This is a genomic window from Shewanella surugensis (genome assembly GCF_023284005.1).
GTDB lineage: Bacteria > Pseudomonadota > Gammaproteobacteria > Enterobacterales > Shewanellaceae > Shewanella > Shewanella surugensis.
Window position 1 is genome coordinate 1 of sequence record NZ_JAKIKS010000034.1, and the last position, 45,212, is coordinate 45,212.

33 protein-coding genes and 3 pseudogenes are annotated in these 45,212 nt (G+C 39.1%); 15 read left to right on the top strand and 21 right to left on the bottom strand.

What is annotated here, in order from left to right; genetic code table 11:
* Both L2764_RS10485 and L2764_RS10490 read right to left on the bottom strand, forming a co-directional pair.
* A partial coding sequence (locus tag L2764_RS10485) for a transposase (RefSeq protein WP_248940168.1) occupies window positions 1-185 on the bottom strand: 185 nt, incomplete at its 3' end.
* Window positions 186-214: 29 nt separating this feature from the next.
* Window positions 215-400, bottom strand: coding sequence for a hypothetical protein (locus L2764_RS10490; RefSeq protein WP_248940200.1), 186 nt, complete (start codon window positions 398-400; stop codon window positions 215-217).
* A gap of 404 nt (window positions 401-804) precedes the next feature.
* On the opposite strand from L2764_RS10490, the gene L2764_RS10495 reads away from it, so the two are divergent.
* The 3 genes and pseudogenes from L2764_RS10495 to L2764_RS10505 all read left to right on the top strand — a co-directional run.
* The gene (locus L2764_RS10495; RefSeq protein ID WP_248940169.1) at window positions 805-1,281 is read left to right on the top strand and encodes an IolE/MocC family protein; all 477 of its coding nucleotides are present in this window, start codon (window positions 805-807) and stop codon (window positions 1,279-1,281) included.
* Window positions 1,282-1,534: 253 nt separating this feature from the next.
* Entirely contained in the window at window positions 1,535-7,699 is a 6,165-nt protein-coding gene (locus L2764_RS10500; RefSeq protein ID WP_248940170.1) for a non-ribosomal peptide synthetase, read from the top strand.
* A 210-nt stretch (window positions 7,700-7,909) separates the two neighbouring features.
* Window positions 7,910-8,140: pseudogene (locus L2764_RS10505) on the top strand (IS4-like element ISAs18 family transposase); the annotation flags it as partial.
* A gap of 47 nt (window positions 8,141-8,187) precedes the next feature.
* Here L2764_RS10505 and L2764_RS10510 read toward each other — a convergent pair.
* Window positions 8,188-9,209, bottom strand: a pseudogene (locus L2764_RS10510) (IS701 family transposase).
* Window positions 9,210-9,272: 63 nt separating this feature from the next.
* Between L2764_RS10510 and L2764_RS10515 the strand changes: the two are divergent.
* A pseudogene (locus tag L2764_RS10515) lies at window positions 9,273-9,506 on the top strand (transposase); the annotation flags it as partial.
* Between the two features lie 206 nt (window positions 9,507-9,712).
* On the top strand, window positions 9,713-10,330 hold the full coding sequence (locus L2764_RS10520; RefSeq protein ID WP_248940171.1) for a hypothetical protein: 618 nt from the start codon (window positions 9,713-9,715) through the stop codon (window positions 10,328-10,330).
* Window positions 10,331-10,492: 162 nt separating this feature from the next.
* Here L2764_RS10520 and L2764_RS10525 read toward each other — a convergent pair whose 3' ends face one another.
* On the bottom strand, window positions 10,493-11,416 hold the full coding sequence (locus tag L2764_RS10525) for an alpha/beta hydrolase family protein (protein ID WP_248940172.1): 924 nt from the start codon (window positions 11,414-11,416) through the stop codon (window positions 10,493-10,495).
* Between the two features lie 364 nt (window positions 11,417-11,780).
* Here L2764_RS10525 and cysD point away from each other — a divergent pair, with 364 nt between their 5' ends.
* From cysD to L2764_RS10550, 5 genes are all read left to right on the top strand, one after another.
* Window positions 11,781-12,689, top strand: coding sequence for a sulfate adenylyltransferase subunit CysD (gene cysD, locus L2764_RS10530; protein ID WP_248940173.1), 909 nt, complete (start codon window positions 11,781-11,783; stop codon window positions 12,687-12,689).
* Between the two features lie 140 nt (window positions 12,690-12,829).
* Window positions 12,830-14,266, top strand: coding sequence for a sulfate adenylyltransferase subunit CysN (gene cysN, locus L2764_RS10535; RefSeq protein WP_248940174.1), 1,437 nt, complete (start codon window positions 12,830-12,832; stop codon window positions 14,264-14,266).
* A gap of 333 nt (window positions 14,267-14,599) precedes the next feature.
* Window positions 14,600-16,327: an SLC13 family permease gene (locus tag L2764_RS10540; protein WP_248940175.1), complete on the top strand. Its 1,728-nt coding sequence runs from the start codon at window positions 14,600-14,602 to the stop codon at window positions 16,325-16,327.
* Between the two features lie 48 nt (window positions 16,328-16,375).
* Window positions 16,376-17,023 carry an adenylyl-sulfate kinase gene (cysC, locus tag L2764_RS10545; protein WP_248940176.1) on the top strand — a complete coding sequence of 216 codons (648 nt, stop codon included), beginning with the start codon at window positions 16,376-16,378 and terminating at the stop codon, window positions 17,021-17,023.
* Between the two features lie 63 nt (window positions 17,024-17,086).
* Window positions 17,087-18,052, top strand: coding sequence for a DHH family phosphoesterase (locus tag L2764_RS10550; protein WP_248940177.1), 966 nt, complete (start codon window positions 17,087-17,089; stop codon window positions 18,050-18,052).
* A 295-nt stretch (window positions 18,053-18,347) separates the two neighbouring features.
* On the opposite strand, the gene L2764_RS10555 is transcribed toward L2764_RS10550, so the two are convergent.
* The 11 genes from L2764_RS10555 to L2764_RS10605 form a co-directional block, all read right to left on the bottom strand.
* Complete coding sequence (locus L2764_RS10555) at window positions 18,348-19,604, bottom strand: CDP-glycerol glycerophosphotransferase family protein (RefSeq protein ID WP_248940178.1); 1,257 nt, start codon at window positions 19,602-19,604, stop codon at window positions 18,348-18,350.
* 60 nt (window positions 19,605-19,664) lie between these two features.
* Complete coding sequence (locus L2764_RS10560; RefSeq protein WP_248940179.1) at window positions 19,665-21,101, bottom strand: sugar phosphate nucleotidyltransferase; 1,437 nt, start codon at window positions 21,099-21,101, stop codon at window positions 19,665-19,667.
* Between the two features lie 19 nt (window positions 21,102-21,120).
* Window positions 21,121-23,091 (bottom strand): WecB/TagA/CpsF family glycosyltransferase, encoded by a 1,971-nt coding sequence (locus L2764_RS10565; RefSeq protein WP_248940180.1) that lies wholly within the window; start codon window positions 23,089-23,091, stop codon window positions 21,121-21,123.
* Window positions 23,092-23,342: 251 nt separating this feature from the next.
* Complete coding sequence (locus tag L2764_RS10570) at window positions 23,343-24,368, bottom strand: glycosyltransferase family 2 protein (protein ID WP_248940181.1); 1,026 nt, start codon at window positions 24,366-24,368, stop codon at window positions 23,343-23,345.
* Complete coding sequence (locus tag L2764_RS10575) at window positions 24,358-25,707, bottom strand: oligosaccharide flippase family protein (RefSeq protein ID WP_248940182.1); 1,350 nt, start codon at window positions 25,705-25,707, stop codon at window positions 24,358-24,360. Before L2764_RS10575 ends, L2764_RS10570 begins: the two co-directional genes overlap by 11 nt.
* 72 nt (window positions 25,708-25,779) lie before the next feature.
* Window positions 25,780-27,057: an O-antigen ligase domain-containing protein gene (locus L2764_RS10580; protein WP_248940183.1), complete on the bottom strand. Its 1,278-nt coding sequence runs from the start codon at window positions 27,055-27,057 to the stop codon at window positions 25,780-25,782.
* Entirely contained in the window at window positions 27,012-28,445 is a 1,434-nt protein-coding gene (locus L2764_RS10585) for a GumC domain-containing protein (RefSeq protein WP_248940184.1), read from the bottom strand. Before L2764_RS10585 ends, L2764_RS10580 begins: the two co-directional genes overlap by 46 nt.
* Complete coding sequence (locus L2764_RS10590; protein ID WP_248940185.1) at window positions 28,442-29,722, bottom strand: polysaccharide biosynthesis/export family protein; 1,281 nt, start codon at window positions 29,720-29,722, stop codon at window positions 28,442-28,444. Before L2764_RS10590 ends, L2764_RS10585 begins: the two co-directional genes overlap by 4 nt.
* Window positions 29,723-29,732: 10 nt before the next feature.
* The gene (locus tag L2764_RS10595; RefSeq protein WP_248940186.1) at window positions 29,733-30,095 is read right to left on the bottom strand and encodes an STAS domain-containing protein; all 363 of its coding nucleotides are present in this window, start codon (window positions 30,093-30,095) and stop codon (window positions 29,733-29,735) included.
* A 217-nt stretch (window positions 30,096-30,312) separates the two neighbouring features.
* Entirely contained in the window at window positions 30,313-30,699 is a 387-nt protein-coding gene (locus tag L2764_RS10600; RefSeq protein ID WP_248940187.1) for an ATP-binding protein, read from the bottom strand.
* Window positions 30,692-31,918 (bottom strand): SpoIIE family protein phosphatase, encoded by a 1,227-nt coding sequence (locus L2764_RS10605; protein WP_248940188.1) that lies wholly within the window; start codon window positions 31,916-31,918, stop codon window positions 30,692-30,694. The genes L2764_RS10600 and L2764_RS10605 overlap by 8 nt, the downstream gene beginning before the upstream one ends.
* A 235-nt stretch (window positions 31,919-32,153) precedes the next feature.
* On the opposite strand from L2764_RS10605, the gene L2764_RS10610 reads away from it, so the two are divergent.
* Complete coding sequence (locus tag L2764_RS10610; RefSeq protein WP_248940189.1) at window positions 32,154-34,082, top strand: acyltransferase family protein; 1,929 nt, start codon at window positions 32,154-32,156, stop codon at window positions 34,080-34,082.
* Between the two features lie 13 nt (window positions 34,083-34,095).
* Here L2764_RS10610 and L2764_RS10615 read toward each other — a convergent pair whose 3' ends face one another.
* Both L2764_RS10615 and L2764_RS10620 read right to left on the bottom strand, forming a co-directional pair.
* A complete protein-coding gene (locus L2764_RS10615; protein WP_248940190.1) occupies window positions 34,096-34,515 on the bottom strand; it encodes an FAD synthase family protein in 420 nt (139 codons plus the stop codon).
* Window positions 34,512-36,029, bottom strand: coding sequence for an asparagine synthetase B family protein (locus L2764_RS10620; protein ID WP_248940191.1), 1,518 nt, complete (start codon window positions 36,027-36,029; stop codon window positions 34,512-34,514). The genes L2764_RS10615 and L2764_RS10620 overlap by 4 nt, the downstream gene beginning before the upstream one ends.
* 292 nt (window positions 36,030-36,321) lie before the next feature.
* Here L2764_RS10620 and L2764_RS10625 point away from each other — a divergent pair, with 292 nt between their 5' ends.
* Together L2764_RS10625 and L2764_RS10630 are read left to right on the top strand one after the other, a co-directional pair.
* Entirely contained in the window at window positions 36,322-36,768 is a 447-nt protein-coding gene (locus tag L2764_RS10625; RefSeq protein WP_248940192.1) for an Hpt domain-containing protein, read from the top strand.
* Window positions 36,769-36,795: 27 nt separating this feature from the next.
* Window positions 36,796-38,274: a sigma-54-dependent transcriptional regulator gene (locus L2764_RS10630; protein ID WP_248940193.1), complete on the top strand. Its 1,479-nt coding sequence runs from the start codon at window positions 36,796-36,798 to the stop codon at window positions 38,272-38,274.
* A gap of 118 nt (window positions 38,275-38,392) precedes the next feature.
* Here L2764_RS10630 and L2764_RS10635 read toward each other — a convergent pair whose 3' ends face one another.
* A complete protein-coding gene (locus tag L2764_RS10635) occupies window positions 38,393-39,859 on the bottom strand; it encodes a capsule assembly Wzi family protein (protein ID WP_248940194.1) in 1,467 nt (488 codons plus the stop codon).
* Between the two features lie 456 nt (window positions 39,860-40,315).
* Between L2764_RS10635 and L2764_RS10640 the strand changes: the two genes are divergently transcribed.
* Complete coding sequence (locus L2764_RS10640) at window positions 40,316-40,987, top strand: DUF2982 domain-containing protein (RefSeq protein ID WP_248940198.1); 672 nt, start codon at window positions 40,316-40,318, stop codon at window positions 40,985-40,987.
* An 84-nt stretch (window positions 40,988-41,071) separates the two neighbouring features.
* Here L2764_RS10640 and L2764_RS10645 read toward each other — a convergent pair whose 3' ends face one another.
* The 3 genes from L2764_RS10645 to galU all read right to left on the bottom strand — a co-directional run bounded on the left by L2764_RS10645 (window position 41,072) and on the right by galU (window position 43,864).
* Window positions 41,072-41,476, bottom strand: a complete 405-nt coding sequence (locus L2764_RS10645; protein WP_248940195.1) for a bactofilin family protein — start codon at window positions 41,474-41,476, stop codon at window positions 41,072-41,074.
* 466 nt (window positions 41,477-41,942) lie between these two features.
* Window positions 41,943-42,956: a UDP-glucose 4-epimerase GalE gene (gene galE / locus L2764_RS10650; RefSeq protein ID WP_248940196.1), complete on the bottom strand. Its 1,014-nt coding sequence runs from the start codon at window positions 42,954-42,956 to the stop codon at window positions 41,943-41,945.
* Window positions 42,953-43,864, bottom strand: coding sequence for a UTP--glucose-1-phosphate uridylyltransferase GalU (gene galU / locus L2764_RS10655; RefSeq protein WP_248940197.1), 912 nt, complete (start codon window positions 43,862-43,864; stop codon window positions 42,953-42,955). Before galU ends, galE begins: the two co-directional genes overlap by 4 nt.
* A gap of 440 nt (window positions 43,865-44,304) precedes the next feature.
* Here galU and phhA point away from each other — a divergent pair, with 440 nt between their 5' ends.
* Window positions 44,305-45,105, top strand: a complete 801-nt coding sequence (gene phhA, locus L2764_RS10660; protein ID WP_248940199.1) for a phenylalanine 4-monooxygenase — start codon at window positions 44,305-44,307, stop codon at window positions 45,103-45,105.
* Window positions 45,106-45,212 lie beyond the last annotated feature (107 nt).

Below are 45,212 nucleotides of genomic sequence, written 5' to 3' on the forward strand. Positions count from 1 at the left end.
ACTTCGGCGGCAAGCTCAGCTTCCCTCTGGCTAGTGCTTGCTTTCTTGGTTGTTTTTGCACGCCAGCTATAGATTTGTGATTCATGAATACCCAGCTCTTTTGCGGCTTTGTAAACCCCATTTCTTTCAGCTAAAGCAAGTGCTTCTTTCTTGAACTCATCTGTGCGTATTTTCTTTGTCATCATATTATACCTCGGTTAGTGATTTTACTCACTTAGCCGAGAGTCCGAAAGTACTGCCAAGGATCAAACCGCTCTTTATAAGTTCTAGGCTCTGTCATTCTTTGCCGCTCAGCTCCTGCACCCGTTTTCCATGCTTTATGAAAATCTTCTATTCGCCACCTTGCAGTGTAAATATCAATAATATTACTATTTAACTTTTGGGATACATTTACAGCCACGCTTCACACCGCAACAATAAGCACAACGGTAATTACCTAGTTAACCATTATGCGCAGCAAGTTGTTAACGTTAATAGTGCATTTAAGGTGAAAAATCTAACCTAGATCTCAGCTTGCGTACTTACATCTCTATTTGTATCAAACTCTTTTTGACTTAAAAAATTGTTTCATTAATATGTAATTACAAATTGATACGAAAAAACTAAAAGCAATCATATTTATTTTATGGAATATATATTGTTTATATAAGAAGGTAAATATTTATATTACTAATATTAGGATTGTATCAATTATAATAATAAATCGGTTGTTGACAGGTTGTTTTATTACAGTCGTTTTAATAATGACTATAATAAATTTCATTCATAAATCCATAATCCTTACCCAAGGAAACTAGATAATATATGAAACTAAGTTATAGTGTTAATAGTATAAAAACAGGAAGTTTACTAGAGTCTTCACTTGAAGTTATGAAATCAGGTTATTCTGGTGTAGAGCTATGTTTTAGTAAAGATCAATGTAATCCATTCTACCTTACTGATGACGAAGTATTAGAATTAAGAAAACAATTTGCAGAGAAAAAAATTAACCCTGTTGCTATATCAACAGCTACTACCTTTTTCCTATCTGATATTCCCCATGAACCCTCTGTTGTATCTGTTGATGTCGATTCGCGCCAGAGTCGAATTAATAATTCACGATTTAAATTACATTTTGATTTATCTCATACATATTGTACAGAAAAAAAATATTTGCAGACCATAAAGGAAGCATCTAAAGATACTGCTTATATACACCTATCTGATATAAAAATTGATTACAATTTAACGTTCCTAGATATTAAAGATGAACAGTCAATTCCATCCAGCATAAGTACCTGAGTTGAAGTTATCTAGTACTTTTTTGATTTTTAATCATTCCCTATATGTAGATTACCTAGACGGTGTATGGGCTAGCGCTGTTTAAAGGGCTAAACCCAACCTTGGTAAATTTTTAGCTAAGCACTTAGCAGCAAATCTTAGCTCTGATATTCATGAAACTCGCAATGAGTTGTAACTACTGCTAATACCATCACGTCAGATGGTTGGCTATGTACAGACTATCTAATTTAACATCAATAAATCGAGGCTATTTGTGTCTAACTTTTCTCAGTTAACTCCTAACCTGATGAAACATTTGGTTGAGTTCAACAAAACAAAACGTTCATTTGAAAACATCAGTTTAATCGAACATTTTAAACGACAAGTAAATAAAAACCCTCATTCTATCTCAGTGCAATATAAAGAAACCGCACTTACATATAAGCAGCTAGATAAGATGTCAGATAAGATCGCATTTCACCTGATGGTTCAATTCAATGGAGTTGACCTAAATGGAAAAAACATTGCGTTTTGTCTCGAACGTAACGAGAAAGTGATCGCTCTGATTATCGCGATTCTAAAGGTTGGAGCTACGTATGTTCCATTTGATCCAACACACCCGGATGAACGTCTTCATTATGTATTAGAAGACTGCTCAGCATGTTTTCTAGTCACCGATTTCATCTCTTTGGGCCGTCAGTCTTATTGTCGAGAGTTTACGCTTGATAGTGCCATTGATATTGAAAGGGGAAAGACCTCCTTTCCTATTGTCAAAACATCCCCAAGCTCCACTGCTTATATTATGTACACTTCAGGTTCGACAGGGCAACCAAAAGGCGTAAAAATATCCCAACAGGGCATAACGCGTTTGGTTATCAACAGTGAAACTCTCAAAGTATGCCCTAATGCTGTATTTGCTCAAACGGGCAATATTGCTTTCGATGCGTCAACTTTAGAAATATGGGCTCCTTTGTTAAATGGCGCAAGCATTGTTGTTATTTCATACGAAACAGTTATCGATAGCGCTGCCCTTCAAAATGAACTGAGTTGTAAACAAGTAACAGATGCTTGGTTCACGGTTGCTCTTTTCAATCAATTGGCTGCAGACAACAAAAATGCATTTGGTAGTATCAATAACTTGATGATTGGGGGAGATGCACTTAACCCAAAAAGTGTTGAGTCTGTATTGACCTCTGACAATCCTCCTAAACAGATTTGGAATGGTTACGGTCCGACCGAAAATACGACTTTTACAACCATGCATCCAATCGAATTGTCAGATTGTCGTTCAAACTCAATCCCTATTGGAAAACCTATTTCAAACACAACTTGCTATGTGCTCGATGAAAACTTACAGCCAGTTACTGACGGGCAACCTGGTGAGTTATATACCAGTGGGTTAGGAGTGGCCAACGGTTACTTAAATAAAGCAGACGAAACAGCAGAAGCTTTTGTTAATAATCGATTTTATGCACACGCAGTCGTGCGAGATGAAACTCCAGCAACCGAAATCATGTATAAAACAGGCGATAGAGTTCGCAGGTTAGACAGCGGATGTATCGAATTTATTGGTAGAGTCGATAACCAATTGAAAATCAGAGGATTTCGTTTAGAGTTAGGAGAGGTTGAGACTGAGCTAACGAAACTTGAAAACGTTGAGCGAGCAGTCGTTATTTCACAAGAGCACCAAGGTCATAAGTATTTGGTGGCATATTGCGTCAGTAACTCCTCTTCTTCTGAGATAATAGCGCAATTTAGAACTGAAGTACCCGCTTATATGGTTCCCACTAACCTGATCATTATGGATACTTTCCCATTGACGGCCAATGGTAAGGTTGATAAAAAAGCGCTCCATAAGCCTTCGTTTTCTTTTTCATCAACTTCTGTGGAATATTCGGCAGCACAAACGGCCATGGAAGAAACTCTCACATCGATTTGGGGAGCGATATTAATGATTAATCAGCCAATCAGTCGCGATGCAAACTTCTTTGAAATAGGTGGTCATTCATTGCAAGTTGTAAAAGTCAGGCAACAACTTATTACGCAAAGAAACGTTGAAATTAAGATCGCTGATTTCTTTAAATTTCCAATTTTGATGGATCTTGCACATTATATTGAGACTTTGAGCTCTGATTCAACACTTATAAAAGATAGGAAGATAAAGAGGAGAGCTCCCTCTCACGAATTGATCCCACTATCTTTTGAACAGCAGCGCTTATGGATGATCGAAAAAACTCAAGGTTCTTCCGCTCTGTACAATATCCCTGCCGTATTTCAGATTAGTGGCGACTTCTCTCCATCAGCTCTAGAATCCGCTTTTAGGATACTAATCTCTCGTCACGAAAGCTTAAACGTTCGGATTATTGAGAAAAATGCTCAAGGGTACCAACAAGTTTATAAGAATAAATTCTCTTTACCCATCAATACATTAGAAAGTGAGGGACAGTTAAATCAAGCGCTTGAAGAAGGCGCTGAACGCCCATTTGACTTCGAAAATGAAGCTCTGTTACATGTCAACCTTTATCATTTTTCAGACTCATATTACCTATTAGTGAACATTCACCACATTATTACTGACGGTTGGTCAATGGGGAACTTTTATGCGGAGTTGAAATCTCTATATTCATTAGAGATTGGTGAGCCATCAGAAGGTTTAGAAGAACTTGAGGTCCAATACACTGATTATTGTCTGTGGCAGAAAGAGCGAGACTTAAGTGATGATCTTAATTTCTGGGTAAACCGACTAACTGATGCTAAGCCATTAGAGCTCCCTACTATAAAAAGTTCAGCAACACATAACGAAAGCGAACAATGCTCTCTGATACTTGATGCAGAACTAAAGAAAAATCTTGAAGTTCTCGCAATAGATAACCAAACGGGTTTGTTTAACATTCTTTATTCTGGTCTATCGATACTATTATCTCGATACTGTTCCCAAGATGATGTCTCAATCGCAAGTATTTGGGCTAACCGTCCAGTTCAGGAATTGGCGAAACAAATAGGTTTCTTTGCCAACACAATAATTCTACGTACTCAGGTTAACGAAGATCAGTTAGTTTTAGAGTTTATTGAACATAATCATCAAATTCTACTCGAGTCTTTTGAACACGGCTCAGCACCTCTTGATCAAGTATTGTCCCGACTAAACATACCACGCAACGGTGATCATCACCCACTATGCTCTGTTGCCTTTGTTTTACAGAATACAGATGGTGGAAACGGGAAGTCGTTAGATTTACCGCACGCAAAGTTACGAAACATTGAATTAAAGCCTGAACAAGCTAAATTTGATTTACTGCTTAATGTCACTCTACCAGGGAATGAAGGACTAAAGGTTGAAGCGTTATTCAGAAAAGGAATCTGGCCTGAAGCATTGATACCTCAGCTTTTGAAAAATTATGAAAATATACTCACTGCGATAGTTTCTGGTTCAAATAAAATAAATGATATAGATCTTCTTACTGATGGAGCCTATCGCCATCACATAATTGAGTTGAACAGAACGAGTATGCCAGTAGAACAATTAGACTTAATAACACGCTTCCAAGAGCAAGTTAAACACTCACCTGATTCTCCAGCAGTGCTATTTAAAGACCGAATATTGAGTTACCAGAAACTCGATCAGCTATCTGATAACATTGCTTATAGCCTACAGAAAAATTCTGACCACAACTCTTTGGAAGATAAGTATATTGCGTTTGCTCTAGAGCGTGACGACTTGATGATTGCTGTTATCCTAGGCATTCTCAAAGTAGGTGCTATTTATGTTCCATTTGATCCAAGCCACCCTGACGAGCGTTTACACTACATTCTCGAAGATAGTGATGCATGTATACTGATCACTGAATCTGCACATCAAGGACGACAAGCCCTCTGTGCTGAAATCACTTTAGCCAACCTAGATCTTGATCAAAAACTTCCAGCATTTCCGGTCGTTCAGAAATCACCGGATAGTATTGCATATATTATGTACACATCAGGATCAACAGGGCAGCCAAAAGGAGTGAAGGTTCCCACTCGTGGCATAACACGTTTGGTTGTTAATAACGCTACCATTCCAGTTTCTTCCGAATCAGTGTTTTCGCAGGCTGGTAACATTGCGTTTGATGCATCAACGTTGGAAATTTGGGCCCCACTACTCAATGGAGCAAGCCTCGTCGTTATCCCTTACGAAACGGTCATTGATAGTACTGCATTGCAAGACGAACTTAAAACGAAAAAAATCACCGATGCTTGGTTTACTGTCGCTCTGTTCAACCAGATAGCTTCTGAAAATGTGAACGCATTTAGTGGCATGAACAACCTCATGGTTGGTGGGGATGCACTCAACGCCAAAAGTATTGCTTCAGTCCTAACTTCTGACACACCTCCAAAAAAAATCTGGAATGGATATGGTCCAACAGAAAACACCACTTTTACAACAATGCACCCAATAGCGTTGGAAGATTGTTATAAGGGTTCGATTCCAATTGGTCGACCTATCTCGAGCACCACGTGCTATGTACTAAACAGTCACTTGCAACCACTACCTGTAGGCGTTTCAGGAGAACTTTACACTAGTGGTGAAGGCCTAGCTGATGGTTACCTGAACAACCCTGATAAAACTGAAGATTCCTTTATTTCCAATCCATTTTATCAAAATGAAATGGTTCGGAATGCAACTCCAGCCACCGCAATTATGTACAGAACAGGCGATAGAGTTCGTTGGCTAAATGATGGAACACTTGAGTTTATTGGGCGAGTCGATAACCAAGTTAAAATTCGTGGCTTTCGTTTAGAGCTAGGGGAAGTTGAAAGGATTCTCACTCAACTTCCTGAAGTTGAGCAAGCAGTTGTTACTGCTAAAGAACATCATGGTCAGAAACAACTATTTGCCTATTGTGTAAGTCATTCTACTCAAGCAGACATATTAAAGTCATTGCGATCACAAGCTCCAGCTTACATGATTCCATCCGGTATGAATGTCATGGAAAGCTTCCCACTCACCTCTAACGGTAAAGTAGATAAACGCAAACTTCCTGAGCCCGATTTCACTGTATCGGTGCAGCAGACAATTATTGCACCAAGAACCGAAACCGAAACAATATTAGTCGATATATGGAAAGGGTTACTTACAGATATCAATGAGGTGAGTGTGGAAGACCACTTCTTTGAAATTGGGGGGCATTCACTACTAGTCATTCGCATGATCGATCAGATTAACAAAAAACTGGATATTCAGCTTGAAGTAAAAACAGTATTTACCACTCCGATTCTGCTTGAACTGGCAAGTATCATTGATGGGAATGAAATTCAGGATGAAGATGACAGGATATACTATGAAGATCAGTGGCTCAAGCTATACAAATCATTTATATCAGCGGAAGATGTTAACGTAAGAAATGTGCTACTGACCGGTGCTACTGGATTCTTAGGGGCTCATTTATTGCATGAATTACAAAAACAATTACCCACCGCAAATATTTATTGCTTAGTTCGTGGGTGTGATATCGCATCAGGTATGCAGAAACTCCTATCCTCCTGTGAGAAATACCGAATATCAGTCAATTCTAAACAGATTAAAATACTGTGCGGTGATCTTAATAAAAGTAAATTAGGGTTAAATGATGAGACATGGAATTGTTTAGGACAAAACATTGATGCCATATACCATTGCGGAGCATGGGTAAACCATCTACATAGCTACGTTATGTTACGTAATGCTAATGTTATCAGCACACTATATTTATTAGAGCTGTGTCAACAGGGCTCTCCGAAACAGATGTTCTACGTGTCAACTATGTCTTCTGCGCCGATGGATGAAACGGGTATTCAAGAAAAGCTTGTCGCTAACTCACCAAATGCTAAAAACGGCTATATTCAATCTAAATGGGTTTCAGAGCGCCTTATGGAACAGGCGTTTAAACAAGGTTTATATGGCACGATTTATCGTATGGGAAATATTACAGGTTGTACCCGTTATGGTGCATCCAACGCGGACATCAATCATACCTTAAATTTAATTAAGGGGTGTTTACAGATGGGTGCAGCGCCTAATTGGGAGTCTTACAACCTCGATATTAGCCCCGTGGATATGCTTGCGGCCTTACTTGTATCAAGCAGTTTTCAAAAGAAACACTTACAAGACATTGTTAACCTCGGATACCTTGCATTTGTAAATTGGCGAAAAAAGCTAGAACATCTTGTAAATAAAGGTCACAAATTGAAGTTTGTGTGTCCTAGCGAATGGGCAGAGAAATGGGTCCCTCATATCAATACCGATAATGCCCTTTACCCATTTAAATCATTCTATTTAGAATCGAAGCAACATCAGGAGATCAACGTCGAACGTGAGTATATTAAGCAATCAAACCTAGACTTCGATATGGACTCTCTGCTAGACATTTATTATCAACATTGGAGTGAGAGCGGCTTTATCGTAGCCGCCGATTCCGCTTAATCTAGACGACTAACCTTATCAAGCAGCCCCCACTAAATCATTAGTGGAGGCAGTCACTTCGATAGACTTTATGACAAAACCCTAACTTAAATGCAATGTAAGCTATTAATATAGGGGTGTCTGCCTTATCAATCCCCTCATAAAAACTAGGCCTGACAAGGGTTGTAGGTTGTGGCAGTCTCTTTTTACCCATTTTCATTTAATGATCTGATGCTTACCCACGATAAAATTAATCAACATATAGACAATATTTTTGGCCATGATATGCACGCAAAGCGTGTTCATTCTTTAGCAAATGCCACCCTCGGCGTTATTCAAAAAGGCTCATTGGCTATTCATACCATTGGTAAAGGCTTAGCAACAGCCAAAAAACTCAAACCCAAATCATCTATAAAACAAGTTGACCGCTTACTCAGCAAATACAGAAAAGCTGTTTTTACTGAGGAGGTAGATACAGAGTTGAAGAATATTTGTATTGATATCTGATGTTACGCAGCCATCCGATATCGCTGAAGTTCGGCATAAACGGATCGTGATGCATTGATGAGTAACTTTCGACAAATAGCAAAGGGATTGAGATTGTTTTTGATACTTAAACTTTCTAGCTTAAAGGCTGCACAAATTGACATGAATATGTGGTTACTTTGAGTTCTCACTGTTCTGGTTGGCGACTTTGCCATATTAGCGTTTGACTTCAATGATTTGTGAAACACCTCCACTTTCCACCGTCTTTTGTAGGTCGTGGTGATGGCGTCATAGTCGCAAGTTAAGTCACTGCAAACCAGATGCAATATTCCAGTGCTGCCGTCTTTGTTTGTAAAAACTTGGCGAACTAAAAGGACTGCTTTCTCATATCCTTTTAGCCAGCCTTGCACTGCGGTTTGTTCTGGGAAATTCAGCTCATCTACTCGTACAAAACGCTTATTTTTTCTGTCTTCCTCGGACAACGCTATTAGTCAGTTACTCTTGAGTGCTGCGATAAAGTGCTTGTCCTTACTGGTGATGAAATCAAAATTATCTTTTGATGAAAACCAGCTATCCATAAGAATAAAAAGAAATTTCAAGTCATTACTAATACAGGTTTCGATCATTTGACGCATCATTTCATTTTTGGTTATCTCGCTTTTACGTTTGACCTTCCTAGTCTTCAGATCACTATATTGGAAGGGCTTTTTTACCAACTCAAATGCCACTGGAATAGACATTTCGCCTGAGTGGTACAGTGGATTCAACAGGTTGACGCCCTTGACGTTGCGGCCACTGCAGTGATCGTAATGCCAGCACATTAACTCACTTTCATCCGTCCAAGCTTTTTCTTGAATCGTGTCGTCAAAAATCAACACGCCATCATTACGCTCAACGTTTCTCACTGTCGATTTAACCTGCTGCCATAAATCTTTGGAAGTGTATCTTGCCCTGATAAAAGCCGAGTGATCTTGTCATGACTGACCTCACCTTCGACCATGTCTGACAGACCTGTCGCCGTCGCAGCACCAAAGGTGCTTAGCAAATAGTCGGTGTATCAATCAAGGTTAGCTTTTTTCATCAGGCAAGAATACCAGATATGGTTTGCGTAACATCAGTAATTAAAAGTATTTCAGCTCGTGAAATATTCAAGAGATGTCCTGAAGTGAAAAAGCAATTATGGGGAGGGCCGTTTTGGTCAGATGGTTATTTTGTTAGCACAGTAGGAAAGCACGGTGATGAAGAAACGATCAAAAAATATGTAAAGAATCAAGGTAATGATGACTATAAACAGTTTCATAAACAATTGGTAGAGAAGAGTGAACAGTTGATGGTGGGGTGATCAATTAATACCCCGCAGCTTGCTGCGGGGATTTTTATTGGAATGACTTTTCTAGGTTGTATTTTTAACGGTATGATTATAAATGCTTTTAATCCAGTATGATTCATAGCCAAAAAAGGGGGTTGTATCATTGCTTTATTAATGGGGTTAATTGATATAGATTGTCCATTGTTTTTATAGGGAATATAAGTTTATAAGGATATAAAATGAATACTGTAGTAAAAACCCATGAGTTTAATAAAGAGCAATGTGACAAGTTAATCGATGCGTTTAATGGTATTGGATTAGATTTGACTTATGTATTTTTCAAATCAGGACAAAAGGACACTCAATGGTTCGATGGGTGTACTGGATTAGACGTTAAACTCAATAATAGGATGGTCTTCATTATTAGGAAGTCTAATGCCATTATTAAACTTAATAAAATTCCTGAAGATAAACGTAATGAGTTTGTGGAGGCTATTCATTCAGTTGATATTTTTGATGCTGAAGATTCAGCGTTTGTTATTCCATTAGGGTCGCTATTTTTATTGATATTGGGTTTTGGTTTACTGCCCTTTTATTTCGAAAAATCAATTATCTTAGGTTATGTTGCTTGCGGATCGGTATCTTGCTTAATTATTGGTACGTTAATGCTTATGTTTTCTAATTTTACCCTAGGAAAAAATCCGCTGTATACATCGGGGTTAGTCATATTTGCTTTAGGTATGCTGGTGTTTTCGCCCGTATCGCTGTTATTAAAGCCTTTTCTAATGTCTATCGTTGAAGAAAAATTACCTAAATATTTAGGTGATCCAGAACAGATCTTAGATGCCCAAAATTAATGGTTAAGATAGCAATACCAGCCATAGATTTTTTCTGTTTGCCACCAAAGATCACCGAGTGATCTTTGGTGGTTGACCTATTGCACCATTATAATGGCATGAGATGATTTTCAACTTATATCGACTTAACTCTTTTCTGCGAAAAATACTGTTTCACAAGCCTTAGGCACTATTGAACTGAGCGCTTTTGATACCAGCTGGAGGGGTTATGGGTTGCTCTAGCATGGTTGTTATTTGATCGCTGGTGGTTTGCCATAAGGCTCGAGGCATTGTTTTTTTGAAAAAACCAAAATGACCGATGAAGGGAATAGCATGATCTTCAGGATGGAGTCGCTCGAGTGTGACAGATGCATTGCGATAAAATTGGGCGAGGGCTTTAACGGATTTGAGTGGGGCAAAATCATCATCATCGCTAATGGCATAAAAATGCATGGGAGAATGCACTTGAGAGAAATAAGGGCGCCATTTTATGCCGTTTTCGTCACAGATATAGTCTGGGTTTCTTGCCCATTTAGCCCATTGCTGAGCGATGCCTTTTGGCAGAGGTTCGCTGCCGAGGATCGTGCGGGGTAAGTAACCGAATACTTGTGACATGATGGGGATGATACCATACCAAGCGAGCCAGAGTTTTGGCCACTTTTTTTTATCCCAATGACGCCAATAGCCAGATTGACCCGAGAGACTAAGGCATGCGCTCAATGCGTTATTATTGTTTGCTAGGCCAATAATTTGCGCGCCTACCGAATGGCCAAGGCAGACGATGGGAAGCTGAGCGTGGTGTTCTTGGCACCATGTAATGCAGGCGGAAAAATCCAGCTCGCCCCAGTCTTGCATTCTCATTTGTTTACGTTGCTCAGTCTTTTTAGGTTGACTGCCACCAATACCACGATAGTCATAACACAGTACTATAATGCCTTCTTGGGATAAAAATTGAGCATAATCGGTGTAATATTGTTTTTTTACCCCCGTGGCTGAATTGATGATAACGATGCATTTGGCGGGTGTTAGGGAGGCATATAAAGTGGCAGCTAAATTAAAGCCATCTTTGGTTCTTATTGTGGTGTGGGTAACTTCCTTGGCTTCCATTGAGACGATTCCTTATCTTTTAGCTTATTATTGAGTGAGTCTGTCGATCATGACGTTTATTTCTAACCATGTTAGATTATTGTAATTTTATTTTTTAGTCCAATACTTAGCCTGTCTAAGCGTGATTTATGACTGTTAATATCGTTGCTTATTGTTTTATTATTTATATAACTTTTATCTCCTTTACACTGTTTATATATAACCTAAGGTTATTAGTTGATAGATTTCAATCTAGGTTTTAGGGAGATAAGGTTGGCAGTCACTAAGGTTTGTCACTTAAAATGAATCTCATGCTAATACACTCTTCTGTGTGACGCCTTGTTTTAACGCGAGCACTTGGGCTTATTTTTATTGTAGGAATAGTATGGATCCCATTAGATTGACACATTTGAAGGCACTTGAAGCCGAATCAATACAAATTATGCGTGAAGTGGCCGCTGAATTTGAGAATCCTGTCATGCTGTATTCCGTGGGGAAGGATTCATCGGTCCTGCTTCACTTGGCGAGAAAAGCCTTTTATCCCGCTAAAATCCCCTTTCCTTTGATGCATGTTGACACCAACTGGAAATTTAAGGAAATGATCACTTTTCGTGATCAAATGGCGGAAAAACACGGGTTTAATTTAATCGTGCATAAGAACCCGCGCGGGATAGAAATGAACATTAGCCCTTTCACCCATGGTAGTGCTAAGCATACTGACATCATGAAAACGGAAGGCTTGAAGCAAGCGCTCGACATGCATGGTTTCGATGCCGCTTTTGGTGGTGCACGCCGTGATGAAGAAAAATCGCGTGCTAAAGAGCGGGTGTATTCTTTCCGCGACAGCAAGCATCGTTGGGATCCTAAGAATCAGCGTCCTGAGTTATGGAATATCTATAACGGTAAAGTGGATAAAGGTGAGAGCATTCGTGTGTTTCCTTTATCGAATTGGACTGAGCTGGATATTTGGCAGTATATCTATTTAGAGCAAATTGAAATTCCTTCGCTTTACTTGGCGGCGCCGCGTCCTGTGGTTGAGCGTGATGGCACGCTGATCATGGTTGATGATGAGCGTATGGAGTTTGAAGAAGGCGAAGTGGTTGAAAATAAAATGGTGCGTTTTAGAACCTTAGGGTGTTATCCGCTGACGGGCGCGGTTGAATCGACGGCCACAACCTTACCTGAAATTATTCAAGAGATGTTGCTTTGTACCACTTCTGAGCGCCAGGGCCGAGTGATTGATAATGACTCTTCGGGGTCGATGGAAAAAAAGAAAATGGAAGGCTATTTCTAAGCTTACTTCCTTTTTAGGCTTACGCCCTTTTTTAAGTCCCTCTTTTTATCGAGCTTTATGTGAGGGAAAAGAAAGATTTGCATTTTTACCGTTTTGAGCACAAATGCGTGACTCGAGATTGAAGCACGAAGGATTAACAGATGTCTGATAATAGTACCTCACTGATCGCTTCCGATATTGAAGCGTATTTGAAAGTCCATGAAAATAAAGACATGCTGCGCATTTTAACCTGTGGCAGTGTCGATGATGGGAAATCTACATTAATTGGCCGTTTACTTTTTGATAGTAAAATGATTTTTGAAGATCAAATGGCCGCTATCGTGAAAGATTCCAAACGGTTTAATACCACGGATGAGTCATTTGATTTGGCTCTACTGGTGGATGGTTTGCAATCTGAGCGAGAGCAAGGGATCACCATTGATGTTGCATATCGCTATTTTGCTACTGAGCAACGTAAATTTATTATTGCCGATACGCCGGGTCATGAGCAATACACTCGTAATATGGCGACTGGAGCATCCACTTGTGATTTAGCCATTATTTTGATCGATGCGCGTCATGGCATCCAAGTACAGACCCGTCGTCACAGTTTTATTTGCTCTTTATTAGGCATTAAACATGTCGTTGTTGCGGTCAATAAGATGGACGCGGTGGACTATGACCAAAGTGTCTATCAGCAAATTAAAAAAGAATACCGAGAATTTGCGGACGATTTGGATTTTTGTGATGTGCGCTTTGTGCCGATGTCAGCATTAAAAGGCGACAATGTGGTCAATGAAAGTGCCAACATGCCTTGGTACCCAGGCTCTTCATTGCTGAAACTCCTCAATACTGTGTCGGTTAATCATGATGCGAATCAATCGTTTCGTTTTCAAGTGCAATATGTGAATCGGCCTAATCTTGATTTTCGTGGTTTTTGCGGCACGCTAGCCTCGGGTGATATCCGTGTCGGCGACACGATTGTCGCTTTACCGTCAGGAAAAAGCAGTAAGGTCAAATCGATCGTCACCTTTGATGGCGATTTAGAAAAAGCCCAAGCTGGTGAGGCCGTCACGCTGACTTTGGAAGATGAGATTGATATTAGCCGCGGCGATATGCTGGTGCGGCCTCATGACTTACCGCATTCGAGTGCGCATTTTGATGCCGATGTGGTGTGGATGACCGAGGAGCCGCTACACTTTGATAGAGAATATTTGATTAAGGCGGGCAGTCATTCTGTTTATGGATTTGCTGAGACGATTCAATATAAAGTGGACGTTAATACTCTCGATAAATTGGATGCGCAGCAATTAGGCTTAAATGAAATAGGTCGTTGCCGTTTTGAAACCACCGCACCACTGCAATTTGATGCTTATGGTGATAACCGCTCAACGGGCGCGTTTATCATTATTGATCGCTTAACAAATGTGACGGTGGGCGCGGGTATGATCCGTGATGCGGTTTCAGCCAATGTGCAAGCTAATACACCAAACAGTGCTAAAGCGCCGCATGCTTATTCAGAGTTTGAATTAGAAATGAATGCGTTAGTGCGCAAACACTTCCCTCATTGGGATGCTAAAGATATCACTCGCTCTTAATATGATGTCAGTGTGATAGATAAAGTGGATCGCGGCCGAGTCTGCTCAGCGATCCATGCTTATCTTAATTTGAGCGTTCATCTTAATTAGGTTATCTATTTTGATGGCGGGATTTTTTATTGGTCGCCTGTTTGTTTATGGGGCGTTTAGGCGTTATGACGATTGTTTATTGTATGTTTTATCTGAGCGTTTTTAAGTGTGTTTATCTGCGCTTTCAAGTGTCCTTATCAGCGAGTCTTTCACTATCGAAACGGCTTTAGATAAACAGACTTTCAATAAAGCCGCACCGATAAAATAGTCGCAATCCATTCAGTTTTATTCATCTGGGGTCTTATGTCTATTGATGCTTATTTAACCTTAGGTATTTTCGTTGGCACCATTGTTGGACTGGTCACTTTCCAGCAACGTCCAGCGGCGGTGTTTGGTGTGACGTTAATGTCGCTAGTTGCATTAGGCTTGGTATCACGAGCACAATTATTATCGAGTATGGTCAATCCTGGGCTGGTGACCTTAGTGCTGTTGGTGTTGTGTTCATTTGCATTGGAAAAAACGCGTTTACTCAGAGTGATCGCCTCAAAAATGATCGTCAGTAGCTATCAATCGACTTGGTTCAGGCTATTTGGGATCACGGCCGCTTGCTCGGCGCTGCTTAATAATACGGCGGTGGTGGCCACCTTGTTATCGCCTATTCGTAATAATCCACATCATTTTGCCAGTAAACTGTTATTACCTTTATCTTATGCGGCCATTTTAGGCGGAACCTTGACCTTGATTGGCACCTCAACCAATTTAATCGTTAATAGCCTTTTTATTGAAGCCGAAGGCCATGGGCTGAGCTTCTTTTCTTTTACTGCAGTGGGCGCGTTACTCGTGGTGGGCTGCGGCATTGTATTGCGTTTGGCGAGTCGCTGGTTGCCTGAAATCAGCGTTGAAGACAGTGGTTCTAAAGGCTATTTTATTGATGCTAAAGTCAAATTAGGTTCAGAACTGATTGGTCGCAGCGTCGAAGCAAACGGCTTACGTCATCTTGAATCGTTATTCTTGGTGGAAGTGGTGCGTGAAGGTCGATTGATTAGCCCTGTGGCGCCAACAGAAGTCATTGAGATTAATGATAAACTGATTTTCTCTGGTGATGTGGCTAAGGTCAGACAGTTAGATCAATTTACCGGACTTGAATCTTTTGCTCACGAGAATGGTTTACTGGATCGAAATTTAACCGAAGTGGTCGTGAGACCTGAAAGTGTATTGGTGGGTAATAGCCTCAAATCGGCAGGCTTTCGCGCCTTATTTGATGCGGCTGTGGTCGCCATTCGCCGTGATGGAGAGCAAATATCCGGTAAACTTGGAGAGGTGCTTATTCGCAGCGGCGATTTTTTAGTGTTAGCGGTGGGGGAAGATTACCCGAGTCGGCGTAACATCAGTAAGAACTTTATTGTCCTCAGCGGTGTTGAGCCAGAAATGAGACTGAATGGTTGGAAAGCGTGGTTAGCGATAGGAGGCTTCTTACTCGGTGTGGGGCTCGCGGCCACAGGTTTGCTCGACATGATGCAGTCAATGTTATTGTTACTCGGTATACTGATTTTTACTGGGTGTATCACGGTGAATGAAATCATGCGCCGCTTTCCGATTGATATTTGGCTGGTGGTCTCGACGGCGATTTTATTGTCTCATGCCTTAGTTAATTCAGATGTGGTCTCGGTATTGAGTCATTGGATTAATGCTAGCTCGGATAAGAATGATGTGTATCTGGCCTTGATAGCCGTTTATGTCGCGACGTGGTTGATGACAGAGCTGGTGACCAACAATGCGGCCGCCGCGTTGATGTTTCCCATTGCTTATAGTATTGCGTTGGGATTGGGGGTGGATGTGATGCCCTTTGTGATGACAGTGGCCTTTGCAGCCAGTGGCAGTTTTATGAGCCCTTATGGTTACCAAACGAATTTGATGGTGTTTAATGCGGGTCAATACAAACTGACCGATTTCTTTAAAGTGGGCGCCGCGGTGAGTGTGACCTATGGTGTTATTGTACTGAGTGCGGTGCCAGTATTTTTCCCGTTTTAATGGCCGAGAACGTAAGTCAATAAGTAAGATAAATGGATAGGAAGTGAAATGTCTAAGTCACCTTATATCAACAGAGATGTTGATAACGAAAAATCAGCCAATGTGGTTTGGCATCAAGCCAGCGTGAGTCATGAAGAGCGAATGGGTTTAAATGGTCACAAACCTGCGGTGTTATGGTTTACCGGCTTAAGCGGCTCGGGTAAATCGACAATGGCCAATGCGGTCGATAGATTGTTACATCAGTTAGCATGTCATACCTATGTGCTTGATGGTGATAATGTACGTCATGGACTCAATGGTGATTTGAGCTTTTCTGATCGTGATCGGGTGGAAAATATTCGCCGAATTGGTGAAGTGTCAAAACTGTTTGTTGATGCGGGCATGCTGGTGCTCACAGCCTTTATTTCACCTTTTAGGGCGGATAGAGAACTGGTGCGTAGTTTAAATCAAGCAACGCAATTTATTGAGGTCTTCATTGATACCCCGCTTGATGTGTGTGAGCAGCGCGACCCAAAAGGACTGTATAAAAAAGCTCGCAATGGGGAAATTAAGCAGTTTACGGGGATAGACTCGGCTTATGAGGTGCCAGTATCGCCTGAGCTCCGAGTCGAAACGGCAGGTAAGAGCATTGAATCTTGCGCTCAGCTAGTGGTGGACTATTTATTGGAACAAGGGATTATCAGTCGCCAAAATTAAGGTGAGACTCAGCGATGGAGAATGATAAGGCTAATAGAAAATAATTAAAGTAATGAGTGTATTATGAACTACGATATTTTTAATGGCGATGCTGATGGGATTATTTCATTACTGCAATTAAGGTTGGCTTATCCTCAACAAAGTGAGTTGATCACGGGGGTGAAGCGGAATATTGATCTGCTTAATCAAATGTGTGATGTGATTAATGCCCATGATGAAGTCACTGTGCTGGATATTTCGATGCAAAAAAACCAGCAGGGTTTACACACAGTGCTTAATAAAGGGGCGAAGGTTTTTTATGCGGATCATCATCAAAGTGGGCATATTCCCCGCCATACTCATTTAGCGGCCCATATTGATCTCGATGCGAATATTTGCACTGGGCTGATCATCGATAAACTATTGGCTGGACGTTATCATACTTGGGCGATTGCGGCTGCGTACGGTGATAACTTGATAACCGTCGCCGATGGACTAGCAAGTGTGGCTGGATTAAGTCATGAGCAAACACAGCAGTTAAAAGATCTGGGGACGTTGATTAATTATAATGGTTATGGCGCGTGTGTTGAGGATTTACATTTTCACCCAAAAGCGTTATTTGAGCAGTTGTTACACTTTCCTGATCCGTTTTTATTATTCGATGATAAAGCGTCTTTGTACTACCAATTAAAGGTGGCGTTCGATGCTGATTTTGATAAGGCATTAGCGCTTAAGCCTGAGTATGTCAGTGAGTCTGTAGCCTTATATCGATTGCCAGCACAGGCGTGGGCGAGTCGGATCAGTGGGGTGTTTGGTAATCATTTAGCCAACAGTGCCCCCGATAAGGCACATCTTGTCCTCACAGAGCAATCTGTCGATGATGTGATGGTGTCTTTGCGGGCTCCGCTCAATAATAAACAAGGCGCAGTGGCAGTATGCAGTCAGTTTGCTACAGGTGGGGGCCGTGAGGCCGCAGCGGGGATTAATGTCCTCCCTGTGGATGCTATTGAGGCATTAATCAATGTAACGGAAAAGTATTACTTCAGTTAGGTGCGTGTCCTTAAGTTGTCCATTTATCCGCTTTAACTATTTATTTATTAAGGTTATTTTTTCTGTCTTTAATTTAAAATGCACGCTTATTTTTTTAATCAGGCAAGTTAAGATTTTATCAATTAAAATTGGATAAGCGATGTGATTTTTAGCTGAATTATTGATTAATGAAATAATGCAGCTGAATTTTTGATTAATATGAGGCCTCGAAAGGCGTGAAACTTCACGAGTCCATATGAATTTTTAACAGGTAAACGTGTGTCGCTTATTGCTGAGATCTAGCGTTTGAGTCTTTTTAAGGCGTTTTGATTAAAGAGGGTTGGGAGCGGATGATAAATTCTTCTATGTGGGTAAAGGCATCTTTATTATTGGGTTCCCAAAAATGCAAATAGGCTTCTTGATAAGCTTCTTTATAGGGCTCACAACAGATAAATGCGTTTTGTTCTGTATGGCTGACTTCTTCCCCTCCTTGTTCTATGGCGCTGAGTAGCTCATCAAAAGTGTGGTACTCAGGACCCACTTCAGATAATGCTTCAACATAATCATAATTATTTCGACATTGCTCTTGATACTCTTCTTTATCGAATCGATAAAAAATAATAGGAGTTTGGTATTGGAGTGCATCAATGAATAATGATGAATAATCAGTAATTAATAAATCCACGCTATGCAAAATAGGGTAGACATCTTCCCACTGTGAAATATCGATTACATTCGAATGATTTTCAAATTTTTGAGCTAAATGTGCTTCATTAGGGTGTAGCCTAAGGAGGAAGATTGATTGGGTTTTAAGCAAATGTTTTGACAATGTTCGCCAATGAAATGCTTGTTGGTAAGGATTTATATTTGTGTGATTATCTCGCCATGAAGGTGTGTAAAGGATGATCTGACTTTTGGATGTAAAGGCGATATCTATCATATTGAAAATGGCTTGCTTTGATTTTTTTTGTTCTGGGTATCGAGCGTGAAAATCGGTTCTCGGGTTACCGCTACGTAACAGTGCTTGATGTGATAGTCGAAAAGCACTACTGAAAATATTGTCTGTTAATGGGCTGGGACTGAGCATTAAGTCCGGTCTAATGTATTGCTGGTGGTGCAATACAGAATGAAATCGTGGTGATTGATTATCCTGCGGAAGGAAGACTTTTGATAATGGACCATTAATAATATCAAATTCAATTTTTTTCATGGGTGAGCCATGCCAAAGGTTTATTTTAATTGCACCGTTGGCGAAGTATTGATTGATATCACCTATATAGCTATTATAGAAAAAAAATTTTGCAGTAAGAGCGTGATAGATCCCTAATAATGACCAGCGATAATAAGCTTCCATGCCTTGCTTATTGAGTGTGTTAATTAACTCTCTATTGCCACTGATCCAGATGCTCCTAATAAATTGTGTTTGTTGCCAATGGAGGTATAAATATTTTGTATTATCACATAATCGGTTTTTATAACTGCCTAATATTGCTTTTTGATGATCCCTTGGTGATAGGTTTGCCAACCCATAGATGATTTTTGTACCAACTCCTTTTAATACTCTGTAAATCATATCGTTTTTAAATTCCCTGTTTTTAACGTTAGTATCTTATTATCTTTGAATATAGTCGGTTTAATAAATTTGTGGGGAGTTAATCATAGAACGCCAAATTAATGATAAGTATTTCTTTCTTCCTTGTGTTTGTTTAAACGTATTTTCAATTAAGTCTTTTTCCTCTTCAGGTGCATCAGGAGAAACAAATAATTGTACCGGGCCAAATAAGCCATATTTTAAATTATGTTGGTGATTTACTTTAAATTCTTCAATTGTGGACTTTGGATCATGACCAAAGAGATCTAGCTTTCCACTGATAACATGCATGAGTTGGGGGAGCCTCGAAAGTAAGGGCGAATCAAGCGACCATTTCCAGCTGTGAAGTTTATGACCCTCATTATCGATGATTGATTGGCGAATAAAGGTTTTTTTCTGAGCTGTAAATAGCGATAAACAGAATAATAAAGGAGATACTGATCCTGTTATCAATAAAAGCAATAAGGCGATTAATCGAGTCTTGTAGGGGATTTTGTTATTTTGTTGTTGAGTTGTATTGAGGGTAATTAAAACGGGATCGTCAATACGGATATAAGTATTATTCTTTGGTGAAATAAGCAGATCTTGGCATATGATAGTGTCTTTTATTTTTAAACCTTTACCTACATATGTATTTGGGAAAATAAGACTGTTTTCTATTTGACATTGAGGCTCTATAAGACAGTTAGTGCCGATCACAATACTGTCTTTGAGTTTGGTCGTGTTATCAATTAATGTTGATGAGCCTATGATACCATTGGAATTTTGAGTGTGTATCAAGCTTATATCTGTTTTAGCACCGACATAAAATTCTTTTTTAGATGGACTACTCGTGGCGTGTTTTCTTCCTGTTGGTATTATATTGGCTACCCGTAAATTAGCGATATCCAAATTGGCTTGCATAATAGAGTGAAAGCTATCTAGCATATAACATTGACCATGTAATATTTGAGTGACTGTTGTTTGCGCTGTTTGATAGATATTATCTTCGATTTGTTCATTATTATTTGAAAAAGGCCAGTTAATATGGCCGATAAAATGCTTGGCGGGAGGAAGCAATAATAGTCCCGCTTTTTTATTATTCATTTTAGCTTGCACGAAGGCTTCAGGGACGTTTTGACTAAAATGAATAAATTTTTTAATACATGGGCTTCTTAATATATCTCCGCGTATTAACAATAAGGGCTCATTCATATTGATAGAGAGTTTTTGAAGTACAGTTTGTGTTGATTCTTGAGAGTGACTGAGAAAGTAGTCGATGTTGAGGCCCCATTTGGCCCCATTTTTGACGTGGGACTCAATTTGGCTGGCATGATCTGAAATGACAAGTTTGATATCAGTGATATCACTATCGAATAAATCTTCTAATGTATAGTCAATAACCGCTTTATTACCGATAGGCAATAGTGCTGGACAATAGTATTCATTAAGAGGAGCAATTTCGTTACCATGACGGTTTGCAAAAATAATGGCTTTCATAATGTAATCTCCGTATTGACTAGTAAGCTCCACGTGAAAATATAACGGCTGGTATGGTTTTTATCATCAACCATAAATCAGCGAGTAAAGATTGTTTATAGATATAATCGGTATCGAGATCGACTTGTCGTTCAAAGGGAATATGGGAGCGGCCAGAGACTTGCCAAATACAGGTGATCCCTGGTTTGATACTGAGCCTAGTTCTATGTCTAAGGTTATATCGTTCAACTTCTGAAGGTAATGCTGGTCTTGGACCAACAATGGACATTTCTCCTTTGAGGACATTCCACAGTTGAGGAAGTTCATCAATAGATGTTTTTCGAATAATTTTACCAATGAAGGTGATGCGAGGATCTTGTTTCATTTTAAAGATCACTCCGCCTTGTATTTCATTGTTTAAGGTTTTTAATCGTTCATCAGCGTCTTGATACATAGAACGGAACTTCCATAAAATAAAAGGTTGGTTGTCTTTACCCGCCCTTTGCTGTGAGAAAAGTACTTTTCCGGGAGATTCGAGGCGAATAAGCAAAGCAATAATGACGAATACAGGGCTGAATAATATTAATGCTGTAGAGGAAACGATAATATCTAATGTACGCTTGTTTAGTCTATTTAACTGTTGGACGGTTTGGTGACGCAATCGACGTGCTTGAGCTTTTTTAGGGTTAAAATCAAAGTCAATGATGGATTGTTCTTGTTTTAGTAAGGTTCTTTGGGCTTTGTTATTTATAAACTGTTGACCATGACGGATGAGAGATAGTTCTTTCCAAGCTCTGACTAAAAAGAGGGGATTACCGATAATATAGCGTTTCCACATGCGTTTAGGTTCTTGTATTAATCGATAAACCCACTCCATTCCTAGTTGTCTAACCCATAAAGGTGCACGTTTGATGCTTTCCGAATAAAAGTCAAAGAGTCCCCCCACACCAATAGCGACACCCACATTAAGCTGTGACTGAAATTTTTGGATCCATAATTCTTGTGTCGGTACTCCCATCGCGACTAATAATACTGCAGCACCAGATTGATTGATTTTATTTATTATTTCATCATGTGTTGCGCTGTTCTCTTGGTGGTAAAAACCATCTTGGGTACCTGCAATGATTAAATTAGGATATTGTTTTTGCATATTTATTGCGGCATCGTTGGCGACACCCGATGTCCCTCCCAGTAAGAAAAGGGGTAATTTTTGTGCCGCTAACTGTTCACATAAATGAGGGAACATGTCGGTGCCGTTTAAATTATCTTGTAACGCAACGCCTTTCCACATAGTGGTAATGCGCACACCGATACCGTCAGCATACACCTGTTGGCATTCTTGTAGACATTGTCTGTAATGAGGGTTATGGATGCTGATGTTAAAACAATCTGCGTTAACGAAAGCGAGTTGGTGTACTGTTTTTGTTGGTTCTTTAGCGAATGTAATAATTCTGTTTATTAACTCTTGCATTTTGATATTAATTAAATCGATGCCAAACAGTGATATTTTTGGGACTGCTTGTTTTGGATTATTAGTCATGAACATTAATAATAGGTAAATAGAGCATGATCTCATCAGGGCGCAACAATAAGCCGTCACACTTTTACAAGCTTGCTCCATGGTTTTATTTTTGGCTTCGAAATTTATTCCCATGATTTCATTTATACTGTAAAACGACATCAGACCCGATTTTATGATGAGATTTGGCGCGGGTTCGAAATTAAAATAGATTCTATCACCCAGAACACTAATGTCGCCGATTAACAGGTTAAGTAATTGGGGTATTTGCTTGAATCGACTATTTCCAGTAAATTGATACAGTGAAATAATTTTGTTATTGATTCCATAAATATGTACGTGCTCAATACATTTACCGTATTGCCATGTTATTTTTATCCATAGAGCAATAAAAAGTGGCATGGTGAATGCGATTAAGACTATCGCCATGATGATATCAATCATACGACTGACATAAATGACTCGTTTGGGGATCGTATTTGTTATTACCATATTAACTCCTGCATAGGATCTCATCCAATGGTTTAACAGATGATATGCATAGGGTGTGCCAATATTTAACTTTTTGTTTATCTGTTGTTTTCTGTTTTTATCGTTATTTAAGTTACTTACTTTTGCGTTTTGCACTGCACTTTGCAATTTTACTTTTCACGGAAGAAAAGAGAAAGTGGGACGATATGAGGAGGATTATATGACTTTGAAAATATATAATCTGTTTACTATAAATAAAAATTTTGTGAATTTTATGCTTCATCACGTTTTATTTTGAGCTTTTGAAGGTTTCCAATCACATAGTGGCCTAATTTTTCACAGTATTTGTAAACCGAAAGTGGAAGGCAGTAAAGCATGTAGGCCGCCATTAGAGTTGCAAGTGTTCTGCCTGTTTCGTTTTTTAAAATTGAAGGGGCAAGATATAAGGCCTGATTGACAAGACGGACAGCGGTTTTACCATCGTCGTTGCGTATTGCTTGACGGGCTAAGTATCGGAGTTGATAAGCTCTGGCTTTATGTTCAACATCTTTGAGTAATTCAGGTGCAAATAGCCTTGCTTTATCGATCATTTTTTCCCATGAAGCGAGTTGTTTCTTAAAATTGGATGATAACCCCTGATGATTTAAACGATAATAAGTGAGAGGGGCTGAAAGGCCTTCTATTTGCCACTGAGTCGTTGCAACGATCCTGAGCCAACATTCAATATCTTCTGATTGTCTGAAGCTTTCATCAAAATAACACCATTGATCAGGGCTTTCAGTGGCTGATATGAAGGCAATATCATCAAACGTGATTTTTCTGACGACGGGCGCGGAGCCGTTACCGACGGGATTACGGCATAATAAATGTGCAGCATCGATATCGATTAATTGTGGCATTTGATAAATATTGAGGATATGCCCCTCATAATCCATAAAAGCGGATCGAGAAAAACTAATACCAATATCATCATTATTGTCAAGGTGTGTCACATGGGACTGTAGTTTGTCTTGGTGCCAGGCATCATCAGAGTCAAGAAAAGCGAGGTATTTCCCTTTAGCATGACGAATCCCCGTATTTCTTGCGGCGGCAAGGCCTTTGTTGCATTCATGATTGACAATAACAATGCGTTTATCGGTAAATTTTTGACATAATTGGAGACTATTATCGGTTGAACAATCATTGATGATGATGAGTTCAAAGTCTGTAAAACTTTGGGTTAGCACAGCATTTATGGCCTGAGTGACAAATTTTTCAACGTTATAAACAGGCATAATGACTGATATTTTAGGCATCATTTGGGAGCTCCTTTCCCATTTTGCTTATTTTTTTATCTTGTTGTCTAATAAGAAAATAAGTGAAAGAGGGTAATGTAATGAAATAGCATATCAGACTGGCTAGGGCTATGGCTTGTAATCCCCATAAGCTGGCAACGCTGATGCATACCACCAGTAATAAGGTTAATACAATATTGGCTTTTAGGTTTAAGGGTGCTTGATTGTTACTAAGTAAAAATTGACTGACCGCTTCCCCAAGTGGTCTGACAAGCCCGCTTAAACACAGCATGATAAAGATAGGCAATGCGCCAGCCGTTAGCCATTTTTCGCCGTATACGAGGGGAAGATACCAAGGTGCGAGTGATGTTTGTAGGACAATGATGGGTACTGTTAGCATCATGATAAATTTTAGTGAGAGGCGAAATTTTTGTTGTAGTGTTTCTTGACTTGGCTGACAGAGGTGAGAATAGAGGGCGGTACCATAACTTTGAATAATCCCTAGGCTGATCCCTAAACTGGCATTGAATGCGAAAAAATAAATGCCTAAGGCTTCGACCCCTAAGAAGTAGCCTACTAATAAGTAATCAACATTTTGTCTAAAAGCGAGAGTGATATCGCTGAGTCCTACGGGGATCCCAAATTTAAGAATGGCTTTGGTAGAATAAGCTGTTTTTTGTTCGGTTTTGTGTGTTACAGGTAAAGCAGGAGATAAATTTGGGGTGTGTATTGGTGTCTGAGAAGGAAGAGGGTTTTGATATCGATGGATCCATAACCACACAAAGGTGACGATGACCTTGGGGATGATAATGGCCCAAATTCCGAGTCCGATTAACGCTAATATTGTTGTCAATAACCCATCAATGACGGTTTGCCATAACACGGCTCTACCGACGATACGCATGCGGTTTTGACGTAAATTCAACGCAACATGTAGCATGCCGAAGGGAAGAATTAAGTAACTTATTGCCATTAACAGCATGGGTAAAATGAAGTGATTACTCTGATAATAATAAGCGAGTAGGAAGCTCAATAAGCTCATGACTAAAAAAGCGGTAATGCTTGATGCCCAGTTAATTTTATTTGCGTTTGGTAAAGCCTTAATAAAGTCAGTTTCACTTAGTTTGATTAAAGCTGCTGTTGTGAGACGCCGAAGAGGGGTACAAATTAATTCAAAACTGGTTAAAATGATGGCGATTTGACCAAAATTTTCAGGTGTTAATAATCGAGCGATGATGATGCTCGACATCAGCCTAACAACGCGTCCCATTATCTGCGCAGAACCTAGCCAAAATAAGCTTTTTCCAAGTATGTTATGACTACGTGATTGGAAAGATATAGGCCATTTAAAAAATTTAGGCATTCCTTTACCTCAAATTGACTAGCTTATTAAGCTGAATGTGAAGACGTTTATAATGGATAAGCATTCTATGTGTTACTTCCTCGATTTTGATTTATCATCTTGGTTTTTTTCTGCAATTTCTTTATGGGCAATACCCAAAATAATCAGGCCGGGCCAATAAAGGTAGGCTAAAGTTTCTAAATTTTCGCCGAATGTATATAAGAATAGTTGAATAAGAAAGGCAAAGGCGACTTGGATGGTAGTTGAATAGGCAATGGCGCATATTAATGTAATAAAGCTGACAATAAAGGGAGTCGTCAGGGAAATGGCACCGATGATGCCTTTAACAAAGAGTAGTCCATACCAAGTATGATGCGTACCAATGGGCATGAATTCCACTAAGTGGGGGCCTTTTTCTACGATACCATGGCCCCAGGTTATCGCTTCATTGTACCAACGCTGCATTGCGATATCGCCTAAGTGTTTTCTGACTCGGGTGGATCCTGCTCTGGCTGCTTTGAATGCCCCTAATGTTTGCTCAATCTTCTCGATGAATTGCACACCGAATATGCCTATAATGAGTACAAAAGGACTGGCGATAAAGTAAAGGTAAGGCGATTTATACCAACGAATTAAACCAAAATAGGCCATCAAAATAAGGTAGCAGGCTAAGGCTAGTCGGGATTGCGATATTAAGATCATCAGCAGACTGCCTACATAGCCACACCAACGATAAGCTTTACTTTTTTCTTGGGTGGCAAAAATATAAAATAAATTAGCTACCATGCCTAGGGCGGGGGCCCAAGGAGTAAATAATCGCCATCTAGGTATCCCGCTACTAGGATCAATTTCATAGAGTGTGACCGTGAAGTATTCGGGTCCCGAACCGCCTAAAATACGCAGTGGAGAGGTGTATAGCGTGGCGGGTAATTTTAAAATCCATGCCATAAAGAAAAATGGCATGAGAATAATGGTGTGTTTGCAGACAATACAGGTGGCGCGGTATATTATGTGGGGCCTGATATTAAGCGAACCTATTAAGGGAAATAATGCAATGAGTGCCCAACCTTTGGCCCACCCTATGCTGGATTTTATCAGTTTAGGGATGCCTAACTGGTAATCTAAATGTCCGATCACGAGTGCGAGTAACATGACTAACATGCCTAAACACCAACATTGATTCGCGAAACTGAAAGTAAAGCTCTGCTTATCAACCATTATTCGTTTTAACATTCTCAAAAAAAGGACCCAGCCAATGATGGGGGCAACAAAATACATGGCGCCGATCACCCAAAAAGCATAGGTCCAGATAATACTATGCCAGACTAATCGTTCGTCAGAATTTTCCGGAGTATAGGTTTGCGGATCCATAGTAGGCTGAGTCCAATAAAGATAAGTAGCGTTGCTGCTATTCCCCCGACGATGGCAAGTAAGGTGTAGAGCTTGTCTGGTTGGTAAGGTAGGGTCGGAGGTTCAAGTAGTTGTACTAAAGGGTAGGCTGAATATATATCGGCTTTACCGACATCCATTTTAGCCAGTGCTGAAGTGAAAACCGCAGTGGCGACTTGGTATTCTCTATTTAAATCGTTGAGCTTAGCGATTTCATCGTTATTGTCGATTAACTTTTGATCCCAGTCTTTAATTTGTTGTGTTAGTGAGCTTAGCTCACTACGTAGCCCCTCAGCCTCTGTAGTGAGCGTTAATAGTTCTTGTATGAGAATCGCTCTACCGTCAGAGTTATCGGCTGATAGCATGAGCATGAAGTGCTCGTCTTGATAGCCGACTAATGTTTGGCTGCGCTTTTTCATGGCTCCTAATAATGCGGCTTGTTTATTGCGTTGATTAATCAATTTAGGATGTTGATACCCATGATGGCCATTTAGTTCTGCTAATATGGCGGTAGATTGGGCATAGTTAATAAGCAGCTGACGATAGAGTTGATCGTTTTTAAGTTTTAATAAATCAGAAGCTTGTAGGGTAGTTAACGATAAGTGCTGTTCTAGTGTTTTGATACTGGCATCTAGGCCATAGAGTTTTGCTTCCATATTCGCTCGGGCATGACGTAATTTTTCTACTGTTAATGCTAATTCTGTAAATTGTTCGGCGGACACCATGCCTGTTTCTGTTTGAAAATTTAAAATTCTGTCATGACTCTCACCGACTTTATTGACAAAGCCTTCCATACCGATTCTAATACTATTTTCTCGTTGTTTGATTTCATCTTCTCTGAGTAAATTGAGCAATTTTTGTAAGCTATTATAGTGTGCCCAAGCTTTGTCTTGTGCTGCTTTGGCTATTTTGGCCTTGATGCTAAATTCGATTATGCCTGTTTGGCTGGGAAGCTTTAATTTGGGTTTTCCTACCTCTGCTGGTGGCACATTCAATAATTTGGCTGCTGCGATGAGGAGGGTATTACTGGAGGCGATGGCCTTATAATTTTCTCTTGGATCAATTGCTGAGCTTGCATAAGGAGAATTTGAGGAACTGTTAGCTTGACCAATACTTTCAATACTGACGATAGCGCCAGCACCGGCGCCGGGTAAAATGAGCGTCCATTTACTGACATAAGCTGTGGGAGTGAATGCGATGACAGTAATCACGATTATCCAGACAAAAAATAAAGCAGCACTTGCCGTTTGAATATAAACCCGTCGTCGCTGCTTTCTCGACATGTTACTGCCGTTAACAATTGCATTTTTTAGCCAAAGAAAAGTGCGAGATTTATGTTGCATTTTTTTATGCATTTTTTTATGCATCATTTGGCTTCTGTTCCTATCCATTCCACTAATGTGGCAGGGATAATGATTTCGGTGAGGGTGCGTACAATCTCTCTAAAGTTGGTTACTCGAGAGTCATAACAAGCAATCCCATCACTGGGTAATAATACGGGATTCATGCCAGGTACCCAAGCATGAGTAATGAGGGTATCAACGGCTCGCTCTATCACATCTATTTCTTGGGTTAATGGATTTCTAGTGGTTAATATAACGTGTCTTGAGGCGTTAGTTGATTGTGCTCCCCCGACGCAGTTACCTGCAATGGCGGCAGCTAATAAACGTACTCCGTAGGGAAAGCGAGTTGCTTGGGTGTCTAATGCTGATTGAGAGTTACTTGTGGCGGGAACCGTAAGGTTAGAGATAAAGACTCTTATGCCGGGGACGGTGATTTGAGAAGGCCTGACAAGATCTTCATCGAAATAATAACGTTCTGGTACATGCACATGATCATGTTTTATTAAGGGGAAATAAGGCACCGGGGCACCGGTTATCACACCTGATAGATCAAAGTAGTAAGTATGGAGGCCACGGGTGACGGTAACAGTACTTATATCGGCATGGGGGCTGATCCCTCCTGATGATTTTAATGCTTGAGCGATACTGCGTCTGGAGGCATGATCGCCAGTATGGACACTGGCATCATCAATCACATCTAACTCCGAACGATTGTTTATTTGATGTTGGCCAGGTTCAAATACAGCCCCTGAAACAGTAACTTCTATGGGGGCCCAAAGAAGGGGGTTAATACTGATCCTGATATTATTAGCATGAATTAGTTGTTCATCAATTAAAATATTTTTTATGTCTTTTTTTAACTGTTTTATGCTTTTACCATAAGCATAGATAGGCTCTAAATAAGGTAAAAAAATATAACCACTGGTATCGACTTCGACTTTACTGGCAAACTCTTCACCATTAAGAATTCTGATATTGAGTCGATCGCCAGTCGATAAAATATGCTGTTGCGGGAGAGGTGGCTGGTGACTGGTGGCTAAGTTACGTTGCTGATCATGCCGATAAGTTAATTGGTTCGGTGTTGATTGCAAATGCGCATTTCTTAAATAGAGCATATCATCAGCGTAGTAATGACATTGAAACATATTAATGTCTTCATTTTGCAAGTTAGGATCACAGATCTCACTCATTTCAGGCGTTAATGGGGTGACGCATGACGTAAGCATGAATAGCAAGATAACGATAAAGCGAATGCGAGTTATCTTATTTGTTTTAGTCTTTCGATTAACAGCAATTACACTCATTTTCTATTTTTCATTGATCTTTAATGGCTGATAGTGGACCACAAATATAATCAATGGCAGCCGACTGGCTCTCATAAATGTGAAAAATTTGGTGTAATCGTGTGAGCTCTATCAATGCTCTAACACCATCAGAAGGGGAGAGCAAAACCACTTCGCCGCCTTCTTGATGGGCTTTTTTCATTGCTGAAATGAGTACCGATAGTCCACTTGAATCAATAAATTCAACTTGATGTAAATCCATTATTAACCTTGTTATTCCAGAGTTTATTTGTTTGAGAATAGCCGCTCTTAATGTGGGGGTTTCGGTCATCAGCATTTCTTTTGGTAGGGTGATAATGCAAGCATTAGCTTGTTTTAATGGGGTGAATTTCATGAGCCTTCCTTACGCTAGAGTCATACCTGCTTAACTATCTTAGGATTAAAATGGTTATTAATAATAAAGATAGTGACTTTTATTATTTATTTTTGATGAGTGCCAATAAGCTGATGACATTCAAGGTGTTTCTAATACTTAAATATAGTTAGTATTTATCATAATGAGGTATTTATTTTTAAGAGAGTCATTTGCATTTAATTTATTAGCCAGTTTATTATCTTTTTAGTGACAATCTTAGGTGTGTGCCCGATATTGTCGGTTGAAAATTGACTTCATCCATCCATTGCTCTAGGATCCACAACCCTCTGCCCGATAGTTCATCTGCTTCAGGGCATTCTTCGGGCGCTTTGAGCAAAGTAAAGTTGGCATCATCCAGTATATCAATGACGATTTCATGACTGTCACAATGCACAATGATAATGACTTTATTAAGGCTTTCATCAGTATGTTCAATCAGATTAGCTAACACTTCCATAATGCAGGTGACTGTTCTAAATTTTTGTTTTTCGGTGACGTGTAATGTTAAAAAGTCATCGACATCTTTACAGACTTGAATTTGATCGATGTTGGATTTATTTAAATTAATTTGAAGGTTAAACATAATCTTTCCTATTGCGGTTGTGATTCTTTGGGGAAAGTATCATCATTGAAATGTCATCTTGTAAAGAATTCCCTTGCCAGAGAGTGACAGCATGATTGATATGGTTAAGCAGGAGGTTGGCAGATAAAGCATTTGCTGAGCGGCAGAGTTGACATAAACGTTCTTGTCCAAACATGCCGAAAGTCGGATGAACACATTCATAGAGGCCATCTGAGTAGACCAATAATTTTTGTTTTTGATCTAAAATAAAATCTTGGGATTGATATTTATTCTCTTTACTTATTCCAATAGGAAGTTGGCTTTTTGCCCCCATAAACTGTGTGTTTTGATCATCAATTATGATGGCATCGGGATGGCCTGCATTGGTTATTTTGACTTGGCTGGTTTTAGTATTTAATATTCCTAAAATTAAGGTTGCAAATCTTCCCATAGATTCGGGATCTTCGAATTCCTGATTGAGCTCATTGACTATCAGAGAAGGATCAAGTTTTCCCCAAGGACATCGGTCACTGGCTAACCTCTGGGCCAAAGTGAAACTTTGCATTGAGGCCGCAACACCATGGCCTGTTACATCAAGAAGATAAAAGCCGATATGAGTATCATCAATATTCATACATTGAAAAATATCACCTGCTAGATCGCTTGCTGGCTGGAATTTAGTGGCTATTTCCCAGTCATCATTGAGGTGAGGAGAGTGTGGCAATAGAGCTTGCTGGAGGCGTGCTGCACTGTCTAAGTCTTGTTGGATTTGTTTAAGGTAGGCGTGCTCTTTTTCTAGCATTTGTTGTAGCTGTTCATTTTTTTGTCTTAACTGCCGTTGCATTTTAATGAGTCTAACCGCAGCCAGTATTCTAACCTTTAAGATGTTCGCTCGGTAAGGTTTGACAATATAATCATCAGCGCCAGATTCTATTCCCGTTACTTTATGCTCATCTTCAATATTACTAGTTAGCATTATAATATAAGGAGTATCAGTATGTTGTTTCAATTTCTTACATAAATCTGGTCCACACATACCCGGCATATTCCAATCGGTAATGACAATATCGGTAGGTGATGAGTTGAATTTTGAGAAGGCCTCGTTACCATTAGTACTACTGGTAATATTCAGCCCCATTGATGTCAGTAACTCATTGAGAATGTAGCGCTGACTCATAGAATCTTCGGCGATTAGAATAGAAATATGCTTAAAGGCCGGAACAACCTCGAGTAAACTCATTTTATTACCGTTAACTATTTGACCTTATTTAACAATAGCAATTATTTTTATTGTTTGTCTTTTAAGTCCTATTTTTAACCATTTTCAGTGTTATTTAATGCATTCGCGAAGCGATAAAATGTTTCATATACTGATAACAAGCTATACATAAGTGAGTTGAAGAATCGAGTGATGTGGATATATCTAGAAAAGCGATTGGTAAATCAAACATTCATATAGTTAGAGTAGGTGTATATTGCATTATCGTCCTGAAATAGATGGGTTACGGGCAGTTGCTGTTATTCCAGTGATACTTTTTCACGCTGGATTTCACATATTCAGTGGCGGCTTTGTTGGCGTTGATGTTTTCTTTGTGATCAGTGGTTATTTAATTACCAGCATTATTATTGCTGAGCTTGATGAAGATCGCTTCAGTCTGATTACTTTTTATGAGCGTAGGGCAAGACGTATTTTACCGGCTTTATTTTTCGTCATATTGATTTGTATTCCTTTTGCATGGATGTGGTTTATGCCATTGGATTTACAAGATTTTGCACAGAGTATCGTCGCTGTATCGACTTTTTCATCTAATATTCTATTTTGGCTCGAAAGTGATTATTTCGACACAGCAGCAGAGCTTAAACCTTTACTACATACTTGGAGTTTAGCTGTTGAGGAGCAATATTATATTCTTTTTCCTTTGTTTTTGATGTGGACTTGGCATTTAGGTATTCGTTGGATTTTAGGTTTATTAGCTATTGTTTTTATTGCAAGTTTGGCTGCAGCGCAGTGGGGTGCATATAATGCACCTAATGCGGCATTTTATTTACTGCCCACTCGAGGTTGGGAGTTATTAATGGGAGTATTTGCAACCTTCTTTTTTCATCGATATAAAACGATAAATTTTAATAACAAGATAAAGAATACATTCAGCTTGATAGGTGTGTTTTTAATCATATATGCTATTTTTGCTTTTGATGAAACGGTCCCTTTTCCCAGTTTGTACACTTTATTTCCAACCATCGGTACCTTATTAATTATCGTATTTGGACAAAAAGGGACCGTTGTTCATTCTTTTTTGAGTCAAAAAGTATTGGTTGGTATTGGGCTCATAAGTTATAGCGCTTATTTGTGGCATCAACCTTTGTTTGCATTTGCAAAATATAGAAGCTTTACAGAGCCTTCAGTTAGTTTAATGATGGGATTGTGTGTGATTTCTCTTATGCTGGCTTATTTAAGTTGGCGCTTTGTCGAAATGCCATTTAGAAACAAACAGGTTTTTAATCAGAAAGTCATATTTACCTCCGCTATTGTCATGAGCTGTTCTTTTATCACTGCAGGTGTTGTCTTTAGTGTCGATGGCCGTTTTTCGTCCGAGGACAATTTAATGGTTAAAGGATATAAAGCGGAAAATAGGGCATCGCAACTGCAATCTTGGGATTGGTTAAAAGCACGGACTAATGATCAAGGATACGATGTGACAAATAATCAATTTGATCATACACCGTGGTTTGATCTAGATGATCCTAGGCGGCGTTTATTATTGGTGGGTAACTCTCATTCAAAAGATATTTTTAATGTACTGATGAGTAGTACTACTGCAATAAGTCGTTTTCAAATTGCTCGTTTTGGGACCGAGCTTGCTGATATTCGTCAGGCCTTCTACCTTTCGCCTAATTACCAATCATCCGATATGCTAATGTATGTTTCTCAATATAAACCAGCAGATCTTAAAGTATTTAATGCATTAATCGATAGAGCCATTTTAGATGGAAAAAAAATCATTTTTGTGAAAAATATTTATGAGTTTGAGGAGTTTGGAAGACGTACTTATGCTGATTTTTTGTTTAATTTATTATTAGATCATATTGGAGAAGACAACATTACGGCTAAAGATATCATGAAGATCAATGAAAAGCACTTTGAACAATTTACTCATAGAGATAGAAAGCAATTACATAAGAAATCTGATGCTTTACTCGCTCAATTACAGCTTCAACATCCTCAATTAGTCGTTTTGGATCGAATGGATTATGTTTGTGATAAAGGTCGTTCTCTTTGCTATGCTATGAATGGTAATTATCAAAAGTTTTTTTATGATTATGGGCATCACACTTTAGAAGGAGCCGAGTTTTTCGGTACGCGAGTGGATACTATCAACTGGCTTGCTTCTATTCTAGAATGAAATTTTATTATCTTTACTTATCTGTTCTTAAGTCTGCTAATGTCTTATTGATTAATGTACTTGAGGTGCCTTGAGTATAAGGGAAATAAATGACGATACAGTCGACAGAGGATAATTGCGTTTCATACTCTTTCCATTTAGGGGTGTCATACCAGTCATCGCCAACAAATAAATAGCGTGCATGATTTTTCTTTGCTGCTGCGACTTTATCCATATTTTTTTGAGGGATAGCAACATCGACATACTTACAAGAACGTACCACCTCAATACGTTCATGGTAAGGAATAACCGACGTTTTTCCTTTGTACATGACCAATTCATCAATCGTTACCCCGACGATTAATTTATCGCATATTGCTTTGGCATTTCTTAATAAATTAACATGACCCACATGAAATAAATCATATACCCCACTAGTATATCCAATGATCATTTTAATACCTTTAGGTTTTCTTCAAACCAAATCTGATAAGAATGTTTATGGTGTGTTTGTTTAAAAATAGCGGTTAAATCGACAGGAAAACCAATTTTATTTTCGAAGGCAAATTCATTACCTTTCATGGGCGCGATAAGATTACGTAAAGGCATTTTTCCTAAGTGTTTTCCCATTAATACAGTTGGTGATATTTTTGTGGCTAAGTGGAAAGTGTGAATGTTTGCTAGAGGCTCTCGACCTTCAATACCCGCTGCCATTAGTGAGAAGTCTAATCGACGGAATAGTATAGGCAGGTGATAACGTATAAAGAACCATCTAACGGCTTCAAAGGTATTTGGAAAATGACGATGTTCAAATAGCTCGACTAAATTATGGTACAATAAACTGTTTTTATTTGGTTTAGTGTAGCAGTATAACTCAATAAATTGGTCGATATCGAATGATGGGGAATGATGTGCCCATTGATAAATCCTATCATAACCGCCAAAAAATTCATCGGCTCCTTCTCCTGAAAGTAACACTTTCATACCATCTTGTTTCGCGCGGCGGGCTATTTTTGACAGTAAAACTTCATTGGGAACCGACATGGGCTCACCACGTAAGGTTAATAAGCGATGAAACTCATCTCTATATTCATGATTTTCACACTCATTAATGGTCAAGTTTTGAATATGTTCGGATTTAAGGTATTCGATATCCTCATCGCCAGTAAAACCAATGCTATAGTATTGATTAAAATTGCCTAATTCTTTTAATAAGTGGCTATCTACCCCACGACTGAGTAATAAGCCTATTTTTGCGTCAGAGACCATTCTTGACTCAATGCCCGCTAAAATAGCGGTTTTAAGCTCATACTCAGTCACTTCTCTATATTCGCCATTGAGGTAATCGATGGGATCAAAATATTGGCCATTGATAAAGCAAGCGCCAGGAGCAAGAGTCGAAACACCTTTGAAGTAGGAACCACAAAATAGAGGTGCTCTCACCGCTTTATATTCTTCAATTGCAGCGGTGTTGATTTCGAGTTTAAATAATTGTTTGAGTGTATTAGGTTCTGAAGAGATGGTGATGTAGTCACTATTTTTGTAGATAAATAAGGGTTTTACACCAAATTTATCTCTAGCACAGTGAGTCATTATTCCTTGAGGATCAATATAAACGAAAGCAAAAAAACCATCTAATTCATTAATATTAAATTTATAATTGGCAATTAAATCGCTTAATAAGAGTGTGTCACTGACGTATTTAGCATTGAAATGTTTTTTACCTAGCTCTCGATAATTTAATATCTCGCCGTTAAAGATGAGCATGCCGCCATGATTATCCAATACGGGCTGATTAATACCACTATTGATATCAATAATTGATAACCTTGAATGGTAAGCGTGCCATTGATGAAATTGAATGAGACCTGAGGAGCAGTCTGGTCCTCGAAAACGTAGTGTTTTTTCAATAATATCTAATTGATTATTGGTAATGTTAGGATCATTGCTAACAAATATTCCACACATAAAGAGATGCCTATACTCATATTGTTGCCACGGATGACGACTAATTACTGACTATTTGATAAATAGCTTAGTTGTTGCTAATGAATGTGATGTTACTTTTATTATACTCACTTTACTTTAAAGTGTAGGGAAATAATGATTTTTTAGCCATGGTGATGGTTAGTCTAATGATGGAACAAGTACTGATATGATGGATTTACTTAGATTGAGTGAACTGTTTTATTCAGTATCGCATTGGAATAATCAAAAACAGCTAGACTTAATAGTATCGATTGACAAAAGTATATGAAAAATGATCTCTTCAAAACGCATGACGGCACAAATATTAGCCAATGAAGATTCTCTTTTAGATGAAAAAATTCTATCTGAATTGGTTGATCTGGTGGGCGAGGAATCGATGGCTAGGATGTTACAGGTTTTTTTAACCGAGCTTAAAGAACGACTAGCTATTTTAAATGAAATATATTTATGGATTAACAAAGAAAGTGAAGGTTATGACAAGAGTGATGGTTCAAAACATCGAAATATAGATTTTAAGGAAATAGAAATTCAGGCTCATACATTAAAAAGTTGTGCAGGGAGCTTTGGGGCTTCTGCTTTATTTGAAGCGGTTAAACAGCTAGAAAATGCTGCAAAAAGTGAAGATTTAGCATTTGTTATTGAAAATATACTTAAAGTTGAAAAGTTTGGGCAACTCTCTAAGGAGAGCTTAAAACAACGTTTCATGATGTCAAAGTGATGATTATTTAATTGGTTAGGTATGCATATGAATGCTAAAGGCGTTTTTAGTGCGCTCATTATTGAAGACAGTATGTCTTTAGGTGCGCTATATACTGAATATTTGAGGGCTGAAAAGGCGAGTGTAACTCATGTGAATTATGGCAGCGATGCATTAAATGAATTAAAGCAATGGCAACCCGATATTTTAGTTTTGGATATTCAATTACCCGATATGTCTGGAATGGATATTCTAGCGTATGTCCGAGAGTATTATCCTGATATCACGGTTATTATGATCACAGCCCATGCTACGGTCGATCTTGCTGTGGATGCAATGAAAGCGGGTGCATTTGATTTTTTAATCAAGCCATTTGATGCAAAGCGGTTATCATTTATTGTAAGAAATGCTCTGAAACAGAGGCAGTTAGCTAATTTAGTATCAAAATATGAAAACAGTTTGTCAAAGGATCATTATATGGGATTTATAGGTGATTCTATAGCGATGCAAGCGGTTTATCGAATAATAGGGAATGTGGCCAATAGTAAAGCTTCGGTGTTTATTATGGGAGAAAGTGGGACCGGAAAAGAAGTCTGTGCTGAAGCTATTCATCAGGTTGGAAATCGTCAGAGTGAAGCTTTTGTGGCGCTTAATTGTGCTTCCATACCTAAGGATTTAATTGAAAGTGAAATTTTTGGCCATACCAAAGGAGCTTTCACGGGAGCGGTGTCTAACCGTGAGGGGGCGGCGACTCGATCTCATAAAGGGACGCTTTTCCTGGATGAAATTTGTGAAATGGATTTAGCGTTACAAAGTAAATTATTACGTTTTATTCAAACGGGCAGCTTTCAGAGGGTGGGAGGAGTAAAGGAAGAGGTCGTGGATGTGCGTTTTGTGAGCGCAACGAATAGAATTATCTGGGAAGAAGTTAAGGCGGGTCGTTTTCGAGAAGATCTTTTCTATCGATTGCATGTCATTCCTATTGATTTACCTCCATTACGAGATAGAGGCAGAGATATCGACCTCTTATCTAATAAATTCCTTCAAGAATATAATAAAGAAGAAGATAAATCTTTTACTGGATTTAGCCCTGAGGTAGAAAACATCTTTGAGCATTATTCTTGGCCGGGGAATGTGAGGCAATTACAAAATGTTATTAGGCAAATGATAGTATTGAATAAAAGTGATCTGATTGATGTTGATATGCTTCCGGCAGAACTTATGCAAATGAGACAAGAGATTGCTGGGAATAATATAAAACCTCTTAATCAAGATTCAAAAAAAAACCATAACGACTCAAATATTAGTTTATTTTCATCAGATAATGTGCCGAGAAAATTACAGGATGAAAAGGATATTATGCCGTTATGGCTATCAGAAAAACAGACCATTGAAGAAGCGATTGCGGTATGTGGTGGTAATGTGCCAAAAGCGGCAACATTGTTAGAAATCAGTGCATCGACGATTTATCGTAAAAAACAAGCTTGGGAAGAATTTGAAAATAAGCCCTGTAATCCATCACTATGATCGAGAGTCTTGTCTTGGTTTTTATGGTTTTTATGGATTTTAGTCAGGGTTTACACTTGAAACCGCGTTTGGCTTTCAAACGCGGTTTCAAATACTAAGTTACCATAATGAGTCTTAATTAGAAGCTACGTCCCCACCCTGCATAGAGAGTTGTGTCCCAATCTGTGCCACCTGTGGTGACATATTCGCTATAACCGATAGTGCCACCAACTTTTAAGGTGCCCTTGTAGAGGAGTCTATGGTAACTGGTATCGAATTGATACATACGTTCGTACTGCTCCGGAGAAACTTTACTACCACCGTCAGCGCTAGCTGTGTCAACGCCGTCAACGTTCAACTTTAGCCAACGTAATTTATTGGTGATATTTTGGTTGTTACCCAACTGAGTGATAGCCCCCAATACTAAGGTTTCAGAGTCATTATCATAAGTACTACCAATACTTCGGTCGTAATAGCGGTAGCCATCTTGATAAAAACCATGCTCATACATACAGTTATAAACGTTTGAGTCGACTCCACAGGAGGCTTTTGTATTTGTGTATTCAAGGAAAATACGTGTATTGAGTGTTTGAACGACAAAATCAATGCCCCCCATATTGGATGCATTGATGAGCTTCACTTTTTCAGTATGGAAGTCTTCATGTATACGCTCATAGTAAAGACCATAAGGGATCCCAAAGGCCGTATCTGACCAACGAAAATCATATCCGGCCAGCATATTCTCTTGACCGTTGTCCAATTCATTTTCTGATTGACCGCCGTTTGATAAGCCGTCCCACCAATCACTGAAACTGTTACCGTAGCCTTCTCCGCCCCATTGCATCGCCCAAGAGAAGCCGACTTCTATTTTAGAAATCGGTCTGATGGTGGCGCGAGTTCGCCATAGTTTTGTATCGGAGATATAACGATCACTTTCCATTTGGCTAAAACTTGCCGTATAGGTCCAAGGGCCAATCCAATTGAGCCATGGAGTTTCAAAGGCTTCACTGTTATTTCGAGTTAAGCTAATACCGGGCATCGGGCGAGCGTTGGTTGTTTGAATGAGGCCAGTATCCCAACCAGGTCCCCAATACATTTGCTGTACACCAGCACTGAAAATCCAATTTCCTAACATGACAGCGGCAAAACTATTATCTAGGCGGGCACTGTTTCCGTCAATAGGGTCAACGTGATAGCTGGCTGAGAGTCTACCGCTAAACCAATCTTTAGTGACATCGGCATTGACTGTGATCTGGCCCTTATCGCGATAATCTTGACCAAATCCGATAAAACGGGTCGTATCCGAGGCAGCAGCAATTTCAAAGCTAGTGTCAAAGGCTTGATTGTCTTTTTGATAGGCTTCAGTAACGCGTTCAAAAGCGGAATTTTGTTGTGGGGATAATTGGTCTAGATTGGCTTTATCCATATCTTGCTTTAAGCCTGCCCACATAAGAGGATAAGTTGTAACGGGTTGTAAAATAATCCCTGTATCGGCCAAGAGTTGAATATCTGCTCTTAGGGCCAGATCATCTGGCTCTACCCACCATGCTGCTTGTACTGAATTGATACTTAAAAGTAGGATCCCTGATAATAATTTAAATTTCATTGTTGTCTCAATCGTTAATGCTGACAGTATGTTAGGTGTTTTTTTATTGGAAAGTAGTATATAGGAGAAATGTATTTTATAAAAAAGATAAAAATGTGATTCAAATACGACTTTTGTATACTGCACTGTTTGTTTTTTGGCCTTTTAATGGTGTTTTAATAAATTTACTATTAATTACATTAACTTGTAGATGGCAAAACGCAGGATGTTTTTGATTGGGTTGCTGATTGTTAAGTTAAAACGTTACAGTTTGATAAAGTTATTTTTTATTAAACTGACTTTAGAGTGTAATGAGTAACACTTTTTTATCCTTTTTAAGGGGTTGCTCTATGGTCTTGGCTGATTGATAGATTAGAAGAGCGTTTTTAGGGGGTTAATAAAAGGTTTTATTCAATCATCACATTAATTGCGTATAATGTGGCTAAAAATGAAGGAATAAGCTTAGGTTATACAGATATGAATATTCATCCGCTTTCTAAGCGTAATGGCATCACTTTAACCATTTTTGGCACTATAGCGTTAACGCTCGGGATAAGTTTATTTTTGTGGAATATAGGTAATTTTGCTATCGGCTTGTTGTTTTTTTCTATTGGCGCCATTTTAACGTTATTGGGAGTGGCTAAACAGTTGGAGCCTAATATTACCTTAACACTTAACAATCAAGGGCTGAATTATTTTCACCGTAGAGGACAAGTTAAGATTAATTGGGGCAATATTCAGCGTATTGATATTCCAAAGGTTATTCATAATGGACAATGGATCTCCTTGCCTTATATTGGTATAAAGGTTAAATATTTCAATGAAATACTGGATATTATTCCTCCTCGCTTGGCGACGGGGCTTTTAACGGAACAACGGCCATTATTAATGACAGCATCCGCTCAAGATGATGATATCGCTACCTTAGAAACTTATTTAGGCGCCGAATTTACCCCATTAATGGTGAATGATGAACGTTACAGAGGTGTTTTGGCTATGTTTGGCCATAGGAGCTTAATGCTTAATAAATATTTGGGCTACCATTTATTTATTCCTTTCGATAGTTTAGACCGAGACGGTGTGGATTTTGTTAGACTATTGAAAAAGTATAAAAATGACTTTGATATAGTGAGAGCTGAAGCATTGTGAATTGATTATGTGCTGCAAAAAGGCTAACGATATTCAATGGCGTTAGCCTCAATAAAAATGAATTGCTAGAGACAGTAATGTTGATTAACTAACTAAGTTACTTTCTTCTAATTGTTTTACGGACTCTGGTTTTGCGTATGAGGAGGAGAGTAATTCGGTGCTTTCTCTGACTCGCATACCGATAAATTGCCCGCCTTCAAAAATCTCCATTGATTGACAATTGACTTCACCATCCACTCTACCCGTACTGGTGATGTTGAGTTTATTACAGTTCAATTTTCCTTTAAAGCTGCCTGATACTCTGAGCTCTACACATTGTAATTCCCCTTCAACAAAACCATCGAGTTCGATATTAATGTTACTTGTTGACAAGATTGTGCCTTGCAATTCACCCGAAATAAGAGATTCATCGGTAAATTGAATATCACCAGTGAGTTTTGTGCCTTGAGCAATAAAAGTGAGTCCGCCTGTTTTGTTTTTCTTGAACATTAGTATGTCTTCATAGGATCAGGGTTTGTTGTATATTAACGTTAAAATTAAAGTAAGAAAACCACTAAAATTTGGCACTTAGATGTCATTTTTTTGGCTAAGGAGAATGTAAAGTCAATTAATTAATGACTTATCGGGAATAATTCACTGTAGAGCTGAATTCAATGTTAAATTTCAGATAAAATAAACTGGACTACTGTTTTAATTGTAGGCTTTACGTTTTTTTACGGGTTAAAAACAAGCTATTCATGACGAATATTAAATGAAGCATTTTCTCGAATAAGCTTCACTAGCAACATAAATGTTTCTGGCATGAAATGAAAGTGTGTATAAAGTGAACTCTTTTTGATTTGTCGCCTTTTAATTTTAGCTGCAACGGGATTTTGAATGTGTGTGGGTATCAATACCGTGAAACAGAGCGGTGCAGTCGATTCAACGTAGAATCAACTGCAATTTTCAAAAGGGTTTAATCTGAGTAACCATTCGGATTACTGGATTGCCATTGCCAGCTACTCGTCATCATATCTTGTAATGTATGTGTTGCTTGCCAATTTAATTCGGTGAGGGCTTTTTTGGGATCGGCATAACAAGCTGCTATGTCTCCTGTTCTTCTGGCAACGATTTGATAGTTAATTTTTTGATCAGATGCTTGTTCAAAAGCCTGCACCATATCGAGCACGCTATAGCCCTGACCTGTCCCTAAATTATACGTTAATAACCCAGGTAGAGTGTCAAGTTTATCGAGTGCTTTTAGGTGACCCATGGCGAGATCGACAACATGAATATAATCACGTACGCCCGTTCCGTCATGGGTATTGTAATCATTGCCAAATACACTAAGCGTGTCTCGTTTTCCTACTGCCACTTGGGAGATAAAGGGTATAAGGTTATTGGGTATATCGTTCGGATCTTCTCCAATTAATCCACTGCTATGGGCTCCGACAGGATTAAAGTAGCGTAGTCGAGCAATATTCCAACTATTATCCGCCTGGTATAAATCACTTAAAATATGCTCGACCATGAGTTTAGATTGGCCATAGGGGTTGGTAGCTGATGTGGGAAAATCTTCAGTGATGGGAAGAGAAGCGGGATCGCCATAAACGGTGGCCGATGAGCTAAACACTAATTTTTTGACATTAAATTCATTCATGACTTCACATAAACTGAGTGTGCCAGTGACGTTATTTTCATAATATCGTAAGGGTTGTTCGACAGATTCACCGACGGCTTTAAGACCAGCAAAGTGGATCACTGCATGAATATTATGATCAGTAAACACTTTTTGTAAAAAGGCTTTATTCAGTACATCACCTTGGTAAAACGTTATGGTTTTTTGAGTGATCTGTTCGACTCGATCAAGGGCGGTGATACTGGCGTTGCTTAAGTTGTCCAGTATGACAACATCATGTCCTGTATTGAGTAATTCAACGACTGTATGGCTACCTATGTATCCTGCACCACCAGTTACTAGAATGGTCATATATTCATATCCTTAACGAGATTTATTAGGTATTTTTTAAATTCATTGCCGATTTCTTTATGTCGAATAGCATGTTCTACCGTAGCCTGCATGTAACCCATCTTATTACCACAGTCATGACTTTTACCTTGCATATAATAGGCATTGACTGTTTGTTTTTTCATGAGCATTGCAATGGCGTCGGTGAGTTGAATTTCATTGCCTGTTCCAGCTGGGGTTTTGGCCAATAGTGGCCATATGTCGGCAGGGAGAATATAACGACCCACGACGCTTAAATTAGACGGTGCTTCTGCTATTTTTGGTTTTTCGACCAACTGTGTGAGGGGGTAGGATTCAGCTGGAGATAAAGGGTAGCCATTAACGTCGGCAATACCGTATTGGTCAACTTGGTTATCTGGAACACCTTCTACCATGATCTGAGCTACTTGGGTGTCATGATATTGTTTAACCATATCTGCCAAATTGTCTAAATGTAGATGACAACTTGCACTATCGATAATCACATCGGGGAGCAGTACTGCAAATGGATTGTCCCCGACAACGGGGTAGGCACAAGCAATAGCGTGACCGAGTCCTTTAGCTTGAGATTGGCGTACACTGATCACTGAAACATGGCTTGGACAAATGGCTTTAACTTCAGAGAGTAATTGTCTTTTAACACGACTTTCAAGCTGTGCTTCTAACTCAAAACTTGTATCAAAATGATTTTCAATGGAATTTTTACTTGCATGAGTGACTAATACAATTTCATCAATTCCTGCGGCTATGGCTTCATTAACCACATATTGAATCAATGGCTTATCCATAACGGGCAGCATTTCTTTAGGAATAGCTTTGGTAGCGGGGAGCATACGAGTGCCTAAACCCGCAACGGGAATGACGGCTTTACGAATTCGATTAGACTGCATTGTCTTCCTTAATGGTTAAAGAGTGCAGAGAGAGTTTGTATATTACGGGCAAAATGACGATATCAAAACTGTTTTTCAGCCACAAGAGAAAAATAGATCTGAAGACATCAATTTATGTTCAATTTATTCTGTTTATTTCCCCTAGTTACTCGAAGATGCTGCCCGTTGGGAATCAGTAAAAATGCTGACTCAGGGGGCCTGCGTTGCATTACCTTAAAAGGCATAAGCATTCCTACAATAATGCGGCTTGAATTGCGCATTTTTACGGACTCTGAAAACATGCATCTTTAGGTGGCTTGAGTATAGTACCGACAACGAGTGTAACAAAATTTTTACGGATTTATTCTGATCAGTCAAAAGAATTAATCCTCTTATGGTTAACAAAGACGTCTCTTTGGTTAACTATGAAAGGAGTTGCAACTGGATGTGTATAGATAATGATGAATAAAAAAACACAATATATTGCTCGTGTCGCTGATCAAACAGGGCAAATAAACTATCCTCAAGAAGAAAATGATATTTGGCATCAGTTATATACTCGTCAGTTAGATAAGTTACCGGGCCGAGCCTGCGATGAATACTTACAGGGATTAGACGCCATATCATTGCCAAATGATCATATTCCTCAGCTTCATGAAATTGATAAGGTATTATTGGAGACCACAGGCTGGAAGACTGCGGCTGTTCCGGCGTTGATTTCTTTTGCAAACTTTTTTGAACTGTTAGCCAATAAGGCTTTCCCCGTTGCGACCTTTATTCGCAGCAAGCAAGAACTCGATTATCTTCAAGAACCTGATATATTTCATGAGATTTTTGGGCATTGTCCTTTGTTAACCAATCCATCGTTTGCCCATTTCTCACATCTATATGGGCAATTAGGCTTAGCGGCTACACCACAAGAACGGGTGTATTTAGCTCGACTCTATTGGTTTACAGTCGAGTTTGGTTTAATTCAATCGGATCCTGAGACATTACGGATCTATGGTGGTGGGATTTTAAGCTCCCCAGGTGAAACACTTTATGTTACAGGGCCTAAGCCAGAAATAAAGCCTTTTGATTTACTCGAGGTGTTAAGAACCCCCTATCGAATTGATATCATGCAACCGGTCTATTATGCGATTGAGCATATCAGTGTGCTCGATGATCTTGCACAGACAGACATTATGAAAACGGTAAAAGAAGCGATTAAATTAGGCTTATTACCTGCGAAATTTGAAGAAAAAAAGAAAGTATCATCATAATTAACAAACGGTAAACCCCCGGCTCTGCCGGGGTGACTCGCATAGGTTTCACCTATACCGCGGTATAGGTAGGCTCAAGTCTCGACCAAAAGACAGGAGAGCAACCT

What these genes read in the sequence shown, in the direction of transcription:
- L2764_RS10495 (WP_248940169.1), top strand. Translation starts at nt 805, where the DNA reads ATGAAACTAAGTTATAGTGTTAATAGTATAAAAACAGGAAGTTTACTA.
- L2764_RS10520 (WP_248940171.1), top strand. Translation starts at nt 9,713, where the DNA reads ATGAATACTGTAGTAAAAACCCATGAGTTTAATAAAGAGCAATGTGAC.
- L2764_RS10525 (WP_248940172.1), bottom strand. Translation starts at nt 11,416, where the DNA reads ATGGAAGCCAAGGAAGTTACCCACACCACAATAAGAACCAAAGATGGC.
- cysD (WP_248940173.1), top strand. Translation starts at nt 11,781, where the DNA reads ATGGATCCCATTAGATTGACACATTTGAAGGCACTTGAAGCCGAATCA.
- cysN (WP_248940174.1), top strand. Translation starts at nt 12,830, where the DNA reads ATGTCTGATAATAGTACCTCACTGATCGCTTCCGATATTGAAGCGTAT.
- L2764_RS10540 (WP_248940175.1), top strand. Translation starts at nt 14,600, where the DNA reads ATGTCTATTGATGCTTATTTAACCTTAGGTATTTTCGTTGGCACCATT.
- cysC (WP_248940176.1), top strand. Translation starts at nt 16,376, where the DNA reads ATGTCTAAGTCACCTTATATCAACAGAGATGTTGATAACGAAAAATCA.
- L2764_RS10550 (WP_248940177.1), top strand. Translation starts at nt 17,087, where the DNA reads ATGAACTACGATATTTTTAATGGCGATGCTGATGGGATTATTTCATTA.
- L2764_RS10555 (WP_248940178.1), bottom strand. Translation starts at nt 19,604, where the DNA reads ATGATTTACAGAGTATTAAAAGGAGTTGGTACAAAAATCATCTATGGG.
- L2764_RS10560 (WP_248940179.1), bottom strand. Translation starts at nt 21,101, where the DNA reads ATGAAAGCCATTATTTTTGCAAACCGTCATGGTAACGAAATTGCTCCT.
- L2764_RS10565 (WP_248940180.1), bottom strand. Translation starts at nt 23,091, where the DNA reads ATGGTAATAACAAATACGATCCCCAAACGAGTCATTTATGTCAGTCGT.
- L2764_RS10570 (WP_248940181.1), bottom strand. Translation starts at nt 24,368, where the DNA reads ATGATGCCTAAAATATCAGTCATTATGCCTGTTTATAACGTTGAAAAA.
- L2764_RS10575 (WP_248940182.1), bottom strand. Translation starts at nt 25,707, where the DNA reads ATGCCTAAATTTTTTAAATGGCCTATATCTTTCCAATCACGTAGTCAT.
- L2764_RS10580 (WP_248940183.1), bottom strand. Translation starts at nt 27,057, where the DNA reads ATGGATCCGCAAACCTATACTCCGGAAAATTCTGACGAACGATTAGTC.
- L2764_RS10585 (WP_248940184.1), bottom strand. Translation starts at nt 28,445, where the DNA reads ATGATGCATAAAAAAATGCATAAAAAAATGCAACATAAATCTCGCACT.
- L2764_RS10590 (WP_248940185.1), bottom strand. Translation starts at nt 29,722, where the DNA reads ATGAGTGTAATTGCTGTTAATCGAAAGACTAAAACAAATAAGATAACT.
- L2764_RS10595 (WP_248940186.1), bottom strand. Translation starts at nt 30,095, where the DNA reads ATGAAATTCACCCCATTAAAACAAGCTAATGCTTGCATTATCACCCTA.
- L2764_RS10600 (WP_248940187.1), bottom strand. Translation starts at nt 30,699, where the DNA reads ATGTTTAACCTTCAAATTAATTTAAATAAATCCAACATCGATCAAATT.
- L2764_RS10605 (WP_248940188.1), bottom strand. Translation starts at nt 31,918, where the DNA reads ATGAGTTTACTCGAGGTTGTTCCGGCCTTTAAGCATATTTCTATTCTA.
- L2764_RS10615 (WP_248940190.1), bottom strand. Translation starts at nt 34,515, where the DNA reads ATGATCATTGGATATACTAGTGGGGTATATGATTTATTTCATGTGGGT.
- L2764_RS10620 (WP_248940191.1), bottom strand. Translation starts at nt 36,029, where the DNA reads ATGTGTGGAATATTTGTTAGCAATGATCCTAACATTACCAATAATCAA.
- L2764_RS10625 (WP_248940192.1), top strand. Translation starts at nt 36,322, where the DNA reads ATGATCTCTTCAAAACGCATGACGGCACAAATATTAGCCAATGAAGAT.
- L2764_RS10630 (WP_248940193.1), top strand. Translation starts at nt 36,796, where the DNA reads ATGAATGCTAAAGGCGTTTTTAGTGCGCTCATTATTGAAGACAGTATG.
- L2764_RS10635 (WP_248940194.1), bottom strand. Translation starts at nt 39,859, where the DNA reads ATGAAATTTAAATTATTATCAGGGATCCTACTTTTAAGTATCAATTCA.
- L2764_RS10640 (WP_248940198.1), top strand. Translation starts at nt 40,316, where the DNA reads ATGAATATTCATCCGCTTTCTAAGCGTAATGGCATCACTTTAACCATT.
- L2764_RS10645 (WP_248940195.1), bottom strand. Translation starts at nt 41,476, where the DNA reads ATGTTCAAGAAAAACAAAACAGGCGGACTCACTTTTATTGCTCAAGGC.
- galE (WP_248940196.1), bottom strand. Translation starts at nt 42,956, where the DNA reads ATGACCATTCTAGTAACTGGTGGTGCAGGATACATAGGTAGCCATACA.
- galU (WP_248940197.1), bottom strand. Translation starts at nt 43,864, where the DNA reads ATGCAGTCTAATCGAATTCGTAAAGCCGTCATTCCCGTTGCGGGTTTA.
- phhA (WP_248940199.1), top strand. Translation starts at nt 44,305, where the DNA reads ATGAATAAAAAAACACAATATATTGCTCGTGTCGCTGATCAAACAGGG.